The sequence below is a fragment of the Gordonia sp. NPDC003425 genome (genome assembly GCF_053588635.1).
Window position 1 is genome coordinate 57672 of the sequence record NZ_JBSFQI010000013.1, and the last position, 56531, is coordinate 114202.

The 56531-nt window shown below is 67.4% G+C and carries 52 protein-coding genes and 3 tRNA genes (2 of these 55 cut by a window edge); 30 read left to right on the forward strand and 25 right to left on the reverse strand.

The annotated features are described in order from the left end of the window. From ACWDTD_RS15365 to ACWDTD_RS15380, 4 genes are all read left to right on the forward strand, one after another. On the forward strand, positions 1–482 hold the 3' portion of the coding sequence (locus tag ACWDTD_RS15365; RefSeq protein ID WP_449747991.1) for a DUF3566 domain-containing protein. 430 nt of this gene lie to the left of the window's left edge; the window shows 482 of its 912 coding nt (coding positions 431–912); the start codon falls outside the window, past its left edge; it ends in the stop codon at positions 480–482. Positions 483–556: 74 nt separating this feature from the next. Further along, positions 557–633, forward strand: a tRNA-Ile gene (locus ACWDTD_RS15370). A gap of 9 nt (positions 634–642) precedes the next feature. Then, positions 643–718 (forward strand) — tRNA-Ala (locus tag ACWDTD_RS15375). 171 nt (positions 719–889) lie between these two features. Next, positions 890–1300: a DUF1622 domain-containing protein gene (locus ACWDTD_RS15380; RefSeq protein WP_449747992.1), complete on the forward strand. Its 411-nt coding sequence runs from the start codon at positions 890–892 to the stop codon at positions 1298–1300. Here ACWDTD_RS15380 and ACWDTD_RS15385 read toward each other — a convergent pair. From ACWDTD_RS15385 to ACWDTD_RS15395, 3 genes are all read right to left on the reverse strand, one after another. Beyond that, entirely contained in the window at positions 1279–1989 is a 711-nt protein-coding gene (locus ACWDTD_RS15385; RefSeq protein ID WP_449747993.1) for a cutinase family protein, read from the reverse strand. The genes ACWDTD_RS15380 and ACWDTD_RS15385 overlap by 22 nt on opposite strands. A 53-nt stretch (positions 1990–2042) precedes the next feature. Continuing rightward, entirely contained in the window at positions 2043–2255 is a 213-nt protein-coding gene (locus tag ACWDTD_RS15390; RefSeq protein ID WP_449747994.1) for a DUF4190 domain-containing protein, read from the reverse strand. A gap of 1031 nt (positions 2256–3286) precedes the next feature. Continuing rightward, entirely contained in the window at positions 3287–3466 is a 180-nt protein-coding gene (locus tag ACWDTD_RS15395; protein ID WP_449747995.1) for a hypothetical protein, read from the reverse strand. Positions 3467–3535: 69 nt separating this feature from the next. Between ACWDTD_RS15395 and ACWDTD_RS15400 the strand changes: the two genes are divergently transcribed. Next, entirely contained in the window at positions 3536–4066 is a 531-nt protein-coding gene (locus ACWDTD_RS15400) for a peptidylprolyl isomerase (RefSeq protein ID WP_449748051.1), read from the forward strand. 43 nt (positions 4067–4109) lie between these two features. After that, positions 4110–5057 carry a rhomboid family intramembrane serine protease gene (locus ACWDTD_RS15405; protein WP_449747996.1) on the forward strand — a complete coding sequence of 316 codons (948 nt, stop codon included), beginning with the start codon at positions 4110–4112 and terminating at the stop codon, positions 5055–5057. 14 nt (positions 5058–5071) lie between these two features. On the opposite strand, the gene ACWDTD_RS15410 is transcribed toward ACWDTD_RS15405, so the two are convergent. Then, complete coding sequence (locus tag ACWDTD_RS15410) at positions 5072–5563, reverse strand: PH domain-containing protein (protein WP_449747997.1); 492 nt, start codon at positions 5561–5563, stop codon at positions 5072–5074. An 81-nt stretch (positions 5564–5644) separates the two neighbouring features. Next, on the reverse strand, positions 5645–5935 hold the full coding sequence (gene crgA, locus ACWDTD_RS15415) for a cell division protein CrgA (RefSeq protein WP_449747998.1): 291 nt from the start codon (positions 5933–5935) through the stop codon (positions 5645–5647). 128 nt (positions 5936–6063) lie between these two features. Here crgA and ACWDTD_RS15420 point away from each other — a divergent pair, with 128 nt between their 5' ends. Further along, complete coding sequence (locus ACWDTD_RS15420; protein ID WP_449747999.1) at positions 6064–6756, forward strand: aminodeoxychorismate/anthranilate synthase component II; 693 nt, start codon at positions 6064–6066, stop codon at positions 6754–6756. 42 nt (positions 6757–6798) lie between these two features. Here the strand turns inward: ACWDTD_RS15420 and pknB are convergent, their stop codons facing one another. From pknB to ACWDTD_RS15455, 7 genes are all read right to left on the reverse strand, one after another. Beyond that, on the reverse strand, positions 6799–8730 hold the full coding sequence (pknB, locus tag ACWDTD_RS15425) for a Stk1 family PASTA domain-containing Ser/Thr kinase (protein WP_449748000.1): 1932 nt from the start codon (positions 8728–8730) through the stop codon (positions 6799–6801). Continuing rightward, positions 8727–10133, reverse strand: a complete 1407-nt coding sequence (locus ACWDTD_RS15430; RefSeq protein WP_449748001.1) for a protein kinase domain-containing protein — start codon at positions 10131–10133, stop codon at positions 8727–8729. The genes pknB and ACWDTD_RS15430 overlap by 4 nt, the downstream gene beginning before the upstream one ends. Further along, positions 10130–11629, reverse strand: a complete 1500-nt coding sequence (locus ACWDTD_RS15435) for a peptidoglycan D,D-transpeptidase FtsI family protein (RefSeq protein ID WP_449748002.1) — start codon at positions 11627–11629, stop codon at positions 10130–10132. The genes ACWDTD_RS15430 and ACWDTD_RS15435 overlap by 4 nt, the downstream gene beginning before the upstream one ends. Continuing rightward, positions 11626–13059: an FtsW/RodA/SpoVE family cell cycle protein gene (locus tag ACWDTD_RS15440; protein WP_449748003.1), complete on the reverse strand. Its 1434-nt coding sequence runs from the start codon at positions 13057–13059 to the stop codon at positions 11626–11628. Before ACWDTD_RS15440 ends, ACWDTD_RS15435 begins: the two co-directional genes overlap by 4 nt. Continuing rightward, positions 13060–14553 (reverse strand): PP2C family protein-serine/threonine phosphatase, encoded by a 1494-nt coding sequence (locus ACWDTD_RS15445; protein WP_449748004.1) that lies wholly within the window; start codon positions 14551–14553, stop codon positions 13060–13062. Then, positions 14550–15014 (reverse strand): FHA domain-containing protein FhaB/FipA, encoded by a 465-nt coding sequence (locus ACWDTD_RS15450; protein ID WP_449748005.1) that lies wholly within the window; start codon positions 15012–15014, stop codon positions 14550–14552. Before ACWDTD_RS15450 ends, ACWDTD_RS15445 begins: the two co-directional genes overlap by 4 nt. Before the next feature lie 194 nt (positions 15015–15208). After that, positions 15209–16429: a DUF3662 and FHA domain-containing protein gene (locus ACWDTD_RS15455; RefSeq protein ID WP_449748006.1), complete on the reverse strand. Its 1221-nt coding sequence runs from the start codon at positions 16427–16429 to the stop codon at positions 15209–15211. A gap of 328 nt (positions 16430–16757) precedes the next feature. On the opposite strand from ACWDTD_RS15455, the gene ACWDTD_RS15460 reads away from it, so the two are divergent. Beyond that, positions 16758–16843 (forward strand) — tRNA-Leu (locus tag ACWDTD_RS15460). Between the two features lie 271 nt (positions 16844–17114). Here ACWDTD_RS15460 and ACWDTD_RS15465 read toward each other — a convergent pair. Both ACWDTD_RS15465 and ACWDTD_RS15470 read right to left on the reverse strand, forming a co-directional pair. Further along, on the reverse strand, positions 17115–17783 hold the full coding sequence (locus tag ACWDTD_RS15465; RefSeq protein ID WP_449748007.1) for an SDR family NAD(P)-dependent oxidoreductase: 669 nt from the start codon (positions 17781–17783) through the stop codon (positions 17115–17117). 176 nt (positions 17784–17959) lie between these two features. Beyond that, a complete protein-coding gene (locus ACWDTD_RS15470; protein ID WP_449748008.1) occupies positions 17960–19012 on the reverse strand; it encodes a helix-turn-helix domain-containing protein in 1053 nt (350 codons plus the stop codon). A gap of 213 nt (positions 19013–19225) precedes the next feature. Between ACWDTD_RS15470 and ACWDTD_RS15475 the strand changes: the two genes are divergently transcribed. From ACWDTD_RS15475 to ACWDTD_RS15490, 4 genes are all read left to right on the forward strand, one after another. Then, complete coding sequence (locus ACWDTD_RS15475; protein ID WP_449748009.1) at positions 19226–19747, forward strand: 2,4'-dihydroxyacetophenone dioxygenase family protein; 522 nt, start codon at positions 19226–19228, stop codon at positions 19745–19747. 216 nt (positions 19748–19963) lie between these two features. Then, positions 19964–21145, forward strand: coding sequence for a T3SS (YopN, CesT) and YbjN peptide-binding chaperone 1 (locus ACWDTD_RS15480; RefSeq protein WP_449748010.1), 1182 nt, complete (start codon positions 19964–19966; stop codon positions 21143–21145). A 116-nt stretch (positions 21146–21261) separates the two neighbouring features. Then, on the forward strand, positions 21262–24009 hold the full coding sequence (locus ACWDTD_RS15485) for an ATP-binding cassette domain-containing protein (RefSeq protein ID WP_449748011.1): 2748 nt from the start codon (positions 21262–21264) through the stop codon (positions 24007–24009). Further along, the gene (locus ACWDTD_RS15490) at positions 24006–25808 is read left to right on the forward strand and encodes an ABC transporter ATP-binding protein (RefSeq protein ID WP_449748012.1); all 1803 of its coding nucleotides are present in this window, start codon (positions 24006–24008) and stop codon (positions 25806–25808) included. The genes ACWDTD_RS15485 and ACWDTD_RS15490 overlap by 4 nt, the downstream gene beginning before the upstream one ends. Here the strand turns inward: ACWDTD_RS15490 and ACWDTD_RS15495 are convergent. The 3 genes from ACWDTD_RS15495 to ACWDTD_RS15505 all read right to left on the reverse strand — a co-directional run bounded on the left by ACWDTD_RS15495 (position 25795) and on the right by ACWDTD_RS15505 (position 28564). Continuing rightward, the gene (locus tag ACWDTD_RS15495) at positions 25795–26442 is read right to left on the reverse strand and encodes a TetR/AcrR family transcriptional regulator (protein WP_449748013.1); all 648 of its coding nucleotides are present in this window, start codon (positions 26440–26442) and stop codon (positions 25795–25797) included. The two genes, ACWDTD_RS15490 and ACWDTD_RS15495, sit on opposite strands and share 14 nt — an antisense overlap. Before the next feature lie 211 nt (positions 26443–26653). Further along, positions 26654–27112: a hypothetical protein gene (locus ACWDTD_RS15500; protein WP_449748014.1), complete on the reverse strand. Its 459-nt coding sequence runs from the start codon at positions 27110–27112 to the stop codon at positions 26654–26656. A gap of 57 nt (positions 27113–27169) precedes the next feature. Beyond that, complete coding sequence (locus ACWDTD_RS15505) at positions 27170–28564, reverse strand: amino acid permease (protein WP_449748015.1); 1395 nt, start codon at positions 28562–28564, stop codon at positions 27170–27172. A 265-nt stretch (positions 28565–28829) separates the two neighbouring features. Here ACWDTD_RS15505 and ACWDTD_RS15510 point away from each other — a divergent pair, with 265 nt between their 5' ends. Continuing rightward, positions 28830–29444: a hypothetical protein gene (locus ACWDTD_RS15510; protein WP_449748016.1), complete on the forward strand. Its 615-nt coding sequence runs from the start codon at positions 28830–28832 to the stop codon at positions 29442–29444. Here the strand turns inward: ACWDTD_RS15510 and ACWDTD_RS15515 are convergent. From ACWDTD_RS15515 to ACWDTD_RS15525, 3 genes are all read right to left on the reverse strand, one after another. After that, the gene (locus ACWDTD_RS15515) at positions 29403–30209 is read right to left on the reverse strand and encodes a DUF1266 domain-containing protein (protein WP_449748017.1); all 807 of its coding nucleotides are present in this window, start codon (positions 30207–30209) and stop codon (positions 29403–29405) included. The two genes, ACWDTD_RS15510 and ACWDTD_RS15515, sit on opposite strands and share 42 nt — an antisense overlap. After that, positions 30181–31164: a phosphatase PAP2 family protein gene (locus ACWDTD_RS15520; RefSeq protein WP_449748018.1), complete on the reverse strand. Its 984-nt coding sequence runs from the start codon at positions 31162–31164 to the stop codon at positions 30181–30183. Before ACWDTD_RS15520 ends, ACWDTD_RS15515 begins: the two co-directional genes overlap by 29 nt. 86 nt (positions 31165–31250) lie before the next feature. Then, positions 31251–32003 carry a hypothetical protein gene (locus ACWDTD_RS15525; RefSeq protein WP_449748019.1) on the reverse strand — a complete coding sequence of 251 codons (753 nt, stop codon included), beginning with the start codon at positions 32001–32003 and terminating at the stop codon, positions 31251–31253. Positions 32004–32801: 798 nt separating this feature from the next. Here ACWDTD_RS15525 and ACWDTD_RS15530 point away from each other — a divergent pair. The 14 genes from ACWDTD_RS15530 (at position 32802) to ACWDTD_RS15595 (ending at position 47189) form a co-directional block, all read left to right on the forward strand. Beyond that, positions 32802–33185 (forward strand): ethanolamine utilization protein, encoded by a 384-nt coding sequence (locus tag ACWDTD_RS15530; protein ID WP_449748020.1) that lies wholly within the window; start codon positions 32802–32804, stop codon positions 33183–33185. A 5-nt stretch (positions 33186–33190) separates the two neighbouring features. Further along, positions 33191–33757: a dimethylamine monooxygenase subunit DmmA family protein gene (locus ACWDTD_RS15535; RefSeq protein WP_449748021.1), complete on the forward strand. Its 567-nt coding sequence runs from the start codon at positions 33191–33193 to the stop codon at positions 33755–33757. Next, on the forward strand, positions 33754–34755 hold the full coding sequence (locus tag ACWDTD_RS15540; RefSeq protein ID WP_449748022.1) for a PDR/VanB family oxidoreductase: 1002 nt from the start codon (positions 33754–33756) through the stop codon (positions 34753–34755). Before ACWDTD_RS15535 ends, ACWDTD_RS15540 begins: the two co-directional genes overlap by 4 nt. Next, positions 34731–36305 (forward strand): heme-dependent oxidative N-demethylase subunit alpha family protein, encoded by a 1575-nt coding sequence (locus tag ACWDTD_RS15545; protein ID WP_449748023.1) that lies wholly within the window; start codon positions 34731–34733, stop codon positions 36303–36305. Before ACWDTD_RS15540 ends, ACWDTD_RS15545 begins: the two co-directional genes overlap by 25 nt. Continuing rightward, positions 36302–37306: a PDR/VanB family oxidoreductase gene (locus ACWDTD_RS15550; RefSeq protein WP_449748024.1), complete on the forward strand. Its 1005-nt coding sequence runs from the start codon at positions 36302–36304 to the stop codon at positions 37304–37306. The genes ACWDTD_RS15545 and ACWDTD_RS15550 overlap by 4 nt, the downstream gene beginning before the upstream one ends. Further along, the gene (locus ACWDTD_RS15555; protein ID WP_449748025.1) at positions 37303–38343 is read left to right on the forward strand and encodes a heme-dependent oxidative N-demethylase family protein; all 1041 of its coding nucleotides are present in this window, start codon (positions 37303–37305) and stop codon (positions 38341–38343) included. Before ACWDTD_RS15550 ends, ACWDTD_RS15555 begins: the two co-directional genes overlap by 4 nt. A gap of 262 nt (positions 38344–38605) precedes the next feature. Continuing rightward, complete coding sequence (locus ACWDTD_RS15560) at positions 38606–39952, forward strand: ammonium transporter (protein WP_449748026.1); 1347 nt, start codon at positions 38606–38608, stop codon at positions 39950–39952. A 243-nt stretch (positions 39953–40195) separates the two neighbouring features. Next, positions 40196–41551 (forward strand): type III glutamate--ammonia ligase, encoded by a 1356-nt coding sequence (gene glnT, locus ACWDTD_RS15565; RefSeq protein WP_449748027.1) that lies wholly within the window; start codon positions 40196–40198, stop codon positions 41549–41551. Positions 41552–41580: 29 nt separating this feature from the next. Further along, a complete protein-coding gene (locus ACWDTD_RS15570) occupies positions 41581–42477 on the forward strand; it encodes a glutamine amidotransferase (RefSeq protein WP_449748028.1) in 897 nt (298 codons plus the stop codon). After that, positions 42465–43160 carry a GltB/FmdC/FwdC-like GXGXG domain-containing protein gene (locus tag ACWDTD_RS15575; protein WP_449748029.1) on the forward strand — a complete coding sequence of 232 codons (696 nt, stop codon included), beginning with the start codon at positions 42465–42467 and terminating at the stop codon, positions 43158–43160. Before ACWDTD_RS15570 ends, ACWDTD_RS15575 begins: the two co-directional genes overlap by 13 nt. Before the next feature lie 113 nt (positions 43161–43273). Continuing rightward, a complete protein-coding gene (locus ACWDTD_RS15580; RefSeq protein WP_449748030.1) occupies positions 43274–44626 on the forward strand; it encodes an FMN-binding glutamate synthase family protein in 1353 nt (450 codons plus the stop codon). Beyond that, positions 44623–45831, forward strand: coding sequence for an NAD(P)/FAD-dependent oxidoreductase (locus ACWDTD_RS15585; protein WP_449748031.1), 1209 nt, complete (start codon positions 44623–44625; stop codon positions 45829–45831). Before ACWDTD_RS15580 ends, ACWDTD_RS15585 begins: the two co-directional genes overlap by 4 nt. Before the next feature lie 12 nt (positions 45832–45843). After that, a complete protein-coding gene (locus tag ACWDTD_RS15590; RefSeq protein WP_449748032.1) occupies positions 45844–46641 on the forward strand; it encodes a helix-turn-helix domain-containing protein in 798 nt (265 codons plus the stop codon). 77 nt (positions 46642–46718) lie between these two features. Further along, on the forward strand, positions 46719–47189 hold the full coding sequence (locus tag ACWDTD_RS15595; protein WP_449748033.1) for a hypothetical protein: 471 nt from the start codon (positions 46719–46721) through the stop codon (positions 47187–47189). A 124-nt stretch (positions 47190–47313) separates the two neighbouring features. On the opposite strand, the gene ACWDTD_RS15600 is transcribed toward ACWDTD_RS15595, so the two are convergent. Then, complete coding sequence (locus ACWDTD_RS15600) at positions 47314–48261, reverse strand: hypothetical protein (RefSeq protein ID WP_449748034.1); 948 nt, start codon at positions 48259–48261, stop codon at positions 47314–47316. Positions 48262–48520: 259 nt separating this feature from the next. Here ACWDTD_RS15600 and ACWDTD_RS15605 point away from each other — a divergent pair, with 259 nt between their 5' ends. Next, complete coding sequence (locus ACWDTD_RS15605) at positions 48521–48838, forward strand: DUF2853 family protein (protein WP_449748035.1); 318 nt, start codon at positions 48521–48523, stop codon at positions 48836–48838. Between the two features lie 87 nt (positions 48839–48925). Further along, a complete protein-coding gene (locus ACWDTD_RS15610; protein WP_449748036.1) occupies positions 48926–52399 on the forward strand; it encodes a DEAD/DEAH box helicase in 3474 nt (1157 codons plus the stop codon). A gap of 21 nt (positions 52400–52420) precedes the next feature. Here the strand turns inward: ACWDTD_RS15610 and ACWDTD_RS15615 are convergent, their stop codons facing one another. Further along, positions 52421–53503 carry an HNH endonuclease gene (locus tag ACWDTD_RS15615; protein WP_449748037.1) on the reverse strand — a complete coding sequence of 361 codons (1083 nt, stop codon included), beginning with the start codon at positions 53501–53503 and terminating at the stop codon, positions 52421–52423. Between the two features lie 83 nt (positions 53504–53586). Here ACWDTD_RS15615 and ACWDTD_RS15620 point away from each other — a divergent pair, with 83 nt between their 5' ends. Next, positions 53587–54072 (forward strand): pyridoxamine 5'-phosphate oxidase family protein, encoded by a 486-nt coding sequence (locus ACWDTD_RS15620; protein ID WP_449748038.1) that lies wholly within the window; start codon positions 53587–53589, stop codon positions 54070–54072. Between the two features lie 35 nt (positions 54073–54107). Here the strand turns inward: ACWDTD_RS15620 and ACWDTD_RS15625 are convergent, their stop codons facing one another. The 3 genes from ACWDTD_RS15625 to ACWDTD_RS15635 all read right to left on the reverse strand — a co-directional run. Further along, positions 54108–54500, reverse strand: coding sequence for a hypothetical protein (locus tag ACWDTD_RS15625; protein WP_449748039.1), 393 nt, complete (start codon positions 54498–54500; stop codon positions 54108–54110). 129 nt (positions 54501–54629) lie between these two features. Continuing rightward, complete coding sequence (locus tag ACWDTD_RS15630; protein ID WP_449748040.1) at positions 54630–55604, reverse strand: adenosine deaminase; 975 nt, start codon at positions 55602–55604, stop codon at positions 54630–54632. Positions 55605–55664: 60 nt separating this feature from the next. Next, a protein-coding gene (locus tag ACWDTD_RS15635; RefSeq protein ID WP_449748041.1) for a ketopantoate reductase family protein crosses the window boundary here: on the reverse strand, positions 55665–56531 show its 3' portion. The gene runs 105 nt beyond the window's last position; the window shows 867 of its 972 coding nt (coding positions 106–972); its start codon lies beyond the right edge, outside the window; its stop codon occupies positions 55665–55667.

Here is a 56531-nt window from a genome sequence, read left to right on the forward strand (position 1 = left end):
ACGAGCAGCTTCCGGATCTGGATCTGATTCACCACACCGACGCGCGACGCGTGCCCCCGCAGGCCGCTCCGGCGGCTTCCGTCCCGCGGCCGGTGCCCACCCAGGTCGGGTCCTCGGCCGGGCTGCGCGCCTCGGTGCAGGTGCGCCGCATCGACCCGTGGGCCACGTTCAAGATCACCGCGGTGCTCTCGGTGGCCGGCTTCTTCATCTGGATGATCTCGGTGGCGGTGCTGTACCTGGTCCTCGACGGCATGGGCGTGTGGGATCAGGTCAACAGCTCGTTCGGCACCTTGGTGACCGCCGACGGTTCGTCGAGCTCGGGCGACATCATCGGGGCGGGCACGGTGTTCGGGTACGCGGCGCTGCTCGGCGCGGTCAACGCGATCCTGCTGACCGCCCTGGCCACCGTGGGCGCCTACATCTACAACCTGTGCGCCGACATGATCGGCGGCGCCGAGGTGACCCTGGCCGATCTCGACTAGTTCGCCGTCGAGCCGCCCTACCAGCCGTTTTGGTTGTTGTACGCGCCGTCGGGTAACCTCATTCTTCGGTTCACGGGCCTATAGCTCAGGCGGTTAGAGCGCTTCGCTGATAACGAAGAGGTCGGAGGTTCAAGTCCTCCTAGGCCCACCACTGGACCACGGGGCCTTAGCTCAGTTGGTAGAGCGCTGCCTTTGCAAGGCAGATGTCAGGAGTTCGAATCTCCTAGGCTCCACCACCCACCCACCCACCCCACCCACCGCCACCATTCTGCATTTGTGTGCTGTTGGAGATTCTGGGTGCTGTAGCACCCAAGTTCTCCGAATCGACCCACGTTGAGCCGCAGCGCGGCGCAACGAAGCGCGGTTCGCACCCACCCCGGCGCACCACCCGAAGTACGCTCACCCGCATGGAGTCGGTGTTCACCGGGGTCGCCGTGGGTTTCGAGGTGATCGGCGCGTGCGCGATGATCATCGGCTTCGTCATCGCGGTGGTGCTGGGCATCCGGTCCCTGCGCCGCGGGGAGGGTGGTCAGATCGCGTTCGGGGTTCTGCGCACCACGTTGGGGTCGGCGATCCTGCTGGGACTCGAGGTGCTCGTCGCCGCCGACCTGATCCGCACGATCACGTCGAAGCCGTCGATCGAGGATGCAGTGATCCTGGGACTGATCGTGCTGATCCGGACCATCCTGTCGATGTCCATCCAGATCGAGATCGAGGGCGTGCTGCCGTGGCGACGTGCCCTGCTCACCAGCGGCGGTCAGCTACTGGGCAACGCCGTGGCCCGCGACAACGCCGCTCAGAGGCGCGCGGCCACGTAGTCGGCGGCCTGCACCTGCATGCCGTTGACGCCGTAGAGCACGTGCAGCGCATTGGGCTGGCCCACCGGCCCACCGTCGCACACCACGTCGCCGGGAATGCAGAAGCGCGTGGTCTTCGAGGCGTAAAGAGGCCCGATGGTCATCGGCGGTGCGCCGATGTCGCGGATCCAGCGTTGTGACGGCGGCGCGAACAGCACGACGGCCTTCACATGCGACGCCACCGACGTCGGCATCGGCTTCGGGGCCTGCGACGCGTACTGCGCGTACTGTTCGGGAACCGAGATGCCGCTGTTGGCGGCGTAACTGGCCACGGCTCCACCCTGGGAGTAGCCGCCCAGTACCACGTCGGTCCCGGGACAGGTCGCGGCGAGGTACTTGATTCGGTCCTGCGCGTCGTTGATGCCCTGGACCACATTGCGCACGAATGCCACGCGATCGTTGAAATTGCTGCTGGCCGGGTAATTCACCCCGTATCCCACCACCGATTTGCCGGGGAGCCGGTTACGCAGCGTCTCGACGAACGAGATGCCGGTGAGCCCCAGCGGTGGCGCCGTTTCCGCCGTGCCGCGGGCAAACACCACCTCGACATCCGGGCACGGCGCGGCCGAGGCGTGCGGAGTTTGGGCCGCAGTCGATGCGCCGACCGCGAACACGAGACCTGCCAGCAACATCAGGGAGCGCTTGACCATGGCCCGATGCTACGTGGCGCAAGTGAATCGCGTCAGCAACCGAAGGTCATGCGTCAGAAACCGAAGATCATGAGGTAGGCGATGATCGCCACGACCACCACCACGATGTAGGCCCAGCCCAGGTAGATCGCGACCTTGGCGAAGGGTTCCCCGTATTCACGGGTCCGTGCGATCTCACGCCGCGCCCGATAACCGAGATACATGCCGATCGGGAATGTGATGCCCAGGATCGACAGCACGAACGCCCAGATGGCGGTTCGGTTCATCCGGGGGGTACCGGTGGATCGCGCGGCGCCGGGGCGCGGGGCGGCACCCGTCCGGCGTGCCGCGGACGTCCGAGGCGCGGCCACGGTTCCCTCCTGATCGTCGACACCGGGTTCCCCCGGACGCGCAGTCGCCGCATCCGGGGTCGATGTGATCGCAGAGTACGCCCGGGGTGCGACATCATCGTCCGCACCATCGGTGGCCGGCACATTGGGCGCCGCGGGCGCGGAGTCGGTGAGGCGGGGTCCGGCGTCCAGAGGTCCCCGCGACGGCGGACGGAACAGGGGTGACTCGGCGTTGTCGGCGGGTACGCGCGTGGTGTCTCCGGGTGTGCTCTCGCGCCTCGGTGGTGCGGCGGCCGGTGGTGGACCACCCGGCGGGGTCTCCGACTGCGGTGGCCGTGCTTGTCCCGGAGGCGGCATGCCGGGTCGACGTGGCGGCGGGGATCCGCGTCCGGCAGGGGGTCGAGCGTTGGTGCCCGGTGGTGCCGGCCGGTACCCGGGGGGCGGACCCGGTCGCCATCCGGTCGATCCCGTGGGTCGTGGATCAGGCGAAGGGGGAGCCGAACCGTTTGGAGTCGAACCGTTCGCCGGACGAGGCGGCGGTCCGGCCGGGGGACGTCGCTGCTGACCGGTCGAATACGGGTTGCCGTCACGGATCGGCGCGCTCGGTGCGGACCGGGGACCGGTGGAAGAGGGAGGCACCGACTGCGGGCCGCTGGCATGTCGCGGGGCCGGGGGTGGGGTGGCGGGACCCGTGGAGAGTCGTTCCCATGGCGGCAGCGTTGCTCCCGTCGCAGAGCCGCTGACCCCCGCAGACCCGCTGCCCCCCGCAGACCCGCTGCCCGGCGCGGAATCGGCCGCGCCGGCGGCATCCTCGGCGGGTACCGGCGCGCGCGCGACGCCGGTGTCGGCGTCGGGCCCGGTACGGGTCTCGTCGGAGTTCACCAGTTCAAATTACCGTTACCGAGTCGTTGCCACCGCACCGACCGCTGTATTGACGGCCGCAAAGGTGGGCGACGCCACTCGTCGGATCATCGGGCGGTGCTGGTCTCCGGTGTCCCCGGCCTCTCCGACAACTCCTCGATCCGCGGCACCGTCGCCGATATCGGTGGGGGTTCGGGACGGGTCCGGCGCAGGATCAGGACCGTCGTCGCAATCGCCGACAACACCGCCAGCGCCCCCGCGGTGACGAGCAGATACTTCTTCGACATGCGTCCCAGCGTGCCAGGATGGGCCTGCTCGACGCCACTTCGGTGGGCTTCGCCGGAGAAGATGGTTGGATGGATGGCGTGAGTACACACACGCAGACCGCGACCATCCACACCAACCGCGGTGACATCGTTGTCGACCTGTTCGGAAACCACGCCCCCAAGACCGTGGCCAATTTCGTCGGTCTCGCCGACGGCACCAAGGACTACTCCCAGCCGAACGCCTCCGGCGGCGACTCCGGCCCGTTCTACGACGGATCGGTGTTCCACCGCGTCATCGAAGGCTTCATGGTTCAGGGCGGTGACCCCACCGGCACGGGCCGCGGCGGCCCGGGCTACAAGTTCGAGGACGAGTTCCACCCGGACCTGCGCTTCGACCGCCCCTACCTGCTGGCAATGGCGAATGCCGGACCGGGCACCAACGGCTCGCAGTTCTTCATCACCGTCGGACCCACCCCACATCTGAATCGTCGCCACACCATTTTCGGTGAGGTGTCCGACCCGAAGTCGCAGCAGGTGGTCGACGCGATCGCCACCACCGCCACCGACCGGGCCGACCGTCCGCTCGAGCCGGTCGTGATCGAGAAGATCGAGATCAGCTGAACCAGCCAAAGGCACACAGGATCGCAGTTACGGCCGCGCCGCGATGACCGGACCGCAATACCCCACGGGCAACGCGCATCCCACCGGGGCGCAGCCCGTCTGCTACCGACATCCCGACCGCCCCACCTGGCTGTCCTGCAGCCGGTGTGGGCGGCCGGCGTGTCCGGAGTGCCTCCAACCCGCCGCGGTCGGGCAGCACTGTGTGGACTGTCGGCGGGGCGACGGCATGCAACGCACCACCGTGCCCACCTTCGGCGACCAGGGCGTGCGGCCCGTCGCGCCCAAGGCGGTGGTGGCGCGGCGCCCGATCGCCACCTACGGCCTCATCGCGATCAACGTCGCCGTCTTCATCGCCTGCGTGATCGAGGCCAGATCCTTCGACGCAGGCCTGGCCCCCCTCTTCCAGCACGGCGACCTCGTCGGCCTCTACGTGTCCGACGGCCAGTACTGGCGACTGCTGACCGCGGGGTTCCTGCACTTCACCGTCCTGCACATCGCGGTCAACATGATCTCGCTGTACATCCTGGGCCGCGACCTGGAGATAGCCCTCGGGATAGGGCGCTATCTGATGGTGTATTTCATCTCGCTGTTCGGCGGCAGCGCCGCGGTGATGCTGTTCGAGGCGAACAATGTGCGGTCGGCCGGCGCATCGGGCGCCATCTACGGACTCATGGGCGCCATGCTGGTAGTGGTGCTCAAGGCGCGGATCTCGCCGACGCCGGTCCTCGTGATCATCGGCGTCAACCTGGCGCTCTCGTTCTCCATGCCGGGGATCTCCGTGGCCGCCCATGTGGGCGGGCTGGTGTTCGGTGCCGCCGCCACCGCAGCGGTGGTGTATCTACCCGGACTCGTATTGTCGCCGCAGACCCTGACCGCGGATCGCGCGGCCCGAGTCGGCTGGATCGCGTTGTGCGCGCTCCTGGTGGTCGCGATCGGTATCGGTGTCGGCGCGGGCGCGCTCGGTGTCGGCACCGGAACCCTCGTCCGCTGACGCGGCGTCACACGTCAGCGTTTGTCGTCGACGACGAACCCCGCCCGCCGCAATGCGTCACCGACGTCCTCGAGGTCGGCCCCCAGGTCCCACCGGCTGAACACGATGAGCCGGGTGTCGTCGCGCAACGGGCCGCCTTGATTGGCCGGCGGCGCGCCGTCGGGGAGCACTTCGAGCTGTAGCTGACCGGAGCGGCGGTTGATGCGGCGTAGGTTACGCAGCTCGACGTGCTCCACCCGGTCGACGGGATAGGTCTGCGTTCCGCCGATCGTGCGGACCGTCACCTGCGCGCCGGGGCCCAGCGCCAGCCGTGGCCGGATGGTCAGCGTGTACACGCCGAGACCGAGAGCCAACAGACCCGCGACGCCCATGATGATCGTTCCCGCGGGTTCGGACCTTCCGGCGATTGCCGCCACGAGCAGCACTGCGCCTGCGACGGCCAGGACGATCCCGTATGCCCGCGGTGTCGACCACGATTCGGGCGCCGGAGCAGCAGAGTTATCCACAGGGGTTACTCACAATGGGGATGACTTACACACATGTAATTTCCACACTGTGGAAATCGGATACAAGCCTGTTGTGGCAGGTCAACGCCACCGCATGGTCATCAGCAGGCCGATCACCATCAGCGCGAAACCGATCAGGAAGTTCCACGAACCCAGATTGGCCATCCAATGCAGCGCCTGCCCTTCGCCGCCGTAAGCGGTGGGGCTGGCGGCAAGGTAGTAGACGATCAGCCAGGCGAGGCCGAGCAGCATGAGACCGAGCATCACGCCCACATAGATGCTGCTGGACGGCCCGGTCTTGACCTTGACCGGTGTCCGCGACGCCGGGTTGATCGTGTAATCGGTCTTCTTCCGGACTTTTGACTTCGGCATGACTTCCTCGGTTGGGGTACTGAAACGCTGCGTCCACGGTATCTCACCAGGTCGCCGTCGCCGAACGGTCGCGGGTCCGGTGACCGGGAGCAGAACTGGTCGCGGGGTACCACCGGTACCCTGGGCGTGTGAGTGCGCCGCAGCAGTCGACGGGCCGGGTGCTCGTCGTCGACAACTATGACAGCTTCGTCTACAACCTGGTCCAGTATCTGGGTCAGCTGGGCGTGGAGGCCGTGGTGTGGCGCAACGACGATCCCGCCCTGACCGACGAGAACGGCGAGTTCAGCACGGACTCGTTGCGCGCGGCGGTCGACGGATTCGACGGGGTGTTGCTGAGTCCGGGCCCGGGCACCCCGCAGCGCGCCGGCGCCACCATTCCGCTGGTGCACCTCGCCGCGGCCGACCATGTACCGCTGCTCGGCGTCTGCCTCGGTCACCAGGCGATCGGCGCCGCGTTCGGCGGCACCGTCGACCGGGCCCCGGAGTTGTTGCACGGCAAGACGTCGCTGGTGTTCCACGACGACAGCGGGGTCCTCGCCGGACTGCCCGACCCGTTCACCGCGACCCGATACCACTCGTTGACGGTGCTGCCCGAGACCATTCCCGACGAGCTGCGGGTCACCGGCCGCACCGAGTCGGGCATCGTGATGGCGATGCAGCACCGCGAGTTGCCCATCCACGGCGTGCAGTTCCATCCGGAGAGTGTGCTCACCCAGGGTGGACACCGGATGCTCGCCAACTGGCTCGCGGTGTGCGGTGTTGATGTGCCCGAATCACTGGTGTCCGAACTCGAACACGACATGGCCGCGGCCATCGGCTGATCACAGCCGTAGGTCACTCGCGCCCGAACCCGGTCGGCGGACTCACGGCGGGAGCAGGCTCAGCTCTCCCACGGTCACCGACACCGCGCCGTTCTTCGCGAGCTTTCCCCCCGAGTTGGGATCCTGGTCGACGATCTTGCCGATGTCGGGGCTCCCGATCGGCACACCGCGCGTCGTCTGGGTCAGCGTCGAGCCGGTCCATCCCTGCGCCTTGAGGGTGGCCTGGGCTTGCGCCGGCGTCTGCCCACGCAGGTCCGGCACCACGAACAGATTGCCGCGCGACACGGTGACCTGCACGGTGCTGCCCTGGTCGACGGTTTCCCCGGCCGCCGGCGACGAGCTGATCACCTGTCCGGCGGGCAGATCCGAGTCGGCCGACACGGCCACCATCTTCAGCCCGGCCTGGTCGAGCATTTGCTGCGCCTGGTCGCGGCTGAGACCCACGATGTCGCGGACGGTGACCTGTTTGGGTCCGGTACCCACGTGCAGCACGATCAGTCCGTTGACCGGCGCCTCGGTGCCCGACGCCGGGGTGGTGTTGACCACCTTGCCCTTCAGGTCAGCGGTGGAGTCCACCTCGTCGGTGCGAATGTTGGTGAATCCCAGCACTTTCAGCGCGTCGGTCGCCTGCTCGGGTGTCTTGGTCTGCAACGGCGGGATCGAGTGCCGTTGCGGTCCGGTCGAGATGTAGAGCGTCACCTCGGAGTCCTCCGGGGCCATGACGTCGGCTCCCGGTGTGGAACGGGTGGCGTTGCCCGCGGGTACATCAAGGCTGGGTTCCTGGAGCTGTTTCACCCGGAAACCGGCCTTGACGAGATTGTTTTCGGCGTCTTTCGCCGAGAGTCCGTTCACCGACGGCACCGCGATCTGCCGTGCGGACTCCGACGCCCAGGGTGCCCACCACAGCAGCAATCCGGCGAGCAGCAGCACCACCATGGCCGCCGACCCGAGGATCAACGGCCGGGAGCGCCGGCGCAGCGGTTCGTCGTCGGCGGCATCACGGCGATGTGACCCGGTGCCGCCCGACCCCGACCCCGCGCCGGCGTCGAGGCTGCGCAGCGCGCGCCGCGGTCCGGAGTCGAGGAACTCGGTGCGGTCCTCGTCGCTGAGCAGCAGCGGAGCCGACGGCCTGCCACCCGCGAGCACCTTGATCAGGTCCGACCGCAACTCGGCCGCCGACTGATAGCGGTTCTCCTTGTTCTTGCTCATCGCCTTGAGCACCACCGAATCCAGCTCACGCGGGATGTCGGGTTTGATCGACGACGGCCACGGCGGATCCTCGTGCACGTGCTGATGCGCGACGGCCACCGGAGAGTCACCGGTGAACGGCGGCTGCCCGGTGAGCAGCTCGAACAGCACACACCCCATCGAGTAGATGTCCGAGCGCGGATCCACCTTGATGCCGCGCGCCTGCTCGGGCGAGAGGTACTGGGCGGTGCCCATCACCGCCGAGGTCTGCGTCATCGTCGACGTCGAATCGCTGATCGCGCGGGCGATGCCGAAGTCCATCACCTTCACCGCACCGGACTTGTCGATCATCACGTTCGCCGGCTTCATGTCGCGGTGCACGATGCCGTTGCGGTGACTGAAATCCATCGCCGCGGCCACGTCGGCCATCCAGGTCATCGCCTGGCGCGGCGAGATGGGACCGTTGGCGCGCAGCACGTCACGCAGCGTCTCGCCGTCGACGTACTCCATCACGATGAACGGCAGCGGACCGTCGGGTGTCGTGGCCTCTCCGGTGTCGAACACCTGCACGATCGTCGGGTGGTTGAGCTTGGCGGCGTTCTGCGCCTCACGGCGGAAGCGCAGATAGAACGACGGGTCGCGGGCCAGGTCGGCGCGCAGCACCTTGATCGCGACGTCCCGGTTGAGCAGGAGGTCACGTGCGAAATGCACCTCCGACATCCCGCCGAATCCGAGCGTTTCGCCCAGTTCGTAGCGGTCGGAGAGGTGATGCGGCGTGGAGGTCATTGTCCTGGCAGGCAGATCGGGGGGCAGAAGCGACCGGTCACGGTCGGCGCACCCGTATCGGGTTGGGTGGTCGGGGTGGGTGTCTCCTGGGTCGGGGTGGGTTCTTCGGTCGTGGTCTCCGTGGTCGTTTCGTCCTGGGTCGTCGTGGTGGGCTCACGACGTGTGGTGGTCGGTTCGTCGTCGGCGGTGGTGGGGACCGTGGCGGTGGTGGTCTGCGTGACCGTCGCCGGTGGCGACGGCGTGTCGGACGAGCTCGAGTTCAGGTTGGCCACCCAGAATCCGATGAGCCCGATGGCGCCGAGCAGCAGCACCGCGGCGATCCCGGCGAGCACCTTCTGCCCGGTGGTCCACCCGTTGTCGTGGTGGTCGGGCGGGGTCGGCGTCGCCGACGTGCGGGTCGGGGTGAGACCGGTGCCGCTGCTTGCGGGGGCCATGGCGGTGTTGCCCGCGGTCATCGCACGGGTGGCGCCGGTCGGGCGGGCGGCGGCGATCCCGGCTCCGGCCGCCGCTCCGGCCGCGGCTGCCCCGGCGGCGCCGAGTGCGGCCGTCCCCGGACGTGGTGGTCGGCGACCGGCGCGCACCGCGGCCACCGCGTCGGCGAACTCCCCGCCGTTGGCGTAGCGCTGCTTGGGGTCCTTGGAGAGGGTGATGTCGATGAGTTCGCGCACCGACGCCGGGATGTTCGACGGCAGCGGCGGCGGCTCCTCGCGGATGTGTTTCATCGCAATGGTGATCGCCCCGTCGCCGAGGAAGGGCCGACGTCCGGTGAGCGCTTCGTATCCCACCACGCCCAGCGAATACACGTCCGACGCGGCGGTGGCCTCACCGCCGGTGGCCTGCTCGGGCGAGATGTACTGGGCGGTCCCCATCACCATGCCGGTCTGGGTCACCGGTGCCGAGTCGACGGCCTTGGCGATACCGAAGTCGGTGATCTTCACCTGCCCGGTGGGGGTGATGAGGATGTTGCCGGGTTTGACGTCGCGGTGCACCAGACCGGCGCTGTGCGCGGCCTGCAACGCGCGACCGGTCTGCTCGAGCATGTCGAGGGTGTTGGCCAGCGACAGCCGTCCCAGCCGTGAGATCACCGAGTTCAGCGGCTCACCGTCGACAAGTTCCATCACCAGGTAGGCCAGCGGCGCGCCCCCGGTGCGGTCGGGTGTTTCGCCGTAGTCGAAGACGTTCGCGATGCCCGGGTTGTTGAGCTTCGCGGTGGTCTGCGCCTCGGCGCGAAACCGTGCGGTGAACTCGGGATCATCGGAGTACTCGGCCTTGAGCACCTTCACCGCGACCCGGCGGTTGAGCCGGGTGTCGAGGGCTTCCCACACTTGGCCCATGCCACCGGTGGCGATCAGTCGCCGCAGCCGGTAACGGTCGGCGATCGTCGCCCCGTTCTGCAGGCTCATCGTCCACCTCCCACCAGCGCGTTGATCACGGCCCGTCCGATCGGTGCCGCGACCGTCGCACCCACAGAATTCACACCGTAGTCGCCGTTCTCGACCACCACGGCCACCGCGATCTGCGCGTTCGACGACGGACCGAACGCGATGTACCACGTGTACGGTGTCACGGACTCGCCGTTCGTCGTGTCCGAATGCTCGGCGGTCCCGGTCTTCGACGCGATCGAGACGGGCCCGCCGGCCCCGGCGGTGGCGCGCTCGGATTCGACCATCATCTGCGTGAGCGTCGCCGCCTCGTCGGAGGTGATGGGTTCGTTGATCGTCGTCGGCTGCGAGGTGTAGAGCGTGCGCAGATCGGCCGACTGCAGCTTATCCACCAGATATGGCTGCATCCGCACACCCCCGTTGGCGACGGTGGCCGCGATCATGGCGTTCTGCAGCGGAGTGAGGCGTACGTCGCGCTGACCGATCGCCGACTGCGCCAGCGCCGCCTTGTCGGCAATCGGCCCCACCGTCGAGCGTGCCACCGGCATCGGGATGTCCGGACCCGCCTCGTCCATTCCGAATCGGCGGGAGGTTTCTTTGAAGATCGCGGTGGCGTTGGGCATCTTGGTGGTCACGAGGTCGGCGAAGGCGGTATTGCACGAGTACTTCAACGCCGTGGTCATCGATACGGTGCCCCCCGACGATTCCGGGCAGGTCTCGCCCCCGTAGTTGGGCAGCGAGATGGTGGTGTCGGGCAGGGGGAAACTCGACGCCGACGTGAGCCGGATGTCGGGTTTGATGCCGTCGCGCAGTGCGGCCGCCGAGGTGACCACCTTGTAGGTGGATCCGGGCGGGTACAGCTCGTCGATCGCGCGGTTGAGCATCGGCTGCGGCCCGTTGGGCTGATTCCACGACGACCACGCGGTCTCGCGCACCGCCTGGTCCTGGCTTGCCAGCTTGTTCGGATCGAAACTCGGGGTGGACACCATCGCGAGCACCTTGCCGGTGGTGGGTTCGATGGCCACCACCGCGCCCCGACAGCCGCCGCGGCATCCGTTCTGCATCTGGTTGTAGGCCACGCGCTGAAGACGCGGATTGATGGTGGTCACCACGTTCCCGCCGCGGGGGTTGCGGCCGGCGAACATGTCCATGAACCGCTGCCCGAACAGCCGGTCGTCGCTTCCGGAGAGGAACTCGTTCTCGTAGTGCTCGATCCCGGTGGTGCCGTATTGGTAGGAGAAGAAGCCGGTGACCGGCGCGAACGGCAGTGCGTCGGCGGGCGGATAGGTGCGCTGGAACTTGATGCGGCTGTCGGTGGGCACCGACTGCGCGATCACCTCCCCGCCGGCGGTGATGGCACCGCGCTGGCGGGAGTACTCGTCGAGCAGCACGCGGGTGTTGCGCGGGTCGGCGCGCAATGTTCCGGCCTTGAACACCTGGATGTAGGTGGAGTTGGCGAGCAGGGCGACGATCAGCACGATCACCACCATCGACACGCGGCGAATCGGTGTGTTCATACCTGGCGCACCGCCTGGGTGGGCAACGATTCGATCGGTTTGGGCTTGGGCCGCCGTTTGGTGGGGTCGGGTTCACGGGCGGCGTTGGAAACGCGGATCAGCAACGCCAGCAGGATGTAGTTGGCCAGCAACGACGAACCGCCGTACGACATGAACGGTGTGGTGAGGCCGGTCAGCGGGATCAGTTTGGTGACGCCGCCGACCACCACGAAGATCTGGACCGCGATGGTGAACGCCAGGCCGGTGGCCAGGAGTTTGCCGAAGCTGTCGCGCACCGCCACGCCGGTGCGCAGTCCGCGCATCACGAAGATGAGGTACAGCATCAGCACCGCGAACAGCCCGGTCAGACCGAGTTCCTCACCGATGGTGGCGATGATGAAGTCGGTGTTGGCGAACGGCACGATGTTGGGCCGGCCCGAGCCGAGCCCGGTGCCGAACAGGCCGCCGGTGGCCAGCCCGAAGAGGCTTTGCGCCACTTGATATCCGGTGGTGTCGAAGGTGGCGAACGGGTCGTCCCACACCTGCACGCGCACCTGCAGGTGCGGGAACAGCTGGTAGGCGAGGAGCGCGCCCGCGACGAACAGGGTGAGCCCGATGATCACCCAGCCGACGCGTTCGGTGGCGACATAGAGCATCGCGAGGATGGTGGAGAAGATGAGCAGCGGGCCGCCCAGGTCGTTCTGCAACGCGAAGATGCCGATCGTCACGATCCAGGCGATAAGCAGCGGACCGAGGTCGCGGGCGCGTGGCAGATCCATGCCGAGGAAGTGTTTGCCCGCGGTGGTGAACAGATCGCGTTTGGACACCAGCAGTGCGGCGGTGAAGATGATGATTGCGATCTTCGCGAACTCGCCGGGCTGAATGTTGAAGAACGGCGTGCGAATCCAGTTCTTGGAGCCGTTGATCTCCGAGATCGACGCGGGCAGGATCGCCGGGATCGCAAGGAAGATCACGCCACCGAGACCCAGCGTGTAGGCGTATCGCGACAAGGTGCGGTGGTCGCGGATGAAGATCAGGATCGCGGCGAAGGCGATGACACCCAGCAGCGCCCACAGCAACTGTTGATCGGCGTTGTTCGTCCGGTCCGACGGGCTGATCTCTTCACCGCTGGGCCCCGACCCGAGGTCGAGGCGGTGGATGAGCACCAGCCCGAGTCCGTTGAGCACGGCGACGATCGGCAGTAGCAGCGGGTCGGCGTGCGGGGCGTAGCGACGCACCACGAAATGGGCGATGCCGAACAGAAACGTGTACGCGGCAACGTATTTCAGCAGATCCCAGGAGAGGGCCTGCCCTTGGGCGGCCTGCACGATGAGCAGCGCCACGGTCACCAGACCGATCGCGAAGATCAGCAGGACAAGTTCTGCGGTGCGACCGGTCTGCTCGGCGGGTTGACGCGGCGGTGCGTGCGCGGCGGAGGCGGGTTGTGTCATCTACGGTTCCCGGCACGGTCCGTCGTCGAACGGTTGCGTGCCCGGCGACGATGCGCCGGGGGACGAAGGCGAGGGCTGCGCCGGCGTCGACGGTGCCGGCGAGGCCAGCCCGAAGGTGGCCGGGGCCACGGTCTGCTCCTGGGCGGGCGCGCCCGGAGCCGGCGCAGGGGCAGGTGCCGGAGCCGAGGGCGCGGGAGTGGCGGTCGGCGGCTCTTTCTTGCACAGCGGTAGGAACGTGAGGCCGCGCACGCGGTTCTGGGCGGTGGCGAGGTCCACCTTGCTGATACCGAAGCTGCGCACGGTGCTCGCGCTGAGCGAGTCGAGGTCGGCGAGTTTGAGTCGGGTGCACTCGCCGGTCTCGTCGACACCCCGGAACATCACCGACGGTGTGGACGTGTCGGCCCCGACGACGCACACATGTTGGGCGGGCGTGCTCGAGGAGAAGAACAGGATCTTGTCGGGTGAGCCCTGGAAGACGGTGACCTTGCCGCTGTCGTCGCCCACGTAGTAGGTGCTGCGCAGCAGACCGCGGGCGACGAAGAACCCGATGATCAGTGCGGCGAGCACCAGGATGCCGATGCCGGGGAGAATCCAGCGGCTCCAGCGGCTGCGCTGTGGTGGTTCCTCGTCGTCGGCCAGGATGGAGGGCCGCTGCGGCTGGGCCGGTGGCGGGCGCAGTGCGGCGGCGCGACCGGCGGCGGTGGCGGGGTCGGGGGTGTAGCTCTGGTCGTCGTTGCCCGCGGCACCGCCGACCATCGGCCGCGATTCGCCGTAGGAGGTGTCGAGGACGTCGGCGAGCACCACCGTCACGTTGTCGGGGCCGCCGCCGCGCAAGGCGAGTTCGATGAGCCGGTCGGCGCATTCCTTGTCGTCGACGATGGTGCCGAGGGTCTCGGCGAGGGTCTCCTCGCTCACCACATCCGACAGTCCGTCGCTGCACAGCAGGTACCGGTCGCCGGCGCGAGCCTCGCGGATGGTGAGGGTCGGTTCCACCTCGGTCCCGGTGAGGGCGCGCATGATCAGCGAGCGCTGCGGGTGGGTGTGCGCCTGTTCGGCGGTGATGCGGCCCTCGTCGACGAGGGTCTGCACAAAGGTGTCGTCGCGGGTGATCTGGGTGAGTTCGCCGTCACGGTAGAGGTAGCCGCGGGAATCGCCGATGTGGCACAGGCCGATCCGGTTGCCGGCGAACAGGATCGCGGTGAGCGTGGTGCCCATGCCGTCGAGGTCGGGGGAGCGTTCCACCTGCTCGGCGATGGCGGCGTTGCCGCGGTGGGTGGCGCGGTCGAGGGCGGCGAGGAGGTCGCCGCCGGGTTCGTCGTCGTCGAGGGTGCGCAGCGCCTGGATGACGAGCTGGCTGGCCACCTCGCCGGCCGCGTGGCCTCCCATGCCGTCGGCCAGGGCGAGCAGGCGCGGGCCTGCGTAGAAGGAGTCCTCGTTGTTGGACCGCACCAGACCACGGTCGCTTCGCGCGATGTAGCGCAGCACCAGCGTCACGGGCGGAGCTCGATCACGGTCTTGCCGATGCGGATCGGCGTGTTCAGCGGGACCTTCACCGCGGTGGTCACCTTGGACCGGTCGAGGTAGGTGCCGTTGGTGGATCCGAGGTCCTCGACGTACCAGTCGTCGCCGCGGCGCGAGAGCCGTGCGTGGCGTTCGGAGGCGTAATCGTCGGTGAGCACGAGGGTCGAGTCGTCGGCGCGGCCGAGCAGCACGGGCTGGGTGCCCAGCGTGATGCGCGTGTTGGCCAGCGCGCCGTGGGTCACCACGAGGTGGCGGGCGGAGCCGCGTGCGACGGTCGACTTGCGTCGGCGCTTGTCACCGCCGGGTATCCGCAGCATCCGCGACCCCGACGCGGCGGCGATGTCGGTGCGCAGGGTGCGGATCACCGCGTAGACGAACAGCCACAGCAGCACCAGGAACCCGATACGGGTCAATTGCAGAACCAAGCCCTGCATCTAGTGCTCACCTCCAGCGCCATCACGTCGTCTGTATCCGCCGGGCGCCCGGTGGCGCTCGGAAGACGGCGGACCCGACTGCATCTTATGGGGTGATCCCGTGTGCGCCGTCATTCAGATGTGACAGTTCCGCATCAACATCCCGCCGACGAGGCGAGATGTCGAGCAACGCCGCAGGTCCGCCCGATGAAGCCTTACTGGAACCGGACGGTGATGTCGGAGTGTCCGATGCGGATGCGATCGCCGTCGGCAAGCTCCCAGCTGTTCACCTGGACGTCGTTGACGGTGGTGCCGTTGGTGGAGTTGAGGTCGGTGAGCATGGCGGTGCTGCCGTCCCAGCGAATCTCCACGTGACGGCGTGAGACGCCGGTGTCGGGGAGCCGGAACTGGGCGTCCTGACCGCGGCCGATCACGTTGGAGCCCTCGCGCAACTGGAAGGTGCGGTTGCTGCCGTCCTCGAGGATCAGGGTGATGGCGGTGGGGGCGTAGCCGCCGGGACGACCATAGTTCTGGTCGTAGCCGTAAGCGGGTTGCTGTCCGTAACCCTGGTCGTAGCCGTACCCCTGCGGGGCGGGCTGCTCGTAGCCCTGCTGGCCGTAGCCCTGCTGGTAGTCGTAGCCGGGCTGCTGGCCGTAGCCCTGGTCATAACCGGGCTGCTGCGGATAGCCCTGCCCGTAGCCACCCTGGCGGTAGTCGTAGCCCGGCTGCTGGCCGTAACCCTGGTCGTAGCCGGGCTGACCCTGCTGCGGGTACCCCTGCTGGCCGTAGCCCTGCTGGTAGTCGTAGCCGGGCTGCTGCCCGTAACCCTGAGGCGCCTGCTCGGCAGGCTGCTGGCCGTAGCCCTGCGGGTAGTCGTAGCCGGGCTGCTGTCCGTAACCCCGGTCGTCGTATGCGGGCTCGGGACCCCGCCGCTGGTCATATCCGGGGTTGTGGGTCATGGCGGGTGCTCCTACTTCTCGGGGTGCATTCGTGTGCGTCTGCAACTGTTGTTCTGCTGCGGCAGCGGCGGGTGTGGACTTCTGGTCCGCCGACCGCGGAGTGGCATCGGGGTTCACCGTTCCACGCGCTCGGAACATCCCGGTGTGGAGGGACGGCGATTGGTCGAACTCTACGACGACCTTCCCATAGGTCTGCCACCCATTGTCCTTGATGAAATTTTCCAGGTGCTTCGAAAACCGTCTGCGGTTGAGTTCGTACTCGGCCGCGATCTGGTCGTGATCGGTGGGGCTGAACAGCAAGGTGTAGCTGTTGGCCGCCAGGATCGCGCCGTCGCCGAGGTCCTCGAGGGATTCCTCCGCCTCGCGCTGCAGACCGTTCTCGATCTCCTGCGGGGCGACCTCACCACCGAAAACGCGAGCGAAGCCGTCGTCAACGGCACCTTCGAGTTTGCGCTCGAATCGTTGCAAGATGCCCATGGTCGACCCCCTTCACTCTCGTCGTGGCGTGTCGCCGTGCATGTGACCTTGAATGATGATACCGATACTGACGGCTAACGCCGCCTCCAAGCAACTGCTGCACCTTCTGCAACACACGTATCACGCCGGTGTATGCCGCGATCACTCGGTAAACGCGGCACGAATCTGAATACGCTGAGGCTGCAGCCAGAGCGTTTACCGATTCGAGCAGCGTTCACGTAACCGCTGGCGTCGAGTTTTACATCGCCCGGCCATTGTTGCTATCGTTCTGCAGTCCGTTGGTCGTTCCCATGGCCGACGACATGCCCGCCGAGCGATCGGCGGCCACGGGCGAGTGGCGGAATGGCAGACGCGCTGGCTTCAGGTGCCAGTGTCCTTCGGGACGTGGGGGTTCAAGTCCCCCTTCGCCCACCATTTGAGCGGTCAGCTCAGAGCGCTACAAAAGGTCAGGCCGCGGAAGCGCGGCCTGACCTTTTTGGTACCTCATACTTGCCACGCGCAGCCCAGCCCCGGGATCACACCGACGGTAAACACCGACCCCGACGCCCGCGTCGACTCTCACGACGCAATTGCGATCCCAACCGGATCGTGAGCGGTGTGCACCCGGAGCGTGCGCCGGTCAGTTTTCGGTTTCCGAATTCGACGACGAAGCCGCTCACCGGCACGCCGATACGTGCTGCTTCGATCAGATGCCGGTCACCAAGTAGCCGCCGTCGACCGGAAGCACCACCCCGGTGATGAACGACGCCGCATCCGAGGACAGGAATGCGGTGACCTTGCCGATCTCCTCCGGGGCTCCGTAACGGCCCATCGGTGTGCGGGAGAGGATGCGGTCGTTGAGTTGGGCGTCGGCCTTCAACGGCGCCAGCAGCGGCGTGTCGATCCAGCCGGGAGCAATGGCGTTGACTCGAATGTGGTCGGGAGCGTAAGCCTCGGCGAGGGAGCGGGTCAGCTGCGCAATTCCGCCCTTCGCCGCGGCGTAGGCGGCACGTGTGCCGCCACCGAAGAACGAATACATCGACGCGACGTTCACCACCGATCCGCCGTTCTTCGCGAGCAGGTCATGCCCCAGTTGGATCGTGCGGTACACCCCGGCGAGTTGGATCGAGAGCACCTTGTTGAACGGTCCCCATTCCAGTTCGCGCTCACCCATGCTGATTCCGGCGGCGGGCATGAGAATGTCGAGTGCGTCGAGTTCGGCGAACAGCCCGGTCAGATCGGCATCGTTGGTCACATCCACTTCGCGGACCTGAACGTCGAGGCCGTCGGGAAAGCCGGCTTCATCGGCACCGAGTCCGACGGCGTAGACACTCGCTCCGAGTTCGGCGAGGTATCGCGCGGTACCCGCACCCATCCCGATGTCCCGCCGGTGACCACCGCGGTCTTTCCGGCGAAGAGTTCTTTGGCAAACGTCGACATGGGCTACTCCTCTACGGTCACACACGCCTTGTGGCGCTGCTCGCCATCGTGGTTCGTGCTCCGGAGGAAAGGAGTCCTCTCTCCGACGACTGTGCAAACTTTGCACACTCGTCAGCCGTCGATGTGGTACCGACGCAGGCGTTGGTACAACGTTCCGCGCGAAATACCCAGTCGCTCAGCTGTTTCCGACTTATTACCGTCGCATTCGTGCAGCACGTCGCGAATGACGTCGGCCTCCGCCCGCTCCAGCCGGCTACCCGGCGCGAACGATGACGGCAGGGCGTCCGGGTCGTGCGCCGTGAGGTCGGGACCCGACGACAGCGTCGCCGGACCACCGGCGAGCATCAGGATCACCCCATGGGACAGCGACTGATCTGCGACCCGATACATGTCAGCAGTCAGGTTGCCGGGCAGCGTGATTCGACGCGCGTGCGGTCCCGCCTCGAGAACGGCGGACCAGACCCGTGCACGATCGAGGTGAAGGGCCGCCACCTTGTCGTCGACGAGCATCATCGCGGCGTCGAGCGCAATGACCGGCCTCGTCGTCGCGGACCGGAATCGCAGACACATGTCGAGAAGCTGATGTTGCCGCGGCGTGGCCGAGTCTCTTATGGCGGAACTGATTCCGGATGCGAGCGACCGCAACGCCACCGACAGGAAATGGTTGGCGTCCTCGACCCGACACGCGATGTTCACCAATCCCGCGATCTGACCGGTGATGGGGTTGGCCACGGGTGCTGCGAAACACGCCCAGTCGTGCCACAACTGCTTGTAGTGCTCGGTGCCGATGACGGTCACCGGCCGACGGTCCGCGATCGCCAGACCGATTCCGTTGGTGCCGGCCTGTTGCTCGGCGAACTGTGACCCCAACTCGAACTCGGAGCGATCCAGCAACGTGGTGATCCTGGAATCCGATTCCCAACGCCAGGTCACCACTCCCGACGGGTCCGCGAGGGCCAACGACGTAGAGGTTCCCGCCAGCAGATCGGTCATCGACAACAGCACCGGGGCGCCCGCAGCGATGAAGCCGGACTCGAAATCCACGTCGGTCCGCGCGACGTCGAGCCGCGCGACGTCGACCCCGTTCTGTCGGGAACGCTGCCACGACTTGACGATGTCGGTTCTGATCGGCCGATCGAGATCGCCGTGTGTGGACGACGGCATATTCACCTCCCGCTGACTTCCGGCCCGGCGATGGTAAGGGCGGCTGCGTTGTCGGCGGGGTCAGCGCGACTGTTGATTGTACAAGTTTTGAACAAGATGCCCAGTGGCCGACGCCATTATGCCAGTGCAGAGTGACGATGGTCACCGTCGTCGCGAGGCGGCCCACGCACCGGGCGACCAGCACCAGAATCTACGTTTTCAGAGGAGTTCACCATGTCGGTCACCGCCACCAATCCGGGCAACGTCAGCAACCTCACCGAGCTCGAACGCGCCGAACTGGCCGTTGTCGAACGCTATGCGGCCGAGGATCGTTACGTCTCCGGGGACGAGGTGCCCTGGTTCCCGTGGGTCGGTGCTCTCGAGCTGAAGATGCTGCGCGCCGACAACCGCAGCGGGCAGTTCGTGGTGGGACTGCGTTCCGCGGAGGACGCGATGCTCGGCAAGCATCGCCATCGCGGTGCCGTCGCCGCCGTCACCACCAAGGGCAGGTGGCACTACTTCGAATACGACTGGATGGCCACCCCCGGCGACTACGTGCGCGAGAGCCCGGGCACCATCCACACCCTGCACCTGTTCGCGGACACCGAGATCTACTTCACCATCGAGGGTTCGATCGAGTTCCTCAACGACGACGACACGCTCAACAACACGATGGACATCTGGAGCTTCGTGCACCTCTACGAAGACCATTGCGCCAGAACAGGAACCGAGTTCAACCACCGCATCTTCTACTGACGGCCACGACAGAGACACCTCACCGCTCGGTACACGCGAGCAGCACTGACAGCGTTGAAAGAGGGGTGAGGTGTTCCGTGGCGTGCGGCAGTTCGCCTACTCGTGATCCAACCTCTGGGCGCGTGACCCGATTTGTCAGACCATGCGCCTAATCTGCAGTTGAAAGGGTGATTCTCCGGTATGCCGGTGGACGCCTGACGCAGAAAGGGGGAGGTCATGGCCAACATTGACTTCGATACCTCCGTCGAGGGTGCGTGGCGCACCTTCCGTGGTGAACTCGCCGACCGCCTCGTCGGCCTCGAACCCGGAGACGAGGTCGTCGTCGAGCAGTCGCGCGAGGTCCACGAGGGCTCGCACGCAACCCTCACCTTCACCGCCACACGCGCCCACCGCCTGCGCGCCACCATCCGCACCGTCGATCTGCTCTCGGCGCCCGGCGAGTCCCCAACGCCCATCGAGGCCGCGGGCAAAGCGGGCTGGCGAGTTCTGCGTGACGGCCGGACCATCTACGAGGTCTCCCGTCGGCGGGTCGACGAGCTCGCGCAGGTCGCCGTCGCCGCGCTTCGCGAGATCTGGGAAGTGGTGCACCCGGCGTTCCTCGCGCAGCCGGAGCCCGCGCCGGTGGAACCGGTCGTCTCGATCGGTGTGGTCCCCGAATCGCGAGATCACCTGCTGCGCTTGGTGGTCGGCGCTCTCGAGGAGATCGCCGGAGGCACCATCGTGCTCGACGAGGACGGCGACATCCCGCTGCCCACGGGTGAGCTCCGGTCGTGGCTGCACGTCATGGCCGACGACCCGGCGATCGAGTTCTTCGGCACGCTCGTCGACGAGGTGCCCGACGCTGCGGCGGCCGCCGAGTTCATCGCCGCCGAGGCGGTCGGTTGGACCGGCATCAAATTGGTCCTGCATCAGTCCACGGTGATGGTGTTCCTCACCGTCGAGATGCGTGCGTTCTGCCGCGAGAACCTGGTGTCGGCGCTCGCGCGCTGGCTCGGCTTCATGCACGACGCCGCACCCGACATCGTCGCCGCGATCAAGGGGGCCGACGCACCCGAACCGACCAGCACCGACGACGATCAGCTGCCCGACGAGCTGCAGACGCTCATCGTCCTCGATGAAGACGGACAGTCACTCGACGCGCACGACGTCGCGACCATCTGCCGCTTCGACCGCTCGGCCATCCTGCGGTACTTCCGCACCACCCAGGAGCAGTACCTCGAGTGGATGAAGTCGGCGCGCGCCGCCGACGCCGCCGGCGACCCGGAGGAAGCCGCCGCATGCCGCCACGAGGAGGAAGCGTGGCGGGTCACCGCGCGCAAACTGCAGGACGCGCTGCGCATCGTGGCGCTACCCGACGACGGCGACGTCCACGATCGGGAGCCTCGCCCGACGCGGTAACAGGCTCGGGCAGAGTCGGCGTGCACTCACCGAGCTGCCGGTGGCACGACAGATTTGTTAGGTTAGCCTTCGTAACGTCGGTGTGAGCCGGGCGGACACGACGATCGGAGGCATCGATGTCACGCGGATTCTCGGGGGCGATGATGCGCGCGTTCGGCGCGCGCGACCACAGTGCGACGGTGACCGGCACCGAATCGGTGACCAGCCACTGCATCCGCGTCCGCTTCCACTCCGACACGCTGTTCGACGAAGTGGTCGCGGGTCCCACCACGTGGGTTCGCGGGTGGTTTCCGCACGACGACGGCAAGGAATCCCAGCGCGGCTACACCTTCTCCGAATGCGATCCCGACGCCCGGACCTTCGCGATCGACTTCGTTCTGCACCAACCCGCCGGCCCCGCATCGAGCTGGGCGACGCAGGCACAACCTGGCCAGACGCTCTCGATGGTCTACATGAGCTCGATGGCGCTGGACATCCCGACCGTCGACGGACCGGCTGGTTACCTGTTGATCGGCGACTCCGCCTCCATACCGGCGATCAATTCGATCATCCCGGCGGTACCCGCGCAGACACCCATCGAGCTCTACCTCGAGGAGCACGAGCCCGCCGACCGCGAGCTCCCGCTCGCCACCCACCCGCGGCTGCGGGTCCACTGGGTGCATCGCGCCGACGCGGCATCGCTCGCCACCGCGCTGGAAGCCCGGGACTGGTCGGACTGGTACGCCTGGGCGGGACCGGAGTCGAACTCTCTCAAGGAGATTCGCAAACGATTCAAGGAGTTCGGCTTCCCCCGCGCCGAAACCCACGTCCAGGCGTACTGGGCGCAAGGCAAGGCGATGGGCAAGGAACGCGCCCCCAACTCGCCGGCCGAGCCCGTCCCTTCGCTGGTTGAGCCTGTCGAAACCACCCCCCCGCTGGCCGAGCCGCCCTCGTCGCCGGCCGAGCCCGTCCCTCCGCTGGTTGAGCCTGTCGAAACCACCCCCCCGCCGGCCGAGCCCGTTCCTTCGCTGGTTGAGCCTGTCGAAACCACCCCCCCGCCGGCCGAGCCGCCCTCGTCGCCGGCCGAGCCCGTCCCCCCGCTGGTTGAGCCTGTCGAAACCACCAGCCGCTGGCGGTCCGCCGCCGCAGGCCGACTCCTGGCTCCCCTCAAGGGAACCCTCATCGTGGCCGGCATCCTGCAGGCCGTCGTCACCCTGGTGCAGCTGGCCCCGTACGTCCTGCTGGTCGAACTCGCGCGCCGACTCCTCGCCGGCGCCGACACCGCCCAACTGTGGACCGTGGGCATCCTCGCGCTGATCTTCCTCGTCGCCGGCGCCCTGCTCGACGCAGCCCTACTGGCCTGGCTGCACGCCGTCGACGGACGCTTCGCCCGCGATCTGCGACAACGACTGATCGGCAAACTCTCCCGACTTCCGTTGGGCTGGTTCACCGATCGCAACGCGGGCACCATCAAGACCCTCGTCGCCGACAACACCCTCTCGCTGCACTACCTCGTCACCCACGCGGTGCTCGACGCGGTGGCCGCGGTGGTCGCACCCATCGCGGTGCTGATCTACCTCTTCACCGTCGACTGGGGCATCGCGCTGTTCCTGTTCATTCCCGTCCTCGCCTACATCCTCACCATGTACCGCATGATGATCCAGTCCGGCGCCAAGATCCCCTTGTCGCAGAAGTGGGTTGACCGCATGAACGGCGAGGCCGCGTCGTATCTCGAGGCGCAGCCGGTGATCCGGGTGTTCGGCGGCACCATGTCGTCGAGCTTCCGCCGCAACCTCGACGAGTACATCGAGTTCCTCGACAACTGGCAGCGCCCCTTCATCCGGGCCAAGACCCTGATGGACCTCGTCACCCGACCCACCACATTCCTGTGGCTCATCGCGGCGGTCGGCACATTCTTCGTCATCTGGGGGTGGGCGGCCCCGGTGGACCTGCTGCCCTTCCTGTTGCTGGGCACCACCTTTGGCGCACGACTCCTCGGCATCGGATACGGCCTCGCCGGGCTGCGCACCGGTATGACCGCCGCCCGCGACATCCAGAACACTCTCGACGAACCCGAACTCGAAACCCGCGACGACACGCCACAACCGGACACCCCGGAACCCGACACCGTCACCTTCGACCACGTCACCTTCGGATACCGCCCCGACGTCCCCGTCCTGCACGACATCTCGCTGCAGCTCGCACCCGGCACCGTCACCGCGCTGGTCGGACCCTCCGGCTCGGGCAAGTCGACGCTCGCCGCGCTGCTGGCCCGTTTCCACGACGTCGACGCCGGTTCCATCCGCATCGGCCACCGCGACATCCGCGCGATGACCTCCGACGAGCTCTACCGGCACATCGGCTTCGTATTCCAGGACACCCAGCTCGTCACCGGTACCGTCGCCGAGAACATCGCCCTCGCCGTCCCCGACGCGCCGCGCGAGGCCATCGAGGCGGCCGCGCGCGCCGCGAACATCCACGACCGCATTAGCCGCATGCCCCACGGCTACGACACCGAACTCGGACCCGACGCCGCGCTGTCGGGCGGCGAACGCCAACGACTCACCATCGCCCGCGCCCTCCTCGCCGACGCCCCTGTGCTGATCCTCGACGAGGCCACCGCCTTCGCCGACCCCGAATCGGAGTACCTGGTGCAACAGTCGCTGAGCCGGCTGGCCGCCGACCGCACCGTCCTGGTGATCGCGCACCGGCTGCACACGGTGGTCGACGCCGACCGCATCGTGGTGCTCGACTCCGGGCGCATCGCCGAAAGCGGAACGCACACTGACCTTCTCGCTGTGTCCGGGCGATACCGAGAGCTATGGGAATCGACGGAGCACCCCGCGCCGCACCCCGACGCCACCACCGCAGGAGTCTCCCGATGACGAACCCAGCCCCGCGGACCAACGCGCTGCGCACTTTGCTGACCCTCCTGCTCGACGGCAGCAAACCCGCCGTCCGCACCTTCAGCGTGCTGGCGGTGATCTCGGTGATCGTGCGCGCCGTCGGTGTGGTGCTGCTCGTCCCGCTCATCGCCGCACTCGTCGACGGCCGCCACGGCGCCGCACTGGGCTGGCTCGGCGGACTCACCCTGGCCACCCTGCTCGGATGGGCCGTCGACTGGGCCGCGTCCCGAGTCTCCTTCGACCTCGGTTTCAGCCTGCTCAACGGCGGACAACACACGGTGGCCGAACGTCTTTCACGAGTCCGGCTCACCTGGTTCACCGCCGGCAACACCGCCACCGCACGCCAAGCCATCGCCGCCACCGGCCCCGACCTGGTGGGCGTCGTCGTCTACCTGGTGGTCCCGCTACTCAGCGCCATCCTGCTGCCGATCGCGATCGCCGTTGCGCTGCTGGGCATCTCGTGGCAACTGGCTCTGGTGGCGCTGGCCGGGGTGCCGGTGATGCTCGTCGCCCTGTGGGGTTCGGCAGCCATGAGCCGACGCGCCGACGAGGCCGTCGACGCGGCCAACGTCGACCTCACCGAACGGGTGATCGAATTCGGTCGCACCCAGCCCGCGCTGCGCGTCGCCCGCCGCGTGGGCACCGAGCGGGGCCTGGCCGAAGCCGCGATCTCCCATCAGCACGCGGCCACCCTGCGGCTGCTCACCCTGCAGGTTCCCGGGCAGGTGCTGTTCTCCGTCGTCAGCCAGCTCGTCCTGTTCGCGCTCGCCGTCACCACCGTCTGGCTCACGGTGAGCGACCGGCTGTCGGTGGCCGAGGCGGTCGCCCTGATCGTGGTGGCGGTGCGCTACATCGAGCCGCTCACATCGCTGGCCGAACTCGGAGCAGGCCTCGAGGCCACCCGGCTCACGCTGCGCCGGATCGGCGCGGTGCTCGCCGCACCCGCCGTCGGTGACGGCGTCGCCGCGCTGCCCGACGGCCCACGCGCGCCGCGCATCGAATTCGAGAACGTCGGATTCCAGTACGGCGACCCCGACCGCCCCGTTCTCACCGACCTGAGCCTCGTCGTCGAACCAGGTACCACCACCGCCGTCATCGGTCCCTCCGGCTCGGGCAAGAGCACCATCCTTGCGCTCATCGCCGGACTCCAGGAACCCACCGCGGGCCGCATCCTCATCGACGGCGTCGACGCGTCCACCCTCGACCTGCACACCCGTCGCGCCCTGACCAGCGTGGTGTTCCAGGAGCCGTACCTGTTCGACGGCACCATCGAGGAGAACATCCTCGCCGGCGATCCGGCCGCGTCGCCGCAGCGCGCATCCGCCGCGGCGACCAGCGCGCGGGTCGACGAGATCACCGCCCGCGTGCCCGGCGGACTCGGCGCCCGCGTCGGCGAGGGCGGGTCGGCGCTGTCGGGCGGTGAGCGTCAACGCGTCAGCATCGCACGCGCACTGCTCAAACCCGCTCCGGTGCTACTGATCGACGAGGCGACCAGCGCACTCGACAACGAGAACGAACGTGCCATCGTCGACGCCCTCTCCGACACCGACGATGCCCTCACCCCCGAGCGTCGCGAGCGGACCAGGATCATCGTGGCCCACCGTCGCCCGGGTATCCGCCGCGCCGACCACGTTCTGGTGCTCGACGACGGACGGGTGGTCGAAAGCGGCTCACCCGACGAACTGCTGGCAGCAGGCGGCAGATTCGCGCAATTCTGGGCGCAACAGGAGGCGGGCGCGGCCTGGAAACTGACCGACGCCGCGGCTACGCCGGCGTGATCAATGACATCAGCACCGTGGTGAGCGTGTCCGCCTCGATCACCCGCTCATTCTCGTGACCGACGTGCTCGAGTGAGAGCCCGTTGATCACCGCCAGCACGAGCACCGCGACGTCGTGCGATGGCACCGTCAGTTTCAGTCCGCGGGCAGTCGCCGTCTGCGCCACCGCGTCGGCGAGTGAATCGGCCAGCCGCGTGCGCAGTGCGGTGTAGGCAACAAGGAGTTCCGGATCGCGGTCGCACGCCGCGCGGAACTCGGCGAAGAGCACATTGCTGCGAAACCCGTCGCGGACCGATTTGAGCAGCGTCACCGAGAGGCCGTGCACGGCCGATTCCAGGTCGGCGGTGGTCTGGACCGGGACCTGTCCCGCGGCGGTGAGCATCTCGGATCGTTCGGCGAACAGCGACGCCGCCAAATCCAGGAACAGATCGCCCTTGCCGGCGAAGTTGGAGTAGACGGCTCCCTTGGAGAAACCCGCCCGTTTGGCGATCGCGTCCAGCGACGCGCCCGCATAGCCCTGCTCGAGGAACACCTCGCGGGCCGCGGCCCGGATGTCGTTGCGCACGTCATCGCGCCGAGGCCGACGTCGGATCGGCACAGCCGGGTCGGCGGAGCTTGACGAATTCTGCGTCACGGGACCATTGTGGGACATAGACTCGATACCGACGGTATCAGAAGTGTGGGTTTCGGACCGAGTTGTCGGGGGCGCCGACATCGCAAAGCAGTGCGATGTCGGCGCACGTTCGGGGCCTGCCAGACGTGCTGCCGTCCTCCGGCGGCCCTCGCCGACGCGTGACGTGGGCGGGTGGTCGCGACGGAGTCCTTCACCCGCAGGATCCGGCTCGTCATACGAGCGACACGATCACGGCGACAAGGAACAGCAACAACAGAGTCAGTCCGATGGTGTTGGCCACCACGAACACGGCGACGCCCTTGTACTGCTGGGGAGGCGGGCTGAGCGCACCGCGGTAGTGGTACATCCAGAGCGGCATCCGGTACTCGAGTTCGGTCATCCGGTTCGGGTACACCGTCGCCCACGTCTCGGCGCGCCCGATCTTGTACAGCCCGACGTCGTTCACGGAGAGCGACGGGATGTGCACGTAGATCCGGTGCGGGCCGGGCGGCAACGGGATCACGTTGAGACCCCAACGCGCGCTGGGCATTTGCCATCCGTCCACCATCACGTACGGGCGCATGCCGATCCCGAAGTTGACCGGATGTTTTCGGATGGTCAGTGCCACACCTGTGGTGATCGGCGGCCGATACGACCAGGGTGCCGGTTGACGATCTCGCGGACCGTCCATAGCTCGATTGTACGAGCGGGTCGGCGTGTCGGCGAGACCGTCGTCCGAATGACGAGGTCAGCCGACCGGTGCCACCGGGTGCGGATCGCTGCTGCGACGCTGCACGACGATCCCGGCTGCGACGATGATGACCGCGGAGATCGCCGAGAACACGATCGCCTGACGCTGATTGTTGTCGAAGATCATCAGGATCAGGACGGCGAGGATGAACGTAATGACCGCACCGGTCAGATACGGGAACAGCCACATGCGCACCGGCGGCCGATGACCCTCGTGGCGCAGTGTGCGGCCCAGGACCAACTGGCTGGCCGCAATCGTCAGGTACACAAATAGCGCGATCGCGCCACTGGTGGCCAGCAGCCACGCAAAGATCTTGTCGGGCAACACATAATTGCCGATCACCGCGAGGAATCCCACCACCATCGACAGCAGCACCGCCACCCACGGCACGCCATTGGGGGTCAGCGTGCGCACCACCTGCGGGGCGTCGTGGCGGCTGCCCAGCGAGAACAGCATCCTCGACGCGGTGTACAGCGCGGAGTTCAGACATGAGGCCACCGCCGTCAGGATGACGATGTCCATGATCACCTTCGACCCGGGAATCCCGATGGCCTGCAGCACCGACTGGTATGACCCGTTCTCCAGCTGGTTATAGGGCATCAGCGCCACGATGACGAAGATCGAACCGAGATAGAACAGCGAGATCCGCCAGATCACGGAGTTCACCGCCTTGGTGATGCCTTTCTCGGGTTCGGGTGACTCCGCCGCGGCGATGGTCACGATCTCGGTGCCCATGAACGAGAACATCGTGATGAGCATGCCGGCGATCACCGCACCGAAGCCGTTGGGCATGAAGCCATCCGGCTCCCACAAGTGGCTGATGCCGCTGACCTCGGAATCCGGGAACCAGCCGAGCATCGCGGCTACACCGACGAGGATGAACGCGACGATCGCGACCACCTTGATGAGCGCGAACCAGAATTCGAACTCTCCGTAGTTGCCGACACTCGCGAGGTTGGTGACGGTCAGCAGCAACGTCACCGCCAGCGCCCAAATCCATTGAGCACCACCAACCAGGTCGGTCAGGATCGCTGCCGCTGCAGTTGCCTCCACCGGGATCACGAGTACCCAGAACCACCAGTACAGCCACCCCACCGAGAAGCCCGCCCACCGGCCCAGGGCGCGGTCGGCGTACACGGAGAACGATCCGGTGTCGGGGTTGGCGGTGGCCATCTCACCGAGCATCCGCATCACCAGCACCACCAGGGCGCCGGCCATCGCGTAGGAGATGAGTACGGCGGGCCCCGCCTTCTCGATGGCATTGGCCGAACCGACAAAGAGTCCGGCTCCGATCACTCCGGCGATCGAGATCATGGTGATGTGCCGGGGTTTGAGGTTCGAACCGAGCGAGTTCGGTGTCTCTCCGGCCGAAGTTTCCTGGGTAGTGGCCATGTGGCGGTCGTCCTTTCGCTGAAACCCGATGGGTGCGGGATCGTGCGTGCGGTACCCGGATGGTTTGCAGGTACACGTGATGACGGATGCCCGCGGGTGGCGGGCAATCCGGTTACGGGTGGTTAACCCTGCTTTACCTTAGGAAGGAATTCACCCGCGTGCAGACGATGCGAACTTGGTCGCGATTGTCCGATTCGATACGAGTGCATCGCATGATCGACGGTGGCGACGTGGCGCGGTGCGATGCCGTCTATTGTCGAGTCCGATGACAGAGTCACCCCGGACCGAGACCCCCCTGGTGCCGACCGAACCGCGCGATCCGCGGTGCGCGGCGAGTTTCGGCTTGCCGTCCACCTCGCGACCCGACATCACCGCCGCCATGTGGTGGTTGCGCGACCTCGAGGCCGATGGGCGGCGCCTGGTGTCCTACCTGCGCGACGACGAATTGGTGCTCACCGTCGAGCGCGCGTGGATCCGGGGGTCGTGGGGCCACCTGGCGGTCACCACGCAGCGCATCGTCCACGTCGATTCGACCTCGGGTGGGTATGCCTTCGAGATTCCGTTGCTCGCGGTTCTCGACATCGCCAACGGGGGCGAAGACAACGGGAATTGGATTCTGGCGCTGCACGATTACGAGGCGTGGACCAAGATCTTCGTCGGAAGCCGGCAGGCGATCGAGCGGGTGAATCAGCGCGTCTACTGGCGCACCCGCGACTTCGCCGAAGAAGGGCAGTCGAGCAGAGAATCCGCGACCGACGATGACGTACTCGAGGAGTTCGGCCGCTATCAAGCGCTCAAGAACGCCCGTGACGCCGGTGTGCTCGACGAGCAGGCGGTCTCAGCCGCCCTGGAGCGACTCTTCCTCCCCCGGACGGAGTGACAACAGCCGCCACGGACTGGCGGGCCGCGCGAGCAGCGCATTCACCCAGTTGCCCGCGAGCAGGGCGGCGTCCTTGGCGTCGGGCATCGCCTGGCCCGCCATCCAGAAGGCGCGTCCCATGACCACGCCGTGGGCGAACTGCCGCCAGTTCGCGTAATAGCCGCGCGCCGACGAGAGCGACGCCAGCAGCATCGGCCAGCATTCGTCGCGCTCGATGTGGCCGGCCTTGAGGCTTGTGCGCACCACGAACTGGATTCGCCCCAGATCCCACGATCGGACGTGCGTCGGAAATCCCGCGTCCACATACGAAGCGCGAAGCGTGTTCGAGGTACGCAGCGTCAGCAGGGTGTCATAGGCGTCGGCCCAGTACTCCGGGTACAGGCCACGGGTGGCCGCACGCAACCGCAGGAACTCGCGGTGAACGCTCGGCTGGTGGCCGTCGGCCTTTCTCACCACCTGATCGACCAGCGGATAGGCCACCTCGTAGGCCGCGCTGTGCATTCCGTCGAGCAGCAGGCCGATCACCTTGCGCGCATCGGCGCCGCTGCTGATGCCCCACCATTGGTCGATGTCGCGGCGCGCCGCCGCGGCGTCGGCGGGGATGTCGAGGGTGTCGTGCGCCCACCCGTGGGCCAGCGACATGTGTGCGCCGATCGCCAGCGCGGTCAGTTGGTCCCGGTCGAGCGGCTCGCCGCTATCGGAGCCCGGCGTCGCCGACACGGCGTCCGCCGCGGTGTCAGGGGCGGGAGTCCCTCGTGACCACACGATCTCCTTGGTGAGCATCGAACTCGAACCCGAGGGGTACAACGTGATCGGAGTGTCGGACACCCCCCCAGCTTAACGAGCGCATCCGCGCCGGAGAGCGCGCACCGTCGGTGACGCCCACCAGGGTTCCCAGTGAGAGTCCGACCCCCAAGGCGATCGCCGCCGCGATCACCACCTGCTCGGGCCGCGGGTAGTACAGGGCGAGGATCGTGGGCGCCGCCAGAGTGATCACCGCGGCCACCGCGATCCATGTGCCGCGGGGCATCGGGGTGGTGGATGCGCGGTGGGGGTCGGGGAGGAGGACTGCGGCCCCGACCACCAGCAGGGCCGAGATGAGCACATCACCCGGACGATGCCAGCCCGAGGCGACGAGCCCGAAACAGATGACCGCCGACCATGTTCCGCCGATCGCGGCCACCGCGGGCCGCAGTACCGGCGGGGCGGCGAGGACGAGCACGGCCACCAACGACGTCACCGCGGCGGCGTGCCCGCTGGGCGCGGAGTTCGCAGTCTCGGCGATCCACTCGTGCAGTTGCGGACGGGGCAGGCCGTCACGCAGGGCGCGGACAACGAGGATGGCCGCCGGCGGGAACAACAACAGCAGTGCGGTCGACGACGCCCGCCGGCCCCAACCGCTCGGCGACCGGCGGCAAAGGATGGTCCCCGACTGGACGAGAGCGACGACCGCCACCGCACCCAGAGTCCACAGCAGCGGATTGGACACGATCGGCACGCGCAGCCCGACCGGCATCGGGGTGACCGACGGGAGTTCGCGCGCGTACTCGAGGACGCGCTGATCGACGTACTGTCCGGTAGAGGTCCGCACCGCGATCACGAAGATCACGACAGCGCTCACACATGCCGCCACGGCCGCGACCACGGCACCCGCACGCGGCGCCGACAGACGGCGCGGGGCTGCGGTGGACCGCGGCGTTGCGGTGGACACGGAACTCACCGCGCCACCGTATCGGCACAACCTGGGAGAATTCTGGGTGCAACGCCGCTTCGGTGGAGGTCGATTTCAGTCGTGCCTACCGGGATTCAGAGGGCCACGATCCACTCGGCGACGGTCGGGGCGACGTAAGCGTGCACCACATAGCCGACGGCGGTTCCCGCAACACGGCCGAAGTAGATGGTCACCACGTCGCCGGACAGGTAACCGATCTCGTCGGCGACGCCCGGCTCGTCGTGGTTCTCCACCGCCCGGACAAACAGATACGCATCGATTGCCAAGCTGACCCGGCCGAGGACGGCCGACGCGCCGGGCACCCAGACGACGACAGACGAGTCGAAGGCTCTCCACTGGGCCACCCAGGCGGGATTGTCGAGATCGGGGGGAAAGCTCGGGACGACGACGCGAGGCAGCGAGAACAACGAGAGAAGCGAACCGAGCGGATCGTTGTTCGTGGGGGTCGCGGAACCGACGAGCGCGCTCTGCGCCACCGCCAGCAGGCCCGCGGGTGTGGAACGCGTGGTGCCGATGTCATCGGTGCTCGTGCTCTCGGAGGCCACGGTTTCGGGTGCGGCACCCGCCGCGGACATCAGCAGCACCGGCGCCGAGGTGTCGACCGGGTTGCCGGTGTCGTCGGCGCTGGTGTCGGCGGCGTTGGTGTGGTCGGCGCTGGTGTCCCCGGCCGAAATGCGCCCCTCAGCGGCGGGCCGAGGAAGTAGTGCACTCGGCGCCACGCCGGTGGGCGCTTTTGAGCCCTCGGGTGCGCTGGTTGTGGTTGGCGTGGCGGGTGTTTCGGACGGGGTGGTCGACGACGGCTGGTGAGTGACGGTCGGCGTGGACATCGAGGGCTGGGTGGTCGGGGATTCTGCACTCGTCGAGGGTGCTGCGCTCGTCGGGGATGCTTCGGTCGTCGAGGATGCTTCGGTTGTCGAGGATTCTTCGGTTGTCGAGGGACCGCCGGGCGGCGTGTCCGACCCCGACGGTGCGGGAGCCGAAGGGTCCGAGTTCCCCGTGGGTGCGGTGGTCGGGGCGCCGGTACCGGTGCCGGTGGGGCTGGTGCTTGCGCCTGGCGTCGTGGGCCCGGTGGTGTTTCCTGTCGGCCCCGCAGCTGCTCCCGAGTCGGACCCCGCGCCCGTATCGCTCCCTGCGCTCGTATCGGACCCCGTGCCCGTATCGGACCCCGCACTCGAGGCGCCCGTTTCCCCGGTTCCCGAGTGCGATGTTCCCGGCGACGACGTGTCGGCGTCGGCTGCGCCCGCGCCGAGCCAGAGCAGTGGCGCTGCCGATAACGCCACAGCTGCGGCGAGCACACGATGACGGGTCGCGACTGCCGCGCGAAGCTGGGTCATGCGCTGAATTGTGCCGGATGAAATCGCCCCGGAAAAGAACAAGAAACCAACGAATCACGTTGGCGCACTGTGACTTTCGCAACTACGCACTCACCCGGCGACACGCCCGGACCGGGGTTACCATCCCCGCAGACGAGCGCCAGTTTCTCCACAGTGGACAAAGTGTCACACACGTCAACACGTGTGTCACATCCCTGAAACGTTCACCGAGTCTCATGAGATGCAACAACGTTCACTCTCATGATCCGAACCCGCCGATGGGTTCCGGTCGCCTCAAGGATAGGAGAAATCATGTCGATCGACAGCACGAACGCGTTGACGTTCCAGGTCACCCCGGATGCCTGGAAGGGCCTGCCCAAGATGCCCGACGCCGAGTACCCCGGCACCCAGGGCTTCATCGGCGACGTCTACGAGAATCCCGAGGGCAGCGAGATGTGCAGCGGCTACTTCGAACTCCACCACACCGAGGCCCCGCTCTACTACGAATACGAGTACGACGAGATGAAGGTGGTCCTCGAGGGCGAATTCCTCCTCGAGAACAAGGAGACCGGGCAGACCCTCGTCGCCAAGGCCAAGGACGCGATCTTCTTCCCGAAGGGCTCCAAGATCTACTTCAGCACCCCGAACTATGCGCTGGCGTTCTACACCGGTCACCGCGATTCGACCCTGCTCTGACCGCCATGTCGCAGATCGCCTATTCCAGCGTGCCCCTCTGGGCGCGTCCGGCGGCAACCGCCTCCACCGGCCTACCGGATGCCACGGGGACGTCGTATGTCCTTGTCGGGGTGGGTGAGTCGGAGCACTCCGATGCCGCAGACATCGTCCGGTCCTGGATCGACGCGCTGCCCGAGGATGCAGAGAGGCACGTCATTCTCGCCGACGTGGCCGGGGCCGCCACCGAACTGCGGTCGATCCTCACCCACGCCACCGTGGGCCTTCGGCTGCTGATCGCCGGACCCGTCGGCGCGTGCCTGCGACTGCGTGCGGAGGCCGTGCGTGCGGGACTCGAGGACGACGAGATCCACGTGGTCCCCACCTCGGCGGGCCAGATCGACGTCTTCTGCTCGCACTGCCGAACGGTGACCACCACACCGGCCGCGGTCGACGACACCATCGAGTGCTCCGGGTGCGGCCGCACGCTGCTCGTCTACTACCACGTGTCGCGCCGCACCGGTGCCTACCTCGGCTTCATGATCGACGCGGAAACCGCAGCCCCGCAACAGGTCTTGCAGGAGAACACGAAATGACCGCAACATTGCCGGGATCGTCGGACACCGACACCCCGCCGGGCGAGCGAACCCTGCGTCTGGTGGTCACCGCCATCACCGATCAGGCCCGCGGGATCCGTGGATTCACGCTCGCCGCCCCCGACGGCTCACCCCTGCCCGGATTCGTGCCGGGCAGCCACCTGGTGGTCCGCACCGGAGCGGCCGGTGCCGAGCGCACCAACGCCTACAGCCTCACGAGCGACGGCACACATCCCAGCGTGTACGAGATCTCGGTGCTGCGGGTGGCCGACGGTCATGGCGGCTCGGTGTGGTTGCACGGCAACGTCGCCGTCGGCGACACCCTCACCGTGTATCCGCCGCGCAGCGCCTTCGCGCCGGTGGCCCGCGCCGCCAAGCACCTGTTGATCGCCGGGGGAATCGGCATCACCCCGATCCTCTCGCACCTGCGCGCCGCGCGTCGCTGGGGCCGGTCGGTGCAGGTGCTCTACGCCTTGCGCCCCGGCGCCGCCGCCCACATCGACGAGGTGGTGTCGCTGGCCAGTCCGGCAGCCGAACTCTTCACCACCCGAGCCGATTTCATCACTCGCCTCGACGCCGCACTACGCACTCAGCCGCTGGGCACCCACCTCTACGTGTGCGGTCCGGCCGGACTGATCGACCACGTGGTCACCGCGGCGACGGACGCGGGATGGCCCGCCTCACGCGTGCACTTCGAACGTTTCGGCATCGACGCCCTCGACGCCGGCGATCCGTTCCGCGTGCACCTCACCACCAGTGGACGCACACTCGACGTCCCGTCGGGCACCAGCCTGCTCGAGGCACTCGAGAACACCGGTATCGCAGTACCCAACCTGTGCCGGCAAGGCGTGTGCGGCGAATGCAAGATCCCGGTCACCGCGGGCGCACCCGTGCACCGCGACCTCTACCTGACCGACGACGAGAAGAACTCCGGCGAGGCGATCATGCCGTGCGTGTCGCGCGCCGGAGACGGATGCACCCTGGAGGTACCGCTGTGACCCTCGCAGCCCCCGCACACGAACTGATCGGGAACTTTCCGTTCCCGTTCCCCGAGGACGCCTACCGCTACAGCACCAACGTCGAACCGGCCGAACACACCGTGGTCACCGCCGCCGGCCAGTGGGGCCGGTCGGTGGTCGACGTCGACTCGGAGTACCGGGCCGAACTCGACGAGCGCGCAACGATTCTCGCCGCCGATCCCACCCGGCACGCGGTACTCCCGCACATGCGCCCCGCCGCCTGGGACGCGATGGTCACCATGATGCGCGAACTCGCCGCCGCCTACCCCGACACGATGCGCCTGGAATCCACCGGGCCCGACACGTGGATCTGGCACAACTCCATCCTGGGCATCGAGCAGCCCTTCCGCTACGGCGACGACGCATCGCTCGGGGTGGAACCGTTGCGCTACATCACCTCTCAGGTGCAAGAGGACATCGCGCTGCTCGACCAGCGCGGCGACACCCTCTACGTCGACGCCGGCGTGGTCACCTTCGCCGCCGACTGGAGCTTCGGGTTCGACGTCGGGATGAGCTTCCTCGAGATCCACGGCCCGGTGCCGAGGGTCCGGCAGATGGGTGTCATCACCCGCGCCCATGAATTCCTGAAGCGGCTCCAGCCGCACGAACCCTACCGCCGCACCAACTGGACGCTCACCATCGGCCGTCGGCTCGACGTCTCGACCGAGCTCTACCCCGAATGGGGACCCGACCGTGAGGCCATCGCGCACGTCGACGACGCCGAGTTCGGACGTCTCGTGCACCTGCGCGTCGAGGTGCAGCACCTCATCCGGCTCGCCGACTCCGGCGCCCTGATGTTTCTCATCCGGACCTACATGCTGCCGCTGGAGCAACTGGCCACCGTCGACGCGTGGCGGGAGCGCACCGCGAAGGTGCTCACCGACCTGCCCGACGACATGGCCGATTACAAGGGCATCATCAAGTACCGCACCCGGGCCGCCGAATGGCTGCGGTCCCACGGCGCGTCGGCACCCCTCGACGCCACCGAGGACGTGGGCACACCGGCCGAATCGGCTCCCGGACTGCCCATCTGGCCGTCGCGACCGCCGGAGGTCGACGTCACCGGGTCGTCGTTCCTGGTGGTGGCGATCGGCGGCGACGACGAGTCGGGGCACGTGGCGCGTGGCTGGGTGAGCACCGCCACCGGCGCGGGGGCCACCCGGCTCGTGGTTCTTGACTCGATGACCGCCGACGCCGACCGCGCGCAACTCGCCGCCGCCCTGGCCGACACCGTGACCGGAACGCGCATCATGATCACCGGCGGACAGTACGACGTGATGACCGCGCTGGCCGCAGCGCGCGACGCCGGGGCGATCGCACCCGAACTGTCCTGCTACGTCACCCACACCCGTGATCTCCCGGTCTACTGTGCCCACTGCCGCACCGCTTTCCGTGCCGAGGGCATCCCGGGCGGAGTGGTGCGGTGCCCGGGATGTGATCGTCCGCTGGAGATCCACGAGCACCACTCCCCGGTGCTCGGCAGCTTCCTCGCATCCGCGGTCGACGCCCGTGATGTGGAGGAGTCATGACCCTGGCCCCCGACGCGCCGGTGCGCGCCCACCTGCACGACGGCTACCTCACCGCACCCCGGCTGATGCGGGTGGCGCAGGTGCGTCCGCTCACCTCCGCCATCACCCATTTCCGCTTCGTACCGGTCGACGAATCGGGTCCGCTCACGCCGTATCAGCCGGGCAGCCACCTGATCGTCACCGCCGGCGAACACCGCAACGCCTACTCGCTGGTCGACGACGGCATGTTCCCCACGAGCTACGGAATCTCGGTGCTGCGCAAGGAACCCGGCGGCGGTTCGGAGTGGCTGCACGAGAACCTCGTCGAGGGCGCCGTGATCGAGGTGGAGGGCCCGCGGTCGATGTTCGCGCCCGTCCTCGACCAGCACCACGCGCTCCTGGTGGCCGGCGGCATCGGCATCACGCCGATCCTCGCGCACGCCCGCGCCATCGCCGCCGGTCGCACGCGCTGCGACAGCGCCGAGATCGTCTACTCCTACCGGCCCGGTCACGCCGCGCACCTCGAGGAACTACGTGAACTCGCCGCGGGGGAGTCGATCACGCTGTACGAGGCCACTTCCGTCGAATCCACCGTCGAGGTGCTCACCGACCGGCTCGCGGCCCAGCCCCTGGGGACACACGCCTACGCGTGCGGGCCCGGGCCACTGCTCGAGGCGTACCAACAACTCGCCGTCGATGCCGGATGGCCCAGCGCACGTGTGCATCTCGAACGATTTACTGCACCCGAACAGGATCCGGGCGATCCGTTCTCGGTGCGCCTGACCGGAACCGGAGAGCACATCGATGTGCCGTCGGGCGTCTCACTGCTGCAACGCCTGCTCGATCACGGTGTGGCAGTACCCAATCTGTGCCGACAAGGGGTGTGCGGCGAATGCCGCATCCCGGTCCGGTCGGGGCAACTGACCCACCGCGACTTCGTACTGACCGACGAGGAGAAAGCCGCCGGCGACAGCATGCTGTGCTGTGTGTCGCGCGGCCAGGACATCGAGGTGGACCTATGACACTGGCAATCCCACACACCCCGACCGGAGCGGCGGCCGAATACCTCGCAGCGCCCGTCGATCACTTGTCGAACATCCCGTGGCCGTTCCCCGACGATCTCGAGGAGTTCTCCTACTCGGTCAACGTCGAACCGGCGCGAATCCCGCGGCCCACCCGGGGCGGCGAATGGGGCCGTCATCTGGTCGATCTCGGCGGCGCCGAATACCCACAGATCATGGCCGAGCGGCGCCGGATTCTCGACGAGGACCCGTCCCGTGTCCGCATCCGCCCCGGCATGGAGGTCGCCTGCTGGGATCTGCTGCTCTACTACCTACGCGACCTCGCGCTGGACTACCCGCAGTTCATGCATCTCGACGAGAGCGGCGACGGCCGGCTGCGCTGGCGCAATGACCTGCTCGGCACGGATGCGGAATTCGTTCTGGGAAAAAACGATTCACTGCCGAACGGGCCGATGGATTTCCTCGCCCGCGAGGTGCCCGACGATCTGCTGCTGGTGGTGGAACGCGACGGCCGGCTCTACTTCGATGCCGGCGTTGTCACCTTCGCCGCCGCGTGGTCGGTCTCGTTCGACGTAGGCATGGACATGTACGAGATCCACGCCCCGGTGCCCGGACTGATCCGGCAGGGCGTGGTGGCCCGGGCCGAACAGTTCCTGCGGCGGCTGCCCGCCGACCAGGTGTACCGCCGCGTCAACTGGACGCTGTCGGCGTCGGACTCGCACAAGCTCGACGTGAGTCTGGAGGAACTGCCCGAGTGGGGCCGCGATGTCCCACTCATGGTGCGTCAGAAGAACTTCGGCGACGCTCGGCTGCGTATCGAGTTGGAACACTTCGTGCGGCTGCCGATGTCGGGCGCGGTGACCTTCAACATCCGCACCTTCATGGCGTCGCTCGACGACGTCCGCCGCATCCCCGCCTGGGCCGAGCAGCTGGCCACGGTCATCGAGACCCTCGACGAGAACATCGCCGCCTACAAGGGCTTCCTCGACTACCGCGACGACGTGGTCGCCTACCTCCGCACCCCACCTGCTGGTTGAGCCCCAATGCTGGTTGAGCTTGTCGAAACCACCCCCCCGCCGGTTGAGCCCGTCGAAACCACCCCCGTCGCTGGTTGAGCCCCCTCGCTGGTTGAGCCCGTCGAAACCACCCGCCGGTTGAGCCCCAATGCTGGTTGAGCTTGTCGAAACCACCCCCCCGCTGGTTGAGCCCGTCGAAACCACCCGCTGGCTGAGCCTTCCACCCGCTGGTTGAGCCCGTCGAAACCACCCCGCCCCACCCACCACTCAAAGGACACCCCACATGGAACAAGTTGCCGCGCACGCGGATCTGTCATGGATGCTCGCCGCATTCGCCTTCCTGGTACTGATGATCCCCGGCCTCGCGCTCTACTACGGAGGCATGCTGGGCTCCCGAAACGTGCTCAACATGATGTCGATGGTCTTCGCGACCATGGGCATCACCTGCGTGATCTACGTGCTCTACGGCTACGGCCTGGTGTCCGGATCGTCGGTCAAGGGCTGGGGCATCATCGGTAATCCCAGCGGCTTCATCGGCCTGCAGGACCATCTCTCCGACGACGGGTCCGGCGGCGTCCAGGTGCTCTACATCGCGGCCTGGTTCATCCTCTTCGCAGCCATCACCGTGGCCATCGTCGCCAGCGGCGCGGCCGGGCGCATGAAGTTCTCGGCCTGGCTGGTCTTCGTACCGATCTGGCTCACCCTCGTCTACTTCCCGGTGGCGCACTGGGTGTTCTCCGTCGACACCGACACCACCACCGGTGGATTCCTCGTCAACAAGGTGGGCATCCACGACTTCGCCGGCGGCACCGCGGTCCACATGAACTCCGGCGTCGCGGCACTCGCGCTGGCCATGGTCCTCGGTGCTCGGCGCAAACGGCTCGAACGACCGCACAACCTGCCGATCGTCCTGCTCGGCGGCGGCATCCTGTGGTTCGGCTGGTTTGGGTTCAACGGCAGCTGTGCGGGCGGCGCCAACTTCGTCACCCAGTACGTCGTGCTGAACACCCTGCTCGCCGGAGCCGCAGGCATGCTGGGCTTCTGGGCCATCGAGAAGTGGCGCGAGGGCCACGTCACCGCACTGGGCTGCATCACAGGTGTGATCGCCGGCCTCGTCGGGATCACCCCGTCCGCCAACACCATGACCCCCATCGGGGCGCTGGTGGTCGGCATCCTGTCCGCGGCCGTTGTCGCCTACCTGCTCAGCTTCAAGAGCAAATTCAAGGTCGACGACTCGCTCGACGCCTTCGTCGTCCACGGCATCGGCGGCATCGTGGGCACCCTGTGCATCGTGCTGTTCGCCGCCTCGGCGGCACCGGCCGGGATCAAGGGCATCCTGTTCGGTGGCGACGCCGACATCGTCTGGCGCGAACTGACCGGCATCGTCGTGACCTGTGTGTTCTCCTTCGTCATGACCTGGCTGATCGCGAAGGCCATCGACAAGACGATCGGCCTGCGCGTCGACGAAGAGACCGAGACCGAAGGTCTCGACTCGACCATCCACGCCGAAACCGCCTACGAGATCCCGGCAGCAGGTGTGGGTCACGGTCCGGGTCTGGGAGGCATGCACCCCACGCGCGCAGTCGATTCCGTGGAGCGTGGTCTGACCGAGCCGGTCACAACCTCCTGACCCGCCCCCACACGGCGACCGAGAAGTCTGTCACCCGACCGCCCATGAGCGCACCGTCGAGCCCCGTGCCCGGCGCGCGCCGTGGGCGGTCGGTGCTGTCAGCGGTCGAGTTGTGGTCGATACCCACGTCTCACCGACGAGTAACACAAACGCAACACCCAGAGTGTCTACTAGGACTAGACAACGGTTCATACGAGTAGACATACTGAGAACACGCCCACCGAATACCCCCGGAGCACCTCCATGACTGACACATCCACCGCCCCCGACCTCGCCACGCTGTGTGCGCAGAGCGGCACCAAGTTCATTCTCGCCATGTTCGTCGACCTCCGCGGCAAGCCGTGCGCCAAACTCGTCCCGGTCGAGGCCGTGGACGAATTGGCCACCGACGGAGTCGGATTCGCCGGGTACGCGGTCGGCGCCATCGGGCAGGAGCCCAAGGACCCCGACCTCATGGCCATCCCGGACGTGTCGTCGTTCCTGCCGATCCCGTTCATCAAGGAAGGCCTGGCGATCGTCCACTGCGACCCGCACGTCAACGGCAAGCCGTGGCCCTTCGCCCCCCGCAACATCCTCAAGTCGGTCATCCAGCGCGCCGCCGACGCCGGCTTCGAACCATGGGTCGGCGCCGAGGTGGAGTACTTCCTGCTCAAGCGTGCGCCCGACGGCTCACTGACCACCGCCGACGACGCCGACGACTCCGATCGCCCCTGCTACGACGTGCGCGGACTGACCCGCATGTACGACCACCTCACCGCGGTGTCCACCGCGATGAACCAGCTGGGATGGAGCAACTACGCCAACGATCACGAAGACGGCAACGGGCAGTTCGAGCAGAACTTCGCCTACGCCGAGGCGCTGACCACTGCCGACCGGGTGATCACGCTGCGCTACCTGCTCTCCACGATCGCCGCCGAGCGCGGCATGGTGGCCACGTTCATGCCCAAGCCGTTCGCCGAGCGCACCGGTTCCGGTCTGCACCTGCATCTCTCGCTCACCTCGGCGGGTAACCCGGTGTTCCCCGGGTCGGTGGCCGAGGACGAGCGCGGACTGGGACTCTCACCCACCGCCTACGGATTCGTCGGCGGCGTGCTCGAGCACGCGCCCGCCCTGCAGGCGGTGATGGCACCAACCGTGAACTCCTACAAGCGAACCGGTGCCACCGCCACCCGCTCCGGAGCGTCGTGGGCACCGCGCGTGCCCACCTACGGCGGCAACGACCGCACGCACTACGTGCGCGTCCCCGACGAACAGCGCGTGGAGCTACGGGGCGGCGACGGTTCGGCCAACCCGTATCTCGCGATCGCCGCGGCGCTCGGTGCCGGACTCGACGGCATCAAGCGCAGTCTCGATCCCGGCGAGCTGGGCACTTGCCCGAGCCACGTCCCGTCGCTCCCGCTCACCCTGCTGCACGCCGTCGAGGCCCTCGACGCCGACGGGATCATCGCCGGCACCCTCGACGCCGCCGTCCCCGACGACTGGCCGGCAGACCAGCAGCGTGTGTCGCAGTACTTCTCGCATCTCAAGCGGGAGGAGTTCTTCGCCTGGCACTCCGACGTGTCGGCCTGGGAAGTCGACCAGTACCTCACCGCCTTCTAGGCCCTCCACCCCACACAGAAAGGCCCACCATGTGCGGCATCGTCGGGTTGCATCTGCGCAACCCCGATCTCCATCCCCGTCTCGGGGAACTGCTCACCGGCATGCTCGGTGAGATGCAAGACCGCGGCGCCGACTCCGCCGGAATCGCGGTGTACGGCAACCCCTCCTGGACACCGGCCGGCCACGGCTGCGTCTGCCTGCTGGAGGTCGACGTCGATCCGGCAGATGCCGCGCAGACCCTCACCGCGGCACTCGGCACCACCGTCGCCGCGCAACGCGTCGACGAAACCCTCCTGCTGTCGGCACCGCTGGACTCCGAGGATCTGCTCGCCGCGGCCCGGGCCGCCTACCCCGAGGCGCTCGTCGCTGGCTTCGGCGCCGACCTCGCCGTGCTCAAAGGCGTCGGCGCACCGCGCACCCTCACGCAGCGCTGGGGACTGGCCGACGCGTCGGGCTGGCAGGGGGTCGGTCACACCCGCATGGCCACCGAATCGGCGGTCACCTCCTCGGGTGCCCACCCGTTCGCCGTCGGCCCCGAACAGTGCCTGGTGCACAACGGGTCGTTCTCCAACCACGCCACCATCCGACGCGAATTGCGCGCCCAGGGCGTCGAATTCGACAGTGAGAACGACACCGAGGTCGGCGCCCGATTCGTCGCCCACCAGCTCGCCCAGGGCAAGGATGTCGAAACCGCGCTGAAAGAGGTGTGCGCCACCTTCGACGGCTTCTACACCCTGTTGGTGTCCAACCACGACTCGTTTGCGGTGGTCCGCGACGCCATTGCCTGCAAGCCCGCCGTCATCGCCGAGACCCCCGACTGGGTGGCCATGGCGAGCGAATACCGCGCCCTGGCACAGCTGCCGGGTGTGGAGAACGCCAAGATCTGGGAACCCGAACCGGAGGTGGTCTACGCATGGACTCGCTGAACACCGATCGCATCGTCTTCGATCTCGCCACCACGCCACTGCGAGAGGTCAATTCGGCCCTGCACGGCGAGATCTCCGGCGAGTTCGTGATCGAGCACCCGCATGGCGCCCACAGTGTGGCCGCCGGGGTGAACGCACCGGTCAAGATCACCATCGACGGCCACGTCGGCTACTACGCGGCGGGGATGAACCAGCGCGCGGAGATCATCATCAACGGCAACGCCGGCACCGGTGTCGCGGAGAACATGATGAGCGGCACCGTGGTGGTGAAGGGCAACGCGTCGCAGTCGGCCGGGGCCACCGCCCACGGTGGGCTGCTGGTGGTCGAAGGTGACGCCGCCGCACGCTGCGGCATCTCCATGAAGGGCGTCGACATCGTGGTGGGCGGCAATGTGGGACACAACAGTGCGTTCATGGCGCAGGCCGGCCGCATGGTGATCCGCGGCGACGCCGGCCACGGCCTCGGCGACTCCATCTACGAAACCCGGCTCTACGTCCGGGGTTCGGTGGCATCGCTCGGCGCCGACTGTGTGGCCAAGCCGATGCGCTCCGAGCACCTCGAGGAGCTCGCCGGCCTGCTCAAGGCTGCGGGCTTCAAGGACGACGATCCCGCCGCCTACACGCGCTACGGCTCCGCCCGCGAGCTGTACCACTTCCACGTCGACAACTCGTCGGCCTACTGACCGCCGATACCCGCCCCCTCCCTGAACAGCGCCCACCACCGGGCCGTCGCGGCAACATCTCCGCAGCCGTCCGGTGCGGGGCGGTCTTCAGGGGAGATCCACAGGGAGAATCCATGAACCTCAGCAACTCTCAGCGCGGACTGCGCGAGTCCGCGACCTTCGACCGCACCACCATCGCGGCCATCCAGCAGGCCGCATCCACCGGCATCTACGACATCCGCGGGTGGGGCGCCAAGCGCAAACTGCCCCACTTCGACGACCTGCTGTTCCTCGGTGCGTCGATGTCGCGGTACCCCCTCGAGGGTTACCGGGAACGCTGCGACACCGACGTCACCCTCGGCACCCGCAACGCCAAATACCCACTGCACCTCGACACCCCGGTCACCATCGCCGGCATGAGCTTCGGGGCACTGTCAGCCGGGGCCAAGGAGGCGCTCGGTCGGGGAGCGTCGGAGGTCGGTACCTCCACCACCACCGGCGACGGCGGCATGACCCCCGAGGAACGCGGCCAATCCAAGAACCTGGTGTACCAATACCTGCCGTCGCGCTATGGCATGAACCCCGACGACCTGCGCAAGGCCGACGCCATCGAGATCGTGCTCGGACAGGGCGCCAAGCCCGGCGGCGGCGGAATGCTGCTGGGCCAGAAGATCTCCGAACGAGTGGCCGAGATGCGCACCCTGCCCGAGGGCATCGATCAGCGCAGCGCCTGCCGCCACCCCGACTGGACCGGACCCGACGACCTCGCCATCAAGATCAACGAACTGCGCGAGATCACCGACTGGGAGAAGCCGATCTACGTGAAGGTCGGTGCCACCCGCACCTACTACGACGTCAAACTCGCGGTGCATTCGGGCGCCGACGTGGTGGTGGTCGACGGCATGCAGGGCGGCACCGCCGCCACGCAGGAGGTGTTCATCGAACACGTCGGGATCCCCACGCTGGCCGCCATTCCTCAAGCCGTGCAGGCGTTGCAGGAGTTGGGTGTTCATCGTGGCGGGTCGTCGGGAACCGACGGAGTCCAGCTCATCGTCTCCGGTGGCATCCGCAACGGCGCCGACGTCGCCAAGGCGATGGCGATGGGCGCCGACGCGGTCGCGATCGGCACCGCCGCACTGATCGCCCTGGGCGACAACGATCCCCGCTACGAGGAGGAGTACGAGAAACTCGGCTCGGCGGCCGGCTTCTACGACGACTTCCAGGACGGCAAGGACCCGGCGGGCATCACCACGCAGGACCCGGAACTCTCGGCGCGCTTCGACCCGGTCGAGGGAGGTCATCGCCTGGCCAACTTCCTGCGCGTGATGACGATGGAAGCACAGACCATCGCCCGGGCCTGCGGCAAGGCGCACCTGCAGCACCTGGAACCCGAAGACCTGGTGGCGATTTCGATCGAGGCATCGGCGATGGCACGGATTCCGCTGGCCGGAACCAACTGGATCCCCGGAGCGGGGGCAGGCTTGTGACCGCCCCCCACACCGCAACCTCCGACACCGCGTCGATCGTCATCGTCGGCGGCGGACTCGAGGGCGCCGCCACCGCATGGGCACTCGCCCAGCGCGGCATCACCGACGTCGTCGTCTGCGAACGCGACACCGTCGGCGGCGGCATGACCGGCAAGTCGTCGGGCATCGTGCGCTGCCATTACGGGGTCAGTTCGCTGGCTGCGATGGCCGCCGTCGGCCTCGAGGTGTTCGAGAAGGCCGACGAGATCTTCGGCACCGACATCGGCTTCCGGCAGACCGGGTACGTGGTCGGGGTCGGTGAACCCAACGTCGAGAACCTACGTAAAAGCCTTGCCGCACAACGCGAAGTCGGGGTGCAGACCGAGGAGATCGACGCCGCCGAGGTGGCCCGCATGTGGCCGGCCGCCGACCTCGCACCGTTCGCGGCCTTCGGTTGGGAGGAACGCGGCGGCTACGGCGACGCCTACCAGACCGCGCAGGCCTTCGCGGCGTCCGCACGCGCCGCCGGTATCCGGATCAGGCAGGGCACCATGGTCACCGGACTGATGCTCGACGGCGATCGGGTCACCGGCGTCACGCTCGCCGACGGCTCCAGCATCGCCGCCGACACCGTCGTCGTCGCCACCGGGGTGTGGACCAAGCCGTTCCTGGCCGCCTACGGCGTGGACGTGCCCATCACGGTGCACCGCGAGCAGATTGTGATGATCGATCCGGGCACCGATCTCGGTGCGGTGCCGGTGTTCTCGGACTTGGTGTCGCTGCAGTACGTGCGCCCCGACGTGCGCGGCGAGATCCTGTTCGGCAACTCCGACCTCGCCGAACTCGAGGTCGCCGACCCCGACAACTACCTCAACCGCGCCGACGAGGACTTCACGGACCTCACCGTCGACAAGGTCAGCACCCGTTTCCCCGATCTCACCGAGGCAGCGATCACCAGCAGCTACGCCGGCTGCTACGACGTGACCCCCGACTGGAATCCGGTGATCTCCGCGGGCCCGCTCGACGGGTTGGTGATCGCCGCCGGGTTCAGCGGACACGGCTTCAAGATCTCGCCCGCCGTCGGACGCCTCGTCGCCGACCTCGTCGTCGACGGTCGCAGTGGCGACCCGCGGATTCCCGAGACCGATTTCCGGTTGTCACGCTTCGCCGAGGGGAAGCCGCTCACCACACGGTTCCCCTACGTCGGCGCCGGCGAGATGCGCTGAGCGGCGTCGCCGATGTGCGCTCTCCACGGCCGGGCCACAAACGTCGTGCCGCCCGGACCCGCCCGAACCGACGGCGACGTGCCGCCCGGACCCGCCCGGATCCGGGCCGCCGGGTCGCGGCGGCTACCGCCAGTGAACTCTGTCTACCGTTATGCTCGCGGAGTGACCGACGACGCATTGATCCGGAACCAGTCGGGGACCGCACGCGAGCGTCTCGTCGACCAGCCGGTGGAAGAACTCGAACTCGAGTCCGCCATCGCCCACAATGTGCGTCGGTTGCGCAGGCAGGAAGGCCTGTCGGTGGGCGACATGGCCGCCAAGGTGGGCATCTCCAAGGCGATGCTCTCCAAGATCGAGAACGCCCAGACGTCCTGCAGCCTGAGCACTCTCGCTGCGCTGGCCACCGGCTTCGACGTCTCGGTCACCTCGCTGTTCCGTGGCGCCGACCTGGAACGGTCGGCGGTGTTCGTCAAGGCGGGCGAGGGCTCGCACATCGTGCGGGAGGGCTCCCGTGAGGGGCACGAGTACGAGATGCTCGGGTCGTTGCGCGGCGAACACAAACGGCTGGAATGCCTGATGGTGACGTTGACCGAGAAGTCGGTCACCCAGCCGCTCTTCCAGCATCCGGGCACCGAGTTCATCCACATGCTCGAGGGCACCATGGACTATGCGCACAGCCGCTCGGTGTACCGGCTCAGTCCCGGCGACTCCCTGCAACTCGACGGCGAGGGCGCCCACGGTCCGGTGGAACTCGTCGAGCTGCCCATCCGGTTCCTCTCGGTGATCGCCTTCCCCGACTCGGCGATCTGAGCCGTCACCGTCGGTAACGCCGAGCGCGTCTGCGACGATAAACGCGCAACCGCATCCGACTTCGGGGAGGAACACCCATGCCCGTGACCGAGAAGTCTCCGCGACGGCACGCCCGCATCGCACGGAAGCTCGTGACGACGATCGCGGCCGCCGGCGTCGCGACCACCCTCGGTACCGCCGCAGCCGAGGCAACGGTCACCTCGGTGACGGTCGCGGCAAACCCGGACAAGACACTGGGCACCTACTGCCGGCACGCCATCACGGTGAAGACCAACGTTGTGCCCCGTTCGGCGCTCTTGCCGGTCGACTTCTACGACAACGGCAAGTACTTCGGTAGCGCCACGCCGAGCACCTACGGTCCGAGCGCGGTGCGGGTGCTGTGGACCCCGGGCACGCCGGGCCGCCACGTCATCACGGTGCGGCAGTACTCGGGCACCCCGAACACCACCGACCCGCGCAAACCATTCCTCTACAGCTGGAGCCTGCGAAGCGTCCAGGTGTCGGTGAAGCAGGGCGTCGACCTCGGTAGCGGCTGCCTGACGTTCTGACCTTCTGACCCGGCGCGGCCGTCGGTCGGCCGGTTCCCGCGGGGCGTGTCGGTTCCCGCGGGTGGTCGACGGTCTGCGGGAGCGGAGAAGGTCCGCGGGAGGGCTCATCCTCGGCCGACGACCGTCACGCCGCGGTCAGCCCCACCCGCGTGAGCCACCGCAGAACCTTCTCGACGACCCGTCCGCACTCGAGATCGTCCCAGATCCAACGGATGACCATGATTCCCTGTGCGCGTAGTGCATCCTCGCGCGCCTTCTCGCGCAGCACCGTCTGCTCGATGGTCTCGTCCTTGCGCCGGTCGCGCAGATATTTGCCCATACCGTCGAACTCGCCGACAACCCTTCCCGCCCAATCAAAATCCGTTCGGGCGATGAACTCGCCGGTGTCGTCGAAGAACTCATGCTGCAGCCGTGGAGACAGCACGCCCGCGTCGATCATCTGGGCGCGGCTCCACGACTCGCCCGGGCTCTCCGCGAGCCCGTCGGCCCACGACAGCGCGCGACGGGCGTGCGCCGCGCCCTGTCGCCGACGATGCGCGAGGATGGAGCGCAGTGCGCCGAGGTCGGCGCCACGTCGAAGCGCGGAGTCGAAGACAGCCAGTGCGCCCGCGAAACCGTGCGACGCCGTGCAGGCGATGTCGACGGCGGTCCGCTCGAGGCTTGTCACCCGGTGACCGTCGACAACCACGATCTGCTCGTGCGGTACCGGCCCGACGTGGCGATGCTGTGAGGCCGTGCGGTATCCGCCGTTGGCCTCGGTCGTCGTCGAGTGCACGCGCTTCAGGTTCGGTTTGAGCATCTCGAGTCCGTGCATCACCGCCGCCGACTGATGACTGAGAACGATGTCGGCGCTTCGCATCTCGGCGATGGCCAGTGCCTGCAGGCGATGCAACTGCTCGGGTGTCCGGTCGGCGGACTCCACGCACACGCCGCGAACGACGGCGACGATCTCACCGCGGCGTCGCGCTGTGCGGTACTGGTCGTCGGTGAAACCGGCAGCCATCGCCGCCGCGTGGTAGATCAGGCCGTGACGGTCCTTGGGGAATGGGGTGCTCGGGGGAGATGGGTTCATGGCGATTGGACGCCGTCGCCCACCGACTCGCTCCACGACCGTCCACAAGCCGGCGCATCACTTCCCGAACAGGTTCGCCTCGGCCATTTGCGCGGGTCTTATTCGCTCGCGCGGGCCGTCGACCACCCGCGGCAGCGGACACGAACCGCGGCAAGCGGTGAACACGCGCTAACCGGACAAGCGACCCATATCCATGTCACAAACTGGGCGCGGGCGTAGCGTTGGCGTCGTAAGGGATCTCAACCAACGGAGGTATCCGATGTCCGAAGCTCGTGAGTCTGTCCTCGCATACGTTCCCGACGCCGACGCCGCGGTGGTCGACAAGATGGCCTCGACCTACGCGCTGGTGCTGCGTGATCGCGACGCCGCCCTTGTCTCGGCCAGCGACCCCGAAGAACTCAAGACGGTCCGCGAGAACTTCCTGAAGAAGAAGCTCGGCCTCACCCAGAGCGACGCCGACCTCGATGCGGCGATCAAAGAGGTCCTGGACTCGATGAAGGACGGCAAGTCCAATCCGCGGCTCGCGGTGTACTACAAGCTCGCCGACAAGTTCGGCAAGCTCGACGTCTTCAAGTAGCCCGGTCTCCTGGGCGGCCCGAGCCGAGCTGTGCACAAGTCGGCTCGGCGCGATCGTCTCGTCGGCGTCCGCGCCTACGCTGTGCCCATGCCCGATCTCCAACCCCTCGTCATCGGCGAAGACGCGCTGATCGACGAGTTCGGTGCCGCGGCTCTCGCACGGGGCACCTTGTACGCGCGTCAACAACGTGTGATGGTTGTGCGCTGGTCCGACGACGAACTCACGCTGACCGGGCGATGTCGCGGATCGAACGGCAAGATCTACACCACCACGGTCGTGTTCACCCGGATTGGCGGCGAACGGGCACTGCTCCGTACCCGTTGCACGTGCCCCGTGGGCGGCGGCTGTAAACACGGTGTGGCCCTTCTGCTCACCGCCGGCACGGTAGATCGCGACACCGAGCCGGTGCCCGCACCCGTTCGCGACCAGGGCGCGTCGCCATCCACTGTGGCACAACCGAATCCGCCGACCAGATTCCCACCACAGTGGCGCACCGTTCTCGGGGAGCTGGGTGAGTCACCTGCGAACGACCCCGGTACCGAACCGTTGGGCATCCTCGTCGAGCTGCCGGAACCGACCGGCTATCTGCCGCGGCCTGCGCCCACCCTCCGCCTGGTGGCGCCCGGCAAACGAGGCACGTGGGTGCGGACCGGTGTGCATTGGCGCATGTTCATCGGGTCGCCGCTCGTGTTCTCGTCGGCCATCACCGCAGCGTTCGACCGATTCGACCCCGCCGTGGTCGCACCGATCCGCGCCATCGTCCGTGCGGTCCGGGCAGAGTCGCTACACGGGTTCGACGATGTGGTCACGCTCACCGACGCACCGACTGACATCTGGGAACTGCTGGCCGCGGCGCGCGACGCCGGGGTGACTTTCGTCGCGCACCAATCCACCGGCGCTGCCCGCGTTGAGCTGATCGACGGTGCGCGAGCAGGCATCACGATCAGCCGTGACGGTTCCGACGCGGTGGTGACGCCACGGATCGAGGTTGATCACGCCGCGTGGGACGGACAACCGGTGGGGCTGATCGGTCGCGTATCACCGCACGGCATGTTCAGCAGGGTCGACGATCTACTGCTGCTCGGCCCGTTCACCGCGCCACCGTCGCGCACCGCGTTCGAACAGTTGGTGAGCTCTCCGTCGCTCCGCATCCCGGCCGAGGACATTCCCGAATTCGCTACCGGAGTGCTGCCGGGACTGTCGTCGTACCTATCGGTGGACGTGCACGACGGTGCCATCACGATGCCCGAGGTGGTGGGTCCGATCCCGGTCCTCACGTTGCGGATGACCGATGACGGTGGTGCCCACACGTCCTGGTGCATCGGCTACCGCGTCGACGAACGCCTGCGCACCTTCGACCGGGGTTCACGAACCGGCGGTGCGTCGTATCGGGATGCCGACGTCGAGGCGCGGATGTGGTCGGCTGCCCGACCGGCCTTCGAGAAGGTCGCCAACGCGTGTGCCCGATGGCACCAGCAGGCGCAACGATACGTGCGACAATCACAGCGGCACAACGTAACTCATCACAATCGGGGGTCGCTCGTCGCGGTGGCCGATCTCGCCGCCGACCCCGACGCCGCGATCAGCCGCGCCGACCTCGACCTGCTACTGCAGACCTACACTCTCTCGCCGTCGGACCTCGCGATGATATGGACGACGATCCTTCCGGAACTCACCGACGGCGGCCTGATCGACGTCGTGATCATCGGCGACGACCCGACCTACCGGCTCGCCGAGGGCGCACCCACCATTGAGATCGGCGCCGACGATTCGCCCGACAACGATTGGCTCAACCTGCGCATCACCGTCGAGATCGACGGCCACGCCATCCCGTTGCCCGACGTGCTGCGCGAACTGTCGGCGGGCACACGCTACATGCTGCTCGCCGACGGCGTCTGCTTCTCGCTCGACAATCCCGAACTGATCCGGCTGGCCGAACTCGTCGAGGAGGCCGAGTCGCTGGGCGAGGTGGATCGCGGCCGGGTTCGCCGCGGTACGGTCCACGCCACCCTGTGGGATGAACTCCTCGCGCTCGGCGTGATCGACGAGCAACTCGCCCAATGGCGTTCACGTATCGCCACACTCGCCGACGCCGAACCGCCGACCACGGGTCCGGCGCCTGTGCTACTGCACGCCGAGCTGCGCGACTACCAGAGCGTCGGCCTCGACTGGTTGCGGTTTCTGTGGCGCAACAGGATAGGCGGGATCCTCGCCGACGACATGGGCCTGGGCAAGACGGTGCAGACCCTGGCGTTGGCGGCCGACGTCGTGGCCGACGATCCAGACGCCCGCATCCTGGTGGTCGCACCCACCAGCGTCGTGGGCAACTGGATCCGAGAGGCGCAACGCTTTGTGCCCGATGTCCCGGCCGTCGCGGTGTCGGCGATGGGAACCAGGTCCGGCATCTGCCTCGATGAGCGCATCGGTGATGCACGAATCGTGGTCACCTCCTACACGCTGCTGCGACTGCAATTCGAACGCTTCGATGAATTCCGTTGGGCGGTGGCGGTGTTCGACGAGGCACAGTTCGTCAAGAATCACCACAGTAAGGCGCATCAATGTGCGCGGCGGCTCGGTGCGGAAATCAAGGTGGCCATCACCGGCACGCCGATGGAGAACAACCTGATGGAACTGTGGTCACTGCTCTCCCTCACCGTGCCGGGCCTGTTCCCGTCGCCGAAGACCTTCACCGAGTACTTCCGCCGGCCGATCGAGAACGGCAGCAATCCAGGCCGACTGGAGTTGCTGCGCCGTCGGATTCGGCCGGTCATGTTGCGTCGCACCAAAGATCAGGTGGTCACCGACCTGCCGCCGAAACAGGAACAGGTGGTGACAGTGGAACTCTCACCGCGTCACGACAAGATCTACCAGACCCACCTCACGCGCGAGCGCGAGCGCGTGCTGGGACTGATCGGCGACTGGGACGAGAATCGCTTCGCGATCTTCCGCTCGCTCACCGTGCTTCGGCAACTCAGTTTGCATGCAGGTCTCGTCGATGCCGAACATGCCTCGGTGGCGTCGGCCAAGATCGACTACCTCGCCGACAATCTCCCCGAGCTGGTCGCCGAAGGTCATTCCGCGCTCGTGTTCAGCCAGTTCACCGGTTTCCTGTCGTTGGTCCGCGAACGCCTCGACCAGCTCGGCATCGAGTACCGCTACCTCGACGGTTCGATGAGCGCGAAGCAACGGGCCGCGGCGATCGAGTCGTTCAGCGGGGGATCGGCGCAGGTGTTCCTGATCAGCCTGAAGGCAGGCGGTTTCGGTCTCAATCTCACCGAGGCCGACTACTGCTTTGTGTGCGATCCGTGGTGGAACCCTGCCGCCGAGGCGCAGGCCGTCGACCGTGCGCACCGAATCGGGCAGACCCGGCCGGTGACGGTGTACCGCTTGGTGTCTGCCGGCACCATCGAAGAGAAGGTGGTGGCCCTGCAGGCGCGGAAGCGGGAGCTCTTCGACGCCGTCATCGACGACGGTGAGCTCTTCGGTACCGCGATCAGCGCCGATGATGTGCGAGACATGTTGAGCGGCAGCAAGTCGGGTGGTCATGAGGCCACCGACTGACGCACACCCTGTTGCTCGCCACTACCATTCGCCCGGCCAGGCGAAGTCCACCCGCGAGAGCAGCTCGATGTTCCGGGTTCCCCGCCACACGGGCGTCGACTCGGGTTGGGTGACGTACAGTCCGTGCGCGGCGTCGACGACGCGTTGAAACTGGCTGGGCCAGTTGATGGATGCGGCCAACTCATCGAGGCGGTCGCGTCCCCGGCCCAATGCTCGCGACACGTGGACCGGATCGGGTAGCAGGTCGGACTTGTTGGTGTTGCAACGCGGACAGGAGAGCACCAGGTTGCTCAGACCGTCGATGCCCACCCGCGACCACGGCAGCACATGGTCGACGTGGGAGTCCGTGCGTAATCGCGCGGCGCAGTAGAAGCAGTCGCGGCCGAACTCGTCGGCGAGGAGTGACCCCGGCCTCTGCAGGGATACCCGGTCGGAGCCGAACAGATGCTGAGCGAGGTCGGGCCCCTCGTCGAGGAGGCTCTTGTTCATCCGGCGCACGTCGTCCACCCAGGCGAGCTGGAATGCGGGTTTGAGCAGTGGTGCGAGCCGGGCGAGGGTGACGCACACGCCGGGGAAGAGTTCGATGCTGTTGTTGTGCGCGGCAATCACTTTCACCGAGTCCGTACCGAGCCAGGAGTCGTCGTAGAGGAAGCACTCGTGTGGTGCTCCCACGCCGACGCGTTGTAGCAGCGCCAGCGGATACCGCACGAGGTTGCGTTTGACGGTGAGTAGGGACTGCGCGTACACGTCGGGCGCGTGTGCGCCGGCGGTCTCGAGTGGCAGATCCCGCAGGCCGGGTGTTGCTGTCGCGTCACGCAGGGCCGACACCGCCGCGAACACCACGCCCCGACCGTCGTTGGATTGCCGCAGCACGTGGCCGTCCAGGGGGCGTAGCTGTCGCCAGTACAGGTCGATGACGCGATGGGCCAGCGCGTCGAGGTCGACGCTGACCGCGGCGTCGGGGTCGGTGGGGACGGACTCCACTGCGATCTCGAGCAGCGCCACCATCGTCGCCAGCTTGTAGGTGGCCGTGCGATGCCCACCCTCGAGCACCGCGACCAGTTTCTGGCCAAGGCTCAGCGGGTCCGATCCGGGTGCGGACATGGGTTTCAGCGTATGCCTCGTCGACGCGAACGCCGACCACGAGACGGTGGGCGTAACGACCACTTGCGCGTAGCGTGAAAACCATGACTGATGACAACACCGATTTCGACCGCATCGGCGAGTTGATCTCCAACGCCCGTATCGCCTTCGTCACCACCAGTGAGGACGACGGCCGGTTGCTGAGCCGACCCCTGGCGGTGCTGGACCGGGACTTCGACGGGGATCTCTACTTCTTCACCGTCGACCCCTCCCCCAAAACCGACCAGATCGCCACGGATTCACACGTCAACGTCAGTATGCAGGCCGACGACGGCTACCTCTCCATCGCCGGAACAGCGTCGGTGAGCCACGATCAGGGATTGATCGACGAACTGTGGAACTCGCACGCCGAAGCCTGGTTCGAGAAGGGGCGGGAAGATCCCGGCGTGGCACTGCTCAATGTGCACGCCGACTCTGCCGAGTACTGGACGATGGACAGCCCCAAACCGGTTGCGCTGCTGAAGTACGCCAAGGCCATGGTGTCCGGCGATCAGCCCGACGTCGCGAGCAACAAGTCCGTCGATCTCTGACCACGGCAGGAAGAAGGTGCCGGGAAGGTCGCCGCTCAGGGCTGGGTGGGCCAGCGGGTGATGAGCGTGATCGGCGCGTCGCGGTTGGTGATCCCGACGATCACTCGTCCGCCGTCCTTCTGCGCGGCCTCTTCGACGAGGCGTTGCGCGCTGGTGCGGACCATCAGTCCGCGGCCGGGGACGAGGAACGGGACGTCGCGCGACTTGGGGTCGGGACCGGCCGACCAGTAGGGGCGTACCGCGGGATCGTCGAGGATCGATTCGACGCCGGTGCCGGCGATCTTCATGGTCTCGTCATGGGTGAAAACGATGTAGGTGGTGTTCCCGTGCGTCTCGGTCTGCGCGGCATGGGCGTTGCCGGCACCGGTCATGGTGATCCCGCCGACGGCGAGCACTCCGACGATGAGTGCGAGTGCGCGGTTCTTCATGTCTTCCCCCACGAGTCTGCGGACAGAGCACAGCTCTGCGTGGACAGACCCTAACAGGTGGGACGTGTGCGGGGGTGGTGTCGCGATGGAGTGAGGGTGTGACCGGTAACCGGCTTCGCCGGGACCGCGTCACGTGGTGGTGTCGTCGGGCGTCGGAGAGAACGCCGCGGCGAACGAATTGGCTGCCAGCACAACGAGTTCCTCGTCGTCGACGCCGAGTTCGTCGCGGATCGCGACGAACGTGTCGCCCACGTAGCCGCCGAAGTAGGCGGGGTCGTCGGAGTTGATCGTCACCAGCAGTCCCGCGTCGAGCATGCGCGACAGTGGGTGGTCGGCGAGCGTGGGCACACACCGCAGACGCACGTTGGACAGCGGACATGCGGTCAGTGGCGTCCGATCGGCCGCGAGGCGCCGGATGAGCGCAGGGTCTTCGAGGGCGCGGATTCCGTGGTCGATCCGTTCGACGCCCAGCACGTCGAGCGCCTCCCAGACGTACTCGGGTGGTCCCTCCTCGCCGGCGTGCGCCACCACGTGCAAGCCGGCCTCGCGTGCACGATCGAAGACCGGTGCGAACTGACCGGGCGGGTGACCGACCTCGGCCGAATCCAGGCCGACACCGATGATGGAGCCGAAGTGCGGGGCCAGCGCGTCGAGGGTGGCGTGGGCGTCGGCAACCGGTGTGTCGCGCAGGAAGCAGGCGATGAGGTCGGCGTGGATGCCGGTCTGCGCCGACACGGCGTCGAGTCCGCTGCGCAGTCCGTTCACGACGGCGGCGATGGGGACGCCGCGCGACGTGTGTGCCTGCGGGTCGAAGAAGATCTCCGCGTGGCGGACGCCCTGCGCGCCCGCGCGACGCAGGTAGGCCTCGGCCAGATCGGCGAAGTCGCGTTCGGTGCGGAGCACCGCCATGCACGCGTAGTAGAGGTCGAGGAAGTGCGGCAGATCGGTGAACGCGTGGGCGCGGCGTAGGTCATCGACAGAGGCGTAGGGCAACTCGACACCGTTGCGGGCGGCCATGTCGAACACCATCTCCGGTTCGAGGGTGCCCTCGATGTGCAGATGCAGTTCGGCCTTCGGCAAGGCCATCAGCGCCGCGTCATCCACGGGAGCTGTCCCTCTTCTCTGTCGTCGAATGTGTGGTGAGGTGGCACTTCCTGAGGTGGGCTAGGAGGAGTCGAGCGCGCGCAGTGCCTCGGTGGGATCGAGGCTGCCCGGTGGGCGCTGCTCCCGGGCGAGGCGCACGATCTCGTTCTGCACCAGTTCATTGACCGGTGTTGCGACACCGTGCAGTCGGCCGAGCAGGACCACTTCGCCGGACAGGTAGTCGATTTCGACGCTGCCCGTGCCGCGCGCGACGCTCTGCCAGGTGGAACTGCCGAGACTGTTCTCGCCGGTGTCGCGGCGGTGAATGGCGTCGGCACGGCGTTGTTTGTCGGTGGCTTCGGAGATCACGTCGATACCTGCCGCTCCCACCACGGCCTCCCCTTCGGCCCGCGCACGACGACACAGTTCGGTGAAGGCCGGATCGTCGCGCCGGAACCCGGCGTCAATGCCGTTGACCAGATTCATGATCAGTTTGCGGTACTTCCACGCCATGATGTTGTCTCGGGGCTCCGACCAGAACCCCGCGGCGCGCAGTGCGGTCGAGATCTCGTCGGCCGTCGGATCGGTACCCAGGGGATACGAGCCGATGTCGAGGATGCCCGGGACATTGTCGGACCCCTGGATCACCACACCCGGCTCGAGGTGCAGCGCCGGCAGCATGACGCAGATCGAGTACACGCTGGGGAACACCCGCAGCAGTTCTCGTTCGTTGGCGACACCGTTCTGCGCCGACACGATGGGCGTCCGGCGCGGGGCGTGTGTGCGCAGGTCCGCGAGTGCCGCCGCGGTCTGTTGGGATTTCACGCACAGCAGCACCACTGTGTCGTCGGTCCATCGCACGCCTGCGGCTCCTGCGGCGGTCACCGCGTCGATTGCGTACCGGTGTCCGGCCGTGTCGAGGAGGAGGCCGTGGTCGCGGATCGCCTG

Bases quoted from the DNA above. Each gene is read 5' to 3' on its own strand.
- ACWDTD_RS15525 (WP_449748019.1), bottom strand. From the start codon at position 32,003: ATGTCCACGCCGACCGTCACTCACCAGCCGTCGTCGACCACCCCGTCC.
- ACWDTD_RS15605 (WP_449748035.1), top strand. From the start codon at position 48,521: ATGTCCGAAGCTCGTGAGTCTGTCCTCGCATACGTTCCCGACGCCGAC.
- ACWDTD_RS15450 (WP_449748005.1), bottom strand. From the start codon at position 15,014: ATGCAGGGCTTGGTTCTGCAATTGACCCGTATCGGGTTCCTGGTGCTG.
- ACWDTD_RS15535 (WP_449748021.1), top strand. From the start codon at position 33,191: ATGTCGCAGATCGCCTATTCCAGCGTGCCCCTCTGGGCGCGTCCGGCG.
- ACWDTD_RS15500 (WP_449748014.1), bottom strand. From the start codon at position 27,112: ATGGACGGTCCGCGAGATCGTCAACCGGCACCCTGGTCGTATCGGCCG.
- ACWDTD_RS15385 (WP_449747993.1), bottom strand. From the start codon at position 1,989: ATGGTCAAGCGCTCCCTGATGTTGCTGGCAGGTCTCGTGTTCGCGGTC.
- ACWDTD_RS15575 (WP_449748029.1), top strand. From the start codon at position 42,465: ATGGACTCGCTGAACACCGATCGCATCGTCTTCGATCTCGCCACCACG.
- ACWDTD_RS15580 (WP_449748030.1), top strand. From the start codon at position 43,274: ATGAACCTCAGCAACTCTCAGCGCGGACTGCGCGAGTCCGCGACCTTC.
- ACWDTD_RS15615 (WP_449748037.1), bottom strand. From the start codon at position 53,503: ATGTCCGCACCCGGATCGGACCCGCTGAGCCTTGGCCAGAAACTGGTC.
- glnT (WP_449748027.1), top strand. From the start codon at position 40,196: ATGACTGACACATCCACCGCCCCCGACCTCGCCACGCTGTGTGCGCAG.
- ACWDTD_RS15395 (WP_449747995.1), bottom strand. From the start codon at position 3,466: ATGTCGAAGAAGTATCTGCTCGTCACCGCGGGGGCGCTGGCGGTGTTG.
- ACWDTD_RS15620 (WP_449748038.1), top strand. From the start codon at position 53,587: ATGACTGATGACAACACCGATTTCGACCGCATCGGCGAGTTGATCTCC.
- ACWDTD_RS15465 (WP_449748007.1), bottom strand. From the start codon at position 17,783: ATGGGTGCGGGTACCGCGCGATACCTCGCCGAACTCGGAGCGAGTGTC.
- ACWDTD_RS15490 (WP_449748012.1), top strand. From the start codon at position 24,006: ATGACGAACCCAGCCCCGCGGACCAACGCGCTGCGCACTTTGCTGACC.
- ACWDTD_RS15430 (WP_449748001.1), bottom strand. From the start codon at position 10,133: ATGAGCCTGCAGAACGGGGCGACGATCGCCGACCGTTACCGGCTGCGG.
- ACWDTD_RS15485 (WP_449748011.1), top strand. From the start codon at position 21,262: ATGTCACGCGGATTCTCGGGGGCGATGATGCGCGCGTTCGGCGCGCGC.
- ACWDTD_RS15570 (WP_449748028.1), top strand. From the start codon at position 41,581: ATGTGCGGCATCGTCGGGTTGCATCTGCGCAACCCCGATCTCCATCCC.
- ACWDTD_RS15610 (WP_449748036.1), top strand. From the start codon at position 48,926: ATGCCCGATCTCCAACCCCTCGTCATCGGCGAAGACGCGCTGATCGAC.
- ACWDTD_RS15625 (WP_449748039.1), bottom strand. From the start codon at position 54,500: ATGAAGAACCGCGCACTCGCACTCATCGTCGGAGTGCTCGCCGTCGGC.
- ACWDTD_RS15400 (WP_449748051.1), top strand. From the start codon at position 3,536: ATGGATGGCGTGAGTACACACACGCAGACCGCGACCATCCACACCAAC.
- ACWDTD_RS15435 (WP_449748002.1), bottom strand. From the start codon at position 11,629: ATGAACACACCGATTCGCCGCGTGTCGATGGTGGTGATCGTGCTGATC.
- ACWDTD_RS15555 (WP_449748025.1), top strand. From the start codon at position 37,303: ATGACACTGGCAATCCCACACACCCCGACCGGAGCGGCGGCCGAATAC.
- ACWDTD_RS15545 (WP_449748023.1), top strand. From the start codon at position 34,731: ATGCACCCTGGAGGTACCGCTGTGACCCTCGCAGCCCCCGCACACGAA.
- ACWDTD_RS15440 (WP_449748003.1), bottom strand. From the start codon at position 13,059: ATGACACAACCCGCCTCCGCCGCGCACGCACCGCCGCGTCAACCCGCC.
- ACWDTD_RS15475 (WP_449748009.1), top strand. From the start codon at position 19,226: ATGTCGGTCACCGCCACCAATCCGGGCAACGTCAGCAACCTCACCGAG.
- pknB (WP_449748000.1), bottom strand. From the start codon at position 8,730: ATGACCTCCACGCCGCATCACCTCTCCGACCGCTACGAACTGGGCGAA.
- ACWDTD_RS15600 (WP_449748034.1), bottom strand. From the start codon at position 48,261: ATGAACCCATCTCCCCCGAGCACCCCATTCCCCAAGGACCGTCACGGC.
- ACWDTD_RS15560 (WP_449748026.1), top strand. From the start codon at position 38,606: ATGGAACAAGTTGCCGCGCACGCGGATCTGTCATGGATGCTCGCCGCA.
- ACWDTD_RS15540 (WP_449748022.1), top strand. From the start codon at position 33,754: ATGACCGCAACATTGCCGGGATCGTCGGACACCGACACCCCGCCGGGC.
- ACWDTD_RS15455 (WP_449748006.1), bottom strand. From the start codon at position 16,429: ATGGGCATCTTGCAACGATTCGAGCGCAAACTCGAAGGTGCCGTTGAC.
- ACWDTD_RS15595 (WP_449748033.1), top strand. From the start codon at position 46,719: ATGCCCGTGACCGAGAAGTCTCCGCGACGGCACGCCCGCATCGCACGG.
- ACWDTD_RS15505 (WP_449748015.1), bottom strand. From the start codon at position 28,564: ATGGCCACTACCCAGGAAACTTCGGCCGGAGAGACACCGAACTCGCTC.
- ACWDTD_RS15530 (WP_449748020.1), top strand. From the start codon at position 32,802: ATGTCGATCGACAGCACGAACGCGTTGACGTTCCAGGTCACCCCGGAT.
- ACWDTD_RS15480 (WP_449748010.1), top strand. From the start codon at position 19,964: ATGGCCAACATTGACTTCGATACCTCCGTCGAGGGTGCGTGGCGCACC.
- ACWDTD_RS15380 (WP_449747992.1), top strand. From the start codon at position 890: ATGGAGTCGGTGTTCACCGGGGTCGCCGTGGGTTTCGAGGTGATCGGC.
- ACWDTD_RS15590 (WP_449748032.1), top strand. From the start codon at position 45,844: ATGTGCGCTCTCCACGGCCGGGCCACAAACGTCGTGCCGCCCGGACCC.
- ACWDTD_RS15390 (WP_449747994.1), bottom strand. From the start codon at position 2,255: ATGAACCGAACCGCCATCTGGGCGTTCGTGCTGTCGATCCTGGGCATC.
- ACWDTD_RS15550 (WP_449748024.1), top strand. From the start codon at position 36,302: ATGACCCTGGCCCCCGACGCGCCGGTGCGCGCCCACCTGCACGACGGC.
- ACWDTD_RS15405 (WP_449747996.1), top strand. From the start codon at position 4,110: ATGACCGGACCGCAATACCCCACGGGCAACGCGCATCCCACCGGGGCG.
- ACWDTD_RS15470 (WP_449748008.1), bottom strand. From the start codon at position 19,012: ATGCCGTCGTCCACACACGGCGATCTCGATCGGCCGATCAGAACCGAC.
- ACWDTD_RS15510 (WP_449748016.1), top strand. From the start codon at position 28,830: ATGACAGAGTCACCCCGGACCGAGACCCCCCTGGTGCCGACCGAACCG.
- crgA (WP_449747998.1), bottom strand. From the start codon at position 5,935: ATGCCGAAGTCAAAAGTCCGGAAGAAGACCGATTACACGATCAACCCG.